Annotated in this window: 49 protein-coding genes (2 of these 49 cut by a window edge); 24 read left to right on the top strand and 25 right to left on the bottom strand. The window is 69.8% G+C overall.

From position 1 onward, the window contains the following. The 4 genes from ACWD3H_RS17395 to ACWD3H_RS17380 all read left to right on the top strand — a co-directional run. Positions 1–484, top strand: partial view of an EF-hand domain-containing protein gene (locus ACWD3H_RS17395; RefSeq protein WP_451955680.1) — the 3' portion only. The gene continues 47 nt to the left of window position 1, outside the view; only the last 484 of its 531 coding nucleotides appear in the window; its start codon lies off the left edge, out of view; it ends in the stop codon at positions 482–484. Positions 485–533: 49 nt separating this feature from the next. Continuing rightward, a complete protein-coding gene (locus ACWD3H_RS17390; RefSeq protein WP_451955679.1) occupies positions 534–1619 on the top strand; it encodes an isocitrate/isopropylmalate family dehydrogenase in 1086 nt (361 codons plus the stop codon). Between the two features lie 126 nt (positions 1620–1745). Next, positions 1746–2369 carry a cysteine hydrolase family protein gene (locus tag ACWD3H_RS17385; protein ID WP_451955678.1) on the top strand — a complete coding sequence of 208 codons (624 nt, stop codon included), beginning with the start codon at positions 1746–1748 and terminating at the stop codon, positions 2367–2369. Then, a complete protein-coding gene (locus ACWD3H_RS17380) occupies positions 2339–3220 on the top strand; it encodes a class I SAM-dependent methyltransferase (protein WP_451955677.1) in 882 nt (293 codons plus the stop codon). The genes ACWD3H_RS17385 and ACWD3H_RS17380 overlap by 31 nt, the downstream gene beginning before the upstream one ends. Before the next feature lie 356 nt (positions 3221–3576). Here the strand turns inward: ACWD3H_RS17380 and ACWD3H_RS17375 are convergent, their stop codons facing one another. After that, complete coding sequence (locus ACWD3H_RS17375; RefSeq protein WP_451955676.1) at positions 3577–4014, bottom strand: MerR family transcriptional regulator; 438 nt, start codon at positions 4012–4014, stop codon at positions 3577–3579. A 95-nt stretch (positions 4015–4109) separates the two neighbouring features. Here ACWD3H_RS17375 and ACWD3H_RS17370 point away from each other — a divergent pair, with 95 nt between their 5' ends. Both ACWD3H_RS17370 and ACWD3H_RS17365 read left to right on the top strand, forming a co-directional pair. Then, positions 4110–5159, top strand: a complete 1050-nt coding sequence (locus ACWD3H_RS17370) for an aldo/keto reductase (protein WP_451955675.1) — start codon at positions 4110–4112, stop codon at positions 5157–5159. Positions 5160–5903: 744 nt separating this feature from the next. Next, positions 5904–7079 (top strand): macrolide family glycosyltransferase, encoded by a 1176-nt coding sequence (locus tag ACWD3H_RS17365; RefSeq protein WP_355556738.1) that lies wholly within the window; start codon positions 5904–5906, stop codon positions 7077–7079. A gap of 231 nt (positions 7080–7310) precedes the next feature. On the opposite strand, the gene ACWD3H_RS17360 is transcribed toward ACWD3H_RS17365, so the two are convergent. After that, a complete protein-coding gene (locus ACWD3H_RS17360; protein WP_451955674.1) occupies positions 7311–7688 on the bottom strand; it encodes a VOC family protein in 378 nt (125 codons plus the stop codon). Between the two features lie 118 nt (positions 7689–7806). On the opposite strand from ACWD3H_RS17360, the gene ACWD3H_RS17355 reads away from it, so the two are divergent. The 3 genes from ACWD3H_RS17355 (at position 7807) to ACWD3H_RS17345 (ending at position 10063) form a co-directional block, all read left to right on the top strand. After that, positions 7807–8196, top strand: a complete 390-nt coding sequence (locus ACWD3H_RS17355; RefSeq protein WP_451955673.1) for a winged helix-turn-helix transcriptional regulator — start codon at positions 7807–7809, stop codon at positions 8194–8196. A 105-nt stretch (positions 8197–8301) separates the two neighbouring features. Further along, on the top strand, positions 8302–9084 hold the full coding sequence (locus tag ACWD3H_RS17350; RefSeq protein WP_451955672.1) for a MerR family transcriptional regulator: 783 nt from the start codon (positions 8302–8304) through the stop codon (positions 9082–9084). A gap of 49 nt (positions 9085–9133) precedes the next feature. Continuing rightward, on the top strand, positions 9134–10063 hold the full coding sequence (locus tag ACWD3H_RS17345; protein ID WP_451955671.1) for a hypothetical protein: 930 nt from the start codon (positions 9134–9136) through the stop codon (positions 10061–10063). Between the two features lie 18 nt (positions 10064–10081). Here ACWD3H_RS17345 and ACWD3H_RS17340 read toward each other — a convergent pair whose 3' ends face one another. From ACWD3H_RS17340 to ACWD3H_RS17330, 3 genes are all read right to left on the bottom strand, one after another. Then, positions 10082–10738 (bottom strand): response regulator transcription factor, encoded by a 657-nt coding sequence (locus ACWD3H_RS17340; RefSeq protein WP_355551304.1) that lies wholly within the window; start codon positions 10736–10738, stop codon positions 10082–10084. Between the two features lie 559 nt (positions 10739–11297). Continuing rightward, the gene (locus tag ACWD3H_RS17335; protein ID WP_350960161.1) at positions 11298–11678 is read right to left on the bottom strand and encodes a hypothetical protein; all 381 of its coding nucleotides are present in this window, start codon (positions 11676–11678) and stop codon (positions 11298–11300) included. Positions 11679–11738: 60 nt separating this feature from the next. Beyond that, a complete protein-coding gene (locus tag ACWD3H_RS17330; RefSeq protein WP_350960159.1) occupies positions 11739–12593 on the bottom strand; it encodes a helix-turn-helix domain-containing protein in 855 nt (284 codons plus the stop codon). A 236-nt stretch (positions 12594–12829) separates the two neighbouring features. Here ACWD3H_RS17330 and ACWD3H_RS17325 point away from each other — a divergent pair, with 236 nt between their 5' ends. The 3 genes from ACWD3H_RS17325 to ACWD3H_RS17315 all read left to right on the top strand — a co-directional run bounded on the left by ACWD3H_RS17325 (position 12830) and on the right by ACWD3H_RS17315 (position 18940). Next, positions 12830–14047, top strand: a complete 1218-nt coding sequence (locus ACWD3H_RS17325) for a hypothetical protein (protein WP_355551307.1) — start codon at positions 12830–12832, stop codon at positions 14045–14047. Then, the gene (locus ACWD3H_RS17320; RefSeq protein WP_451955670.1) at positions 14037–15482 is read left to right on the top strand and encodes a hypothetical protein; all 1446 of its coding nucleotides are present in this window, start codon (positions 14037–14039) and stop codon (positions 15480–15482) included. The genes ACWD3H_RS17325 and ACWD3H_RS17320 overlap by 11 nt, the downstream gene beginning before the upstream one ends. A 107-nt stretch (positions 15483–15589) precedes the next feature. Continuing rightward, a complete protein-coding gene (locus ACWD3H_RS17315) occupies positions 15590–18940 on the top strand; it encodes a chromosome partitioning protein ParA (RefSeq protein WP_451955669.1) in 3351 nt (1116 codons plus the stop codon). 119 nt (positions 18941–19059) lie between these two features. On the opposite strand, the gene ACWD3H_RS17310 is transcribed toward ACWD3H_RS17315, so the two are convergent. From ACWD3H_RS17310 to purB, 7 genes are all read right to left on the bottom strand, one after another. Further along, a complete protein-coding gene (locus ACWD3H_RS17310; protein ID WP_350916647.1) occupies positions 19060–19878 on the bottom strand; it encodes an alanyl-tRNA editing protein in 819 nt (272 codons plus the stop codon). A 105-nt stretch (positions 19879–19983) separates the two neighbouring features. Further along, positions 19984–20802, bottom strand: coding sequence for a DUF3050 domain-containing protein (locus ACWD3H_RS17305; RefSeq protein WP_451955668.1), 819 nt, complete (start codon positions 20800–20802; stop codon positions 19984–19986). An 11-nt stretch (positions 20803–20813) separates the two neighbouring features. Then, positions 20814–22334, bottom strand: a complete 1521-nt coding sequence (locus ACWD3H_RS17300; protein WP_451955667.1) for a glutamine synthetase family protein — start codon at positions 22332–22334, stop codon at positions 20814–20816. Further along, the gene (locus ACWD3H_RS17295; RefSeq protein ID WP_451955666.1) at positions 22331–23761 is read right to left on the bottom strand and encodes an amidase; all 1431 of its coding nucleotides are present in this window, start codon (positions 23759–23761) and stop codon (positions 22331–22333) included. The genes ACWD3H_RS17300 and ACWD3H_RS17295 overlap by 4 nt, the downstream gene beginning before the upstream one ends. After that, positions 23754–25388, bottom strand: coding sequence for a hypothetical protein (locus ACWD3H_RS17290; RefSeq protein ID WP_451955665.1), 1635 nt, complete (start codon positions 25386–25388; stop codon positions 23754–23756). Before ACWD3H_RS17290 ends, ACWD3H_RS17295 begins: the two co-directional genes overlap by 8 nt. Positions 25389–25394: 6 nt before the next feature. Next, positions 25395–25799: a GNAT family N-acetyltransferase gene (locus ACWD3H_RS17285; protein ID WP_451955664.1), complete on the bottom strand. Its 405-nt coding sequence runs from the start codon at positions 25797–25799 to the stop codon at positions 25395–25397. Then, positions 25786–27093, bottom strand: coding sequence for an adenylosuccinate lyase (gene purB, locus ACWD3H_RS17280; protein ID WP_451955663.1), 1308 nt, complete (start codon positions 27091–27093; stop codon positions 25786–25788). The genes ACWD3H_RS17285 and purB overlap by 14 nt, the downstream gene beginning before the upstream one ends. A 471-nt stretch (positions 27094–27564) precedes the next feature. Between purB and asnB the strand changes: the two genes are divergently transcribed. The 4 genes from asnB to ACWD3H_RS17260 are packed head-to-tail and all read left to right on the top strand — an operon-like array spanning position 27565 to position 32849. Then, complete coding sequence (gene asnB / locus ACWD3H_RS17275) at positions 27565–29787, top strand: asparagine synthase (glutamine-hydrolyzing) (protein WP_451955662.1); 2223 nt, start codon at positions 27565–27567, stop codon at positions 29785–29787. Between the two features lie 7 nt (positions 29788–29794). Continuing rightward, positions 29795–30655 (top strand): SDR family oxidoreductase, encoded by an 861-nt coding sequence (locus ACWD3H_RS17270; RefSeq protein WP_451955661.1) that lies wholly within the window; start codon positions 29795–29797, stop codon positions 30653–30655. Positions 30656–30686: 31 nt separating this feature from the next. Then, on the top strand, positions 30687–31940 hold the full coding sequence (locus tag ACWD3H_RS17265) for an aminotransferase class I/II-fold pyridoxal phosphate-dependent enzyme (protein ID WP_451955660.1): 1254 nt from the start codon (positions 30687–30689) through the stop codon (positions 31938–31940). 3 nt (positions 31941–31943) lie between these two features. Then, on the top strand, positions 31944–32849 hold the full coding sequence (locus ACWD3H_RS17260) for a hypothetical protein (RefSeq protein WP_451955659.1): 906 nt from the start codon (positions 31944–31946) through the stop codon (positions 32847–32849). Here the strand turns inward: ACWD3H_RS17260 and ACWD3H_RS17255 are convergent. Continuing rightward, positions 32796–34085 (bottom strand): MFS transporter, encoded by a 1290-nt coding sequence (locus ACWD3H_RS17255; RefSeq protein WP_451955658.1) that lies wholly within the window; start codon positions 34083–34085, stop codon positions 32796–32798. The two genes, ACWD3H_RS17260 and ACWD3H_RS17255, sit on opposite strands and share 54 nt — an antisense overlap. A 130-nt stretch (positions 34086–34215) precedes the next feature. Between ACWD3H_RS17255 and ACWD3H_RS17250 the strand changes: the two genes are divergently transcribed. Both ACWD3H_RS17250 and ACWD3H_RS17245 read left to right on the top strand, forming a co-directional pair. Continuing rightward, positions 34216–35220, top strand: a complete 1005-nt coding sequence (locus tag ACWD3H_RS17250) for an Lrp/AsnC family transcriptional regulator (protein ID WP_451955657.1) — start codon at positions 34216–34218, stop codon at positions 35218–35220. After that, positions 35207–36508: a M20/M25/M40 family metallo-hydrolase gene (locus ACWD3H_RS17245; protein ID WP_451955656.1), complete on the top strand. Its 1302-nt coding sequence runs from the start codon at positions 35207–35209 to the stop codon at positions 36506–36508. Before ACWD3H_RS17250 ends, ACWD3H_RS17245 begins: the two co-directional genes overlap by 14 nt. Positions 36509–36526: 18 nt before the next feature. On the opposite strand, the gene ACWD3H_RS17240 is transcribed toward ACWD3H_RS17245, so the two are convergent. The 5 genes from ACWD3H_RS17240 to ACWD3H_RS17220 are packed head-to-tail and all read right to left on the bottom strand — an operon-like array spanning position 36527 to position 40231. Further along, positions 36527–37348: an ABC transporter permease gene (locus ACWD3H_RS17240; RefSeq protein WP_451955655.1), complete on the bottom strand. Its 822-nt coding sequence runs from the start codon at positions 37346–37348 to the stop codon at positions 36527–36529. After that, positions 37345–38355, bottom strand: coding sequence for an ABC transporter ATP-binding protein (locus tag ACWD3H_RS17235; protein ID WP_451955654.1), 1011 nt, complete (start codon positions 38353–38355; stop codon positions 37345–37347). The genes ACWD3H_RS17240 and ACWD3H_RS17235 overlap by 4 nt, the downstream gene beginning before the upstream one ends. Before the next feature lies 1 nt (position 38356). After that, positions 38357–39157 (bottom strand): ABC transporter permease, encoded by an 801-nt coding sequence (locus ACWD3H_RS17230; RefSeq protein ID WP_451955653.1) that lies wholly within the window; start codon positions 39155–39157, stop codon positions 38357–38359. 9 nt (positions 39158–39166) lie between these two features. Further along, a complete protein-coding gene (locus ACWD3H_RS17225) occupies positions 39167–39451 on the bottom strand; it encodes a PqqD family protein (protein ID WP_451955652.1) in 285 nt (94 codons plus the stop codon). After that, the gene (locus ACWD3H_RS17220) at positions 39452–40231 is read right to left on the bottom strand and encodes a hypothetical protein (protein ID WP_451955651.1); all 780 of its coding nucleotides are present in this window, start codon (positions 40229–40231) and stop codon (positions 39452–39454) included. It lies immediately after the preceding gene. Positions 40232–40560: 329 nt separating this feature from the next. Between ACWD3H_RS17220 and ACWD3H_RS17215 the strand changes: the two genes are divergently transcribed. Next, on the top strand, positions 40561–42324 hold the full coding sequence (locus tag ACWD3H_RS17215) for a DUF4350 domain-containing protein (protein WP_451955650.1): 1764 nt from the start codon (positions 40561–40563) through the stop codon (positions 42322–42324). 58 nt (positions 42325–42382) lie between these two features. Continuing rightward, on the top strand, positions 42383–43363 hold the full coding sequence (locus ACWD3H_RS17210; protein ID WP_451955649.1) for a DMT family transporter: 981 nt from the start codon (positions 42383–42385) through the stop codon (positions 43361–43363). Here the strand turns inward: ACWD3H_RS17210 and ACWD3H_RS17205 are convergent. Further along, complete coding sequence (locus ACWD3H_RS17205; RefSeq protein ID WP_451955648.1) at positions 43308–46289, bottom strand: BTAD domain-containing putative transcriptional regulator; 2982 nt, start codon at positions 46287–46289, stop codon at positions 43308–43310. The genes ACWD3H_RS17210 and ACWD3H_RS17205 overlap by 56 nt on opposite strands. A 958-nt stretch (positions 46290–47247) precedes the next feature. Here ACWD3H_RS17205 and ACWD3H_RS17200 point away from each other — a divergent pair. Beyond that, positions 47248–48039, top strand: a complete 792-nt coding sequence (locus tag ACWD3H_RS17200) for a carboxypeptidase-like regulatory domain-containing protein (protein WP_451955647.1) — start codon at positions 47248–47250, stop codon at positions 48037–48039. 203 nt (positions 48040–48242) lie between these two features. Here the strand turns inward: ACWD3H_RS17200 and ACWD3H_RS17195 are convergent, their stop codons facing one another. The 5 genes from ACWD3H_RS17195 to ACWD3H_RS17175 form a co-directional block, all read right to left on the bottom strand. Then, positions 48243–49103 (bottom strand): MerR family transcriptional regulator, encoded by an 861-nt coding sequence (locus tag ACWD3H_RS17195; protein ID WP_451955646.1) that lies wholly within the window; start codon positions 49101–49103, stop codon positions 48243–48245. Next, a complete protein-coding gene (locus ACWD3H_RS17190; RefSeq protein ID WP_451955645.1) occupies positions 49087–50340 on the bottom strand; it encodes an MFS transporter in 1254 nt (417 codons plus the stop codon). The genes ACWD3H_RS17195 and ACWD3H_RS17190 overlap by 17 nt, the downstream gene beginning before the upstream one ends. Before the next feature lie 175 nt (positions 50341–50515). Continuing rightward, positions 50516–51637 (bottom strand): hypothetical protein, encoded by a 1122-nt coding sequence (locus ACWD3H_RS17185; protein ID WP_451955644.1) that lies wholly within the window; start codon positions 51635–51637, stop codon positions 50516–50518. 450 nt (positions 51638–52087) lie between these two features. Next, positions 52088–53041 carry an alpha/beta fold hydrolase gene (locus tag ACWD3H_RS17180; protein WP_451955643.1) on the bottom strand — a complete coding sequence of 318 codons (954 nt, stop codon included), beginning with the start codon at positions 53039–53041 and terminating at the stop codon, positions 52088–52090. Further along, entirely contained in the window at positions 53011–53622 is a 612-nt protein-coding gene (locus ACWD3H_RS17175) for a GNAT family N-acetyltransferase (RefSeq protein ID WP_350916583.1), read from the bottom strand. Before ACWD3H_RS17175 ends, ACWD3H_RS17180 begins: the two co-directional genes overlap by 31 nt. A gap of 136 nt (positions 53623–53758) precedes the next feature. Here ACWD3H_RS17175 and ACWD3H_RS17170 point away from each other — a divergent pair, with 136 nt between their 5' ends. Continuing rightward, positions 53759–54721, top strand: a complete 963-nt coding sequence (locus tag ACWD3H_RS17170; protein WP_350916580.1) for a GntR family transcriptional regulator — start codon at positions 53759–53761, stop codon at positions 54719–54721. A 241-nt stretch (positions 54722–54962) separates the two neighbouring features. Here the strand turns inward: ACWD3H_RS17170 and ACWD3H_RS17165 are convergent, their stop codons facing one another. Further along, complete coding sequence (locus ACWD3H_RS17165) at positions 54963–55100, bottom strand: hypothetical protein (protein ID WP_355615746.1); 138 nt, start codon at positions 55098–55100, stop codon at positions 54963–54965. Positions 55101–55559: 459 nt separating this feature from the next. Between ACWD3H_RS17165 and ACWD3H_RS17160 the strand changes: the two genes are divergently transcribed. After that, entirely contained in the window at positions 55560–57299 is a 1740-nt protein-coding gene (locus tag ACWD3H_RS17160; RefSeq protein WP_451955642.1) for an NAD-dependent malic enzyme, read from the top strand. 2 nt (positions 57300–57301) lie between these two features. Next, positions 57302–57671 carry the beginning of a class II fumarate hydratase gene (locus ACWD3H_RS17155; RefSeq protein ID WP_355551363.1) on the top strand. Its footprint extends 1115 nt past the window's final position, so only the first 370 of its 1485 coding nucleotides appear in the window; it begins with the start codon at positions 57302–57304; its stop codon lies off the right edge, out of view.

Raw genomic sequence — 57671 nt, 5'->3', positions numbered from 1 at the left:
CGACGCGGACGGAACCGGCTACCTCGAAGCCGAGGACTTCGAACTCATGGCGACCCGCGTCATCGCGGCGGCCCCCGATTCCGACGACGCCACCAAAGCCGCCATGCTGGCCGCTTTCCGGCGCTATTGGACGACTCTCGCCGCCGAACTGGACGCCAACGACGACAACCGCATCAGCTTCGAGGAGTACACCGCCTGCGTCCTCTCCCCGGAGCGTTTCGACGCGGCGATCACCGACTTCGCCAAGGCGCTGGCCGCGCTGGGCGACCCGGACGGCGACGGACTCATCGAGCGGCGTGTCTTCGTGGCGCTCATGACGGCCATCGGCTTCGAGCGCGCGAACATCGACGCCCTCTTCGACGCGTTCGGGCCATCGGACGCCGACCAGATCATGGTCTCGGTCTGGGCCACCGGCATCAAGGACTACTACCACCCGGAGAAGACCGGAATTCCGGGCGATCACCTGGTCGGTGAGCCGATCTGATCGAAATCACGGCAGCCTGACATATCCGGCCTTCGACAGAGGAACACACGTGGAGCCAGTCATCGGACTTGCCGTCGGCCGGGGAACGGGCCCCGAACTCGCGACGGTCTTCGAGCGGGTGCTGACCAGAGTCGCCGACGGGTATTCGGTCGAAATCAATGTCACCCGGTCGAAACGGGTTTACCACTCCTACTCCTCATTGAAGGCCGGCGCCGAAATCGAGCGGATCCGCGAACTCACCGGGGAGGACGCCGACCACTACGCGGAGTTCTGCCGCACGCGGGCCGCTCTCGGCGTCCCGGCCATCTTCCGCACGGCGATCAACGCCCAGTCGCTCTACCTGGTCCGCCAGCGTCTGCAGGCGGTGAAGGTCGACGCCATCGCCACCCCGGAGGCGTCACTGCTGCTGGTCCGGGACCAGGCCCAGGGCTTCTACACCGGGGAGAACAGCCACGCTCCAGGCGCACTCATCCGCACCATGGCGTTCAGTCGGGAGATCACCGAGAAGGTCATCGCCTTCGCCGTCCGGCGTGCGCGGCGGCAGTGGCCGGACGGCGGAATCGACCAGATCGTCATGGCGTACAAGTTCCACCTGCTCGACGGAGCCCTCGACGAGTGGGTGGCCGAGAGCGCCGCTCGGCACGGCGTCGAGATCCGCCTGTTCCAGCCGGACACGGTGAACCGCAACCTGATCGAGCACGGCCCGCGCCCCCGCACGGTGATCATCGCGGGCAACGAGTGGGCCGACATCATGCACGTGGTCCTGCTGGACCGTTTCGGCGCCGAACGCCAGGAGAACCGCTGCACCGAGAACGTCTACCTGCACCCCGACGTGGCCGGGCTGGTCGAGTACCAGACCGTGCACGGCTCCGCCGACGACCTGACGGGAACGGACACGGTCAACCCGGTGGCGACCGTACGCGCCGCGGCGATGATCGCCGAGCGGCACGCGGGCTGCGCCGGGGCGGTGCGGATGGTGGAGCGCGGCCTCGAATCACTCGGCCACCAGGGCATCGGCACCCCGGATCTGGGCGGACGGCACTCGACCACCGCCATGGTGGATGCGCTGCTCGACGTGCTGGAGCCCGCCGGACAGCCGGCCGTCAACGACCCCGGCCTGAAGGCTGGAGCTTGAAGTGCCGCATCGCGCACCGCCGGCTCCACATTGACCAGCCCCAGCCATCACGATGTGGAGGTGCAACCAGATGGCTATGTTGAACACACGCCGGCAGACCGGCTCCGGGGGGCTTCCTGAATTCACATGACCACCGCACTGGTCGTCGTGGACCTGCAGAACGACTTCTGTGTCGGGCCGACCGCCCGCGCCCGGTACTCCGGCGCCCCTGCGACCCTGGAGGCCGTCGCGACGAACACCGCGCTGGCCGTCGACCGGGCGCGGGCCCGCGACACGGAGGTGATCTTCGTCCGGTTCGTCGGCGACGCCGGACATCAGGGCCCGAGCTGGCGGTACCGGGACCGCGTACAGAACAAGCCGCTCAAGTGCCTGGAAGGCTCGTGGGGTGCGGAGTTCCATCGGGTGTCACCCCTGCCGGAGGAGCGCGTCTTCACCAAGCAAGCGTGCTTCGACGCCTTCCTCAGCGCCGGGTTCGAGCAGCACCTCGTCCGTCGCGGCATCGGGCGGCTCGTGTTCGCGGGCCTGTACACCGACGTCTGCGTGGACTCCACCGCCCGGACCGCGTTCCAGAAGGGCTTCCACATCACGGTGCTGACCGACTGCACCACCAGCCGACACCTGCCGGACGCGGACATCCTGCGCTTCATGGCCGTTCTCTACGGCGCCCACCTCACCAGCTATAACCACCCGTGGACGCCCTCAGCCGGAGAGGAGGACCCGTGCCAGGTGTCGAAGGCGGCGTCGGCCTGACCGCCCTCATGGTCGCCGCCGCGCGGGCGATCGAGACCCACCGGCCCGATGCCCTGGCCGGCGACGCCTACGCCGAGCACTTCGTACGCGCCGCCAAGGTGTCCGCGGCCTGGCCGGTCCACCCGGCGGAGGTGCCGGACGGGGACGCCAACCCCCTGTGGGGCAGGCTGGGGCGCTATTTCGGCCTGCGCACCCGAGTCCTCGACGACTTCCTCATCCGCTCGGTCCACGCGGGCGCCCGGCAGGTCGTTCTGCTCGGCGCGGGCCTCGACACGCGGGCCTTCCGGCTCGGCTGGCCGCCGGAGCGGATCATCTACGAGATCGACCGCGACGGTGTCCTGGCGTTCAAACACCACGTGCTCGACGGCCTCGCCGCCATCCCGACGGCCACCCGCCGCCCGATCGCGGCCGATCTGCGCGACGACTGGACCCAGTCGTTGCTGAGCACGGGCTTCGACCCGGCGGTGCCGACCGCGTGGCTGGCCGAGGGCCTGCTGCTCTATCTCCCGCCGACCGCCGAGCGGCGTCTCATCGACACCGTGGACCATCTGAGCGCCGAGGGAAGCACCCTGGCCTTCGAGGTCAAGCTGGGGGTGGAGTCTCCTGAGGTCCGCGACGGCCCCGTCTACGTCGCGACCAGGCAGCAGATCGGCGTCGACCTGCTCGCCCTGTTCGACGGGGAGCCGCGCCCCGACTCCGCCGGCCACCTGCGGGAGTTGGGCTGGTCCACCGCGACCCATACCCCCTTCGACTTCACCCGCCACCACGGCCGCGGCCCACGCCCTGAGCCGAACGACGCCCTGGCAAGCAACCGCTGGGTGTTCGCCAACAAACCCGGCATGTACCGCTGATCGGCTTCTCGGCGGTAACCGCCTGATGTCACACCGCTGACGTCCGGGCTACGGAGGGGTAACTCTCTTTTGATTCGAGGTGAGGAACGCCTCCGTACCGAGCTTGGGAACGGCCGTGGAGCCGGGACCGACGGCGTGAGCCCCGGTCATAGCCACCGGTCCCGAGGCCAGAAATGCGGGCGGTGATCGGGGAAGGCCAGTGCCCACGGTTGCGTGGGAAGGTGGGCACCGGCCTCCTGGGACGGCCCGTCATCCGGCACGCGGGCATTCGAACAGGACCGCTCTTGGCGGGGGCGGACAGCCGCGAGCTCCACTCCCCGGAGGCCCTCTCTGACGGACTGGTGTGACACACCGCGCTAATCCTGCTCTTGCTGCTCAGACGGTGACGACGCGTCGCATCCCTGCTGGGCGGGGCCCTGTTCGAGGTGGTCTTCGTACACCCCGACCTTGAAGGTGATCAGGTCCAGGCACCGGGTCAGCTTGTCCATCTGGGCGAGCACGTGCTCCCGGTGCCGGCGCAGCAGCGCGAGCCGTTCTTCCTCGGTGCCGGAACCCTGTCTGACGAGGTCGGTGTACTGGCGGATCTCGGGGAGGGGCATGCCGGAGGCACGGAGAATGACGCAGAGCCGCAGCCACTCCACGTCGTCCTCGCTGTAGCGACGACGTCTGCCGGGTCCACGGCCTACGGGATTGGCCAGGACGCCTTCACGCTCGTAGAAGCGCAGCGTATGCACGCTCAAACCGGTGCGTTCGGCGACCTGTCCGATGCTCAGATCCTGTTCGACTTTCGGCATGCCCTTCACAGTAGGGGCTTGCCCTAGAGCCGACTCTAGAACCTAGAGTACGCCGCATGATCACCCCGGCCCGCGACCACTAAGGGAGTTTGACCATGCACTACCGCGTTCTCGGTGGTACCGGCATCGAAGTGAGTGCCCACTGCCTCGGAACCATGATGTTCGGCGCTGTCGGCAACCCCGACCACGACGAGTGTGCCCGCATCATCCACACAGCCCTCGATCAGGGGATCAACTTCGTCGACACCGCGGACATGTACTCGGCGGGCGAGTCGGAGGAGATCGTGGGAAAGGCGTTGCGCGGCCGTCGTGACGACGTCGTGCTCGCCACCAAGGTGCACTTCCAGATGGGCGAGGGCCCGAATCGCAGCGGTAACTCCCGGCGCTGGATCATCAAGGAGGTCGAGGAGAGCCTCAGGCGCCTGCGCACCGACTGGCTCGACCTCTACCAGATTCATCGCCCCGACCACACGACCGACATCGAGGAGACGCTCAGCACGCTGAGCGACCTCGTGCACCAGGGCAAGATCCGCGCCTTCGGCTGCTCCACATTCCCGGCCGAGGAGATCGTCGAGGCGCATCACGTCGCCGAGCGCCGCGGCCTGCTGCGCTTCAGGACCGAGCAGCCGCCGTACTCGCTGCTGGCCAGGGGCATCGAGACCTCCGTGCTGCCGGTCTGTCAGCGGTTGGGAATGGGGGTGCTGACCTGGAGCCCGCTGGCCTCGGGCTTTCTGACCGGCAAGTACCGCAAAGGCCGGCCCATCGATCTCACCACCGGTCGTGCGGCACTGACACCGGCACGCTTCGATCCCTCGCTTCCGGTGAACGCCACCAAGCTGGAAATCGTCGAACAGCTCGTGGAGGTCGCGGACGGCATCGGCTGCTCGCTGCCCGAACTGGCTGTGGCCTTCACCGTGGCACATCCCGGCGTCACCTCGGTGATCGTAGGGCCGCGAACGATGAACCAGCTGGAGACGCTGCTGAAGGGCGCCTCACTCACCCTCGACGACGCGACCCTTGACCGGATCGACGAAATCGTGCCGCCCGGGACCAACGCCTACCAGCCGGACGGTGCCTGGCGCCCGCCGGTGCTGGCCGACACCGCCCGACGCCGCCGCCCGCTCACGAACCGTTCCGCGGCCTAAGGCCGATCCAGGCGCCGGGCGATCTGTCCCTCCAGCAGGTACGACAACCCGGTTCCGCTTCCGTCACGGGCAACCGCGTGGCGCCGTCCTCGTCCTTCCCGCTCGGCCAGACCTGCCCCGGCGCCAGTAGGTGCTCACCGCTCGGACCGCCCAGCAGGGTCGCGTCATACGCGGCACGCCGGGCTCAGCTCCCGATGATCCGCTCGACCAGCTCGGGTACCCACTCGACGTACTCCACTTCCGGCCCACCGGCGTGGCGGGCGTAGAGGAACCGCCCGGTGGGGCTCGTGCTCATCGCGGTGGTGATCTCGGCGCCGTGCGCCTCCAGGGCGCGGACCTGCTCATCGAGGTCGGAGTCAAGACGCCGTCGAGGCCGTCGACGAAGCTGATGATCTCGCCCATGATCATGTACTCCAGCATGGCGTTAAAGTGCTTGTGGAGACTTTGCGGCTGAGATCGAGAGGCTTCGCCAGGGGTGGCCATCTACGCGACAGGCGTGATGACCCCTTGTCGCTGCCGGAAGAAGTCGTCGTAGGCACAAGCTGCGGCAATAATTCGGTTGGGCGAGGTGGGCGGGTAGGTTAGGCTCTCGCGCGTGATCTATTTCATTCGCCTGCGTTCAGCCTGACACGGCGCGACCGCCGGGCCTGCCCGCCATCGGGCGGCCCCTTTTGAGCGACCCTGTCCTTCGGGTCTTCTCCTGCGCGCCGTCGGAACACCTCGTTCGAGAACCGACAGGACATCATGCGTACGCGCGAACACATCGCCATGATCGGCTGCACTGCGCCGAGTCACATCTATCCCTCGCTGGCCGTCATCACCGAGCTCGTATCCCGTGGATACCGGGTGAGCTACGCGGTCGGTGAGGCCCTGACCGGGCTGGTGGAGCCCACCGGCGCCGAAATCGTCGCCCACCCCTCGCTGCTCCCGACCAGCGAGGCCGACTGGCCGGACGACCCCGCTTCGGCCATGCACGTCTTCCTCGACGAGGCGATCGCGGTGCTGCCGCACCTCATCGACCGCTACGACGACGACCGACCCGACCTCCTGCTCTATGACATCGGCGGGCTGCCCGCACCCGTGCTGGCCGCACGGTACGGCATCCCCGCCGTGCAGCTTTCCCCCACGCTCGTCGCGTGGGACGGCTACGAGCAGGATCTGGCCGAACACCTCGACGCGATGCGGACGTCGGAGTCGGGCGAGCGCTACTACACGGCGCTCACCGCCTGGCTCCGCGACAACGGCATCGAGCGGGACGCCTGGGACTGGCAGTCACACCCTGACCACGCCCTCTCCCTGATCCCTCGCGCGATGCAACCCAACGCCGACCGGGTGCCGTCGAACGTCCGGTTCGTGGGGCCGTGCCTTTCTCCCCAGCGGCTGGCGGACACCGGTTGGACGCCGCCCGGCGATGACAGGCGGGTGCTGCTCGTCTCGTTCGGCACCACCTTCAACGACAAGCTCGACATCTACCGGGCGTGTCTCGAAGGTTTCGCCGGTTCGGACTGGCACGTGGTACTCGCGGTGGGCGCGAACGTCGATCCCGCGGATCTCGGCCCGCTCCCGGACGGCTTCGAGGTGCATCGCACCGTGCCGCAGCTGGCCGTACTGGCCGAGGCCTCGGCGTTCATCACCCACGCGGGAATGGGCGGATGCGTCGAGTCGCTGTGGTTCGGCGTGCCGACCGTGGCGATCCCCCAGGCCGTGGACCAGTTCGGCAACGCGGCCATGCTCGAACAACTCGGTGTCGGAAGGCATCTGCCCACCGAGGAGGTCACATCGGCGACCCTGCGCTCCACGGTCGAGGAGGTCGCGGGATCAGCGGAGGTGGCCGCCCGCCTGGCGGAGATCCGTGCGACCGTACGGGCTGACGGCGGCGTCGACCGCGCCGCGCAAGCGGTGGAGTCGTTCCTGAGCTGAGCCCTCGTCCTCGCGGGGCAGGCCCCCTGCCCCGCGAGGCCGGTGTCACGACGGTGCGGTGACCCGGAACATGTAAGCAGCCGAACACCTCCTCAAGGTGCGACAGCTCGACTCCGCTTCCGTGACCACGTGGCGCCCGCCTCGTCCTTCCCGGTCAGCCGGACCTGCCCCGGCGCCAGTAGGCGCTCACCGCTCGGACCGCTCAGCGCGTCGTACGCGGCACGTCCGGGCTCAGCTCCCGATGATCCGCTCGACCAGCTCGGGTACCCACTCGACGTACTCCACCTCCGGCCCGCCGGCGTGGCGGGCGTAGAGGAACCGCCCGGTGGGGCTCGTGCTCATCGCGGTGGTGATCTCGGCGCCGTGCGCCTCCAGGGCGCGGACCTGCTCATCGAGGTCGGAGACGATGACGGTCGCCGAGGCATGGGCGTACCTCGCACGCTCCTGCTGCGGTCCGGCCACGATGAGGAGGTCGCCGATGGCGACCAGTTCGACGCCGTCGAAGGCGAACCGCAGGTCGGGTTCGGCCCCGACCATCTCCCGCAACAGGGGCAGAGCGCGGTCGAGGTCGTCGGCCCACAGGCGGCCATAGGTCTTCAGGATCGTCATGGGACCTCTCCCGGTCGGCGGGCCTTCCGGCCACGCTCTCTTGTAGTTACCCGGTAACCGTAGAAGAGTGTGCGTTGACGTGGAAGAACGTACTTTTTGGAAAGGGAGGCACCTCGCGGTGACCGAGCAGCTCAGCCCCGTGCCGCACCGGGCGGACCTGACCCGTGCCGACTCGCTGGCACGCGAGATCTTCATCGGGATCGCCAACAAGTGGGCCCTGCTGATCGTCAACGTGATGGGCGAGCGCACGTTGCGCTTCACCGAGCTGCGCGCCGAGATCGAGGGCATCAGCCACAAGATGCTGACCCAGACGTTGCGCGGACTGGAACGCGACGGGCTCGTGGACCGGGTGGTCCACCCGACGGTTCCCCCGCGCGTGGAGTACACCCTGACCGCCGCGGGCCTGGAACTGCGGGACACCGTCAACGGCATCTGCGGCTGGACCCGCCGGCATCTGGACCACATCGAGCAGGCCCGCCACCGCTACGACGCCACAGCCCGGCAGTGACCTTCGGACAGCGGGCGACCGCCGCGGAACTCAGCTGCTGTGATCATAGGTCGCGGTCAGGGAGGAGCTTGACCTTGACGCGACGTCAACGTCTGTAATGCAGGCATGCGAATCGGAGAGGTCGCGGCGCTGGTCGGCATCACCACCCGCGCCGTACGCCATTACCACCACCAGGGACTGCTGCCAGAACCGCCGCGGCGGCCCAACGGCTACCGCGTGTACGGCCTGCGGGACGCGGTCGAGCTGGCACGGATACGGCGGCTCACCGAACTCGGCCTGGCCCTTGAGGAGGTACGCGACGTCCTGGCCGACGACCGGGGCCGTGACCTGCACGAGGTGCTCGTCGAACTGGACGCCGACCTCGCCCGCCAGGAGCGGGCGATCCAGGAGCGCCGGTCCCGGCTGGCGGTGCTGCTGGAAAAGGCCTCCGGCGCCGAACTCGACCCCGACGACGTGGTCTCCCCCGGGCTGGCCGGGTTGTTCGGCGCGATGTCGACCTCGGCGGCCGAGCTGCCGGAACCCGCGCTGGCGGCCTGGGACCGCGAACTGCTCGCGCTGATGGACACGGCAGCCACTCCCGAGGATCGGGAGCGGCTGTTCGCCGCCATGCGGCCGATGGCCGCCGACCCCGGCGCCGTGGCCCGCTCCTACGAGCTCTACCGCAGGCTCGGCGAGCTGACCGAGGCGACCGCCGACGATCCGCGGATCCCCCCGCTGGCCGCCGAGTTCGCCGACCACATCCCGGCCGACCTGCTGGCCCTCCTCAGCTCCGATCTCCCGGGGGCCTCCACCGATCCACTCGGTGCGGCCTTCCTGGCGGATCTTCCCCCGGCCCAGGCCGAGGTCGTACGCACGACGCTGCGGCTCCTCAGCGGGCGGCTGTCCTGACTTCCTCCCCGCGGCCGCAGCCCGGGGTCTCCACGCTGGAGGTATTCAGATGAAGCGGCTGGTCCGCGCGATCGCCTACGCGGTGCTCCCCGCGGAGATGGCCCTGGTGGTATGCCTGGTCGCGGGCGTCCCCATCCCGATGCCGGTGATCGTGGTAGCCGAGGTGGCCGTCGCCACTCTCGTCGGGGTGGAGGCGTTCCTGCTGACCGGGGCGTTCAGGAGGCACCGATCGGCGGGCCTGACGGCCGCCGAGGCGGCCGGGGCGGCACTGCGGGAGCTGGTTCCCGAGCCGGTCCTGCGGTTGACGGCGCATGAGGCGAGAGCCGTGGCGAGCATCGGATATCTGGTCGCCGGGCGGCGGCAGGGGGTCCGCGGCGACGCCGTCGCGATCGGCTACGCCCGCGAGCAGACCCCCATGATGGTCATCCTGCTCGTGGTGTGCGTGATCGAGACGGTGGCTCTGGCCATCCTGCTGCCCTGGCCCGTCGTCCACGCGGTCGTGCTGGTCCTAGATGTGTACACCGTGGTCACCATGCTGGCGATGACGGCCGCCGGCATCGTCCGGCCCCATGTCGCCGCCCCGGGCGAGCTCAGGCTCCGCTGGGGTACCCTGTTCGACCTCCGCGTGCCGATGGCACTGGTCGAGTCCGTACGGGTGGACCGGCGCTACGACCACGAAGGTCTCCTGCGGGTGACCGGTGACGAACTCTCCCTGGCGGTGTCGTCCCAGACGAACCTGGTCGTCGACCTGGCGGAGCCGGTGACCGCGGTGCGCCCGCTGGGAGCCGTCGTCACGGCCCGGCGCCTCCGCTGCTACGCCGACGACCCGGACGCCGCCGTCGCCGCGATCGGTCGGGCCCGTGACGGAGCACGGGCGACCGCATCGGTGCCCGGACTTCCTGCCCGCCCTGACCGGCTGCCTCTGATCTCCTCGGCGGGACCGGCTCAGCACCCGCCCCGCACCGCCCGATCGGGCTGAACGCACGAGACAGAACACCTAGCCCGTCCTCCGAGAGCGGATCAGGCCGAGTTCGGTCAGGTCGTCGGACCAGAGCCAGCCCGCCTCCTTGGCGATCCTGACCGCCTCCACGCGCGTGCGGGCGTCGACCTTGGTGAGGATCCGCGCCAGGTAGTTGCGTACCGTGCCGCCGGACAGGCAGAGCCGGTCGGCGATCTCGCCGACCGGTGCGCCCTCGGCCGCGGCCTGCAGGACCTCCAGCTCGCGCGGGGTGAGCGGGTTCGGCTTCGCGTTGAGGGTGGCGACGGCCAGCTCGGGGTCGACGACCTGCTGGCCGGCGGCCACCCGGCGTACGCAGTCGGCGAGCTGGCTCGCCGGGGTGTCCTTGACGACGAAACCGCGTGCCCCCGCGTCCAGCGCGCGGTGCAGCGCGGCCGGGGTCGCGAGCCCGGTCAGGATCACCGTGGCGCACTCGGGGAGCCTTCTGTGCAGTTCCGCCGCGGCGGTGAGGCCGTCGGTGCCGGGCAGGCCGATGTCGAGGAGTGCGACGTCCGGCCGATGCTGCAGGCAGGAGCGGACCACCTCGTCGCCGTGACCGACCTCTCCCACGACCTTGATGTCGTCCTCGGTGGAGAGCAGGGCGACCATGGCCCCCCGGACCAGGTGCATGTCCTCGGCGATCAGGACGCTGATCATGGGTTGTCTCCCCCGTCGTTTCGCGGTGCGCTCGTGCCTGGCCCGGGGCCACTACCCACACGCGAGGAGACTACCCACAGAATTCAGCCGATTACTGCGTACCAGCGTTAAACACCGAAAAGCCTGACATGAGGTTATCGTCCTTACGAGGGAGGATTGCCGTCACCGGCTCCATCTGGACCACGCTCCGTGGACTATGTAATGGCGTGAACATATAACCCGAATAAGTGCCGACTGTTTAGCACCCCCGTCGGGTTGTCCTCCGCCGACGCCTCACAATGGCCTCGCCCATCGACCTCTGCCCCTTTGAGGGTGTTCACGGACGCGGTGTGCGAGCATCCGGATCCCATCCTCGTCGGCAAGCCGATATGCCGACGACCACGGCCGCGGCCCGGTGACCGGTTCGCACGACGACTCCGTCCGGCTCCGCGTGATCGACATCCCCACCGTGGTCAAGCGCGTATGCGGCACCACCGGCATGGCCATGACGCGGCTGTACACACCTGACATCGGCTACCCGCCGCCCTGCCCGGCCCGCTGGGCGGAGATCCCGGCGGCGTCAGACCGGGGCGACGGTGTGGTGTTCCAGCAGGACGTCGGTCAGCAGGTAGCCGCCGCAGATCAGGTGGGCCAGCGGGTGGGCCCGTATCTCCCGGTAGTGGGTGGCGATCCGGAACGCGGCCGCGACCGGGGTGGCGGCGCTCGTCCACAGCGGTCTGTGCCGGCCGGTGGAGGCCGGGACGACCCACCAGAAACGGCAGGCGTCGTCGAGGCGGGCGACCAGCCCGTAGTAGACGGAGACGACTATCTTGCCGGACGGCAGGCGGTGGACGTCCGCCGGGATGTTGTGGGCTCGCGCCAGCAGGGCCGCCAGTTCACGGGCCCGGAGTTCGGCTGGGTGCGGCGCGAGGTCTTCGGGGGGTGTGTGATCAACGGTCACGCTCGCGAGACTAGAGATCATGGGATGCCCACCTCAACGGTGTTGCGCGATGTTGCGAGTTCACTTCTCGCCCAACGCGGCGGCCGCGGCCCGCAACAGGGCGCGGGCCTCCTGCCCGTAGGCCGCGGCACCGCTCAGCGCCCGGAACGCCTTCTCGTACACGCCCACGTCGCTCGGGGCCTTGTGCTGGATCTGGCCCGGCACGGTGTCGACGCGGACCCGGTTGGCGTCGTATATCCAGAAGTTCTCCGGCGGCATGAGCGGCGGCCTGATCGTCGCGGGGACGATGCCGAAGGACACGTTCGCGACGCCCGAGGTCAGCTCCGCCAGCCGGTCGAGCTGGGCGGCCATCTCCGCCGGGCCGACCAGCGGGGTGCGGAGTGCCTGCTCGCCGACGACGAACGCGAACCGCTTGCTCCCGTTGCGCAGGATCTCCTGTTGTCTCAGCCTCGCCGCGACCGCGGCGTCGATGTCATCGGGGATGCCGCGGAAGTCGATGATGGCGCGCAGGTGGCCGCGGGCGTAGTCACCGGTCTGGAGCAGGCCGGGGACGGCCGAGTGCTGCCAGACGCGGAACTGGTGGGTCCTGTCGTACAGCGGCTGGAAGGAGCGCTGCACGTGGCCGAGGCCGCTCTCCTCAAGGCGGCGCCAGTCGGTGTACATGGCGTCGATGTTCTGGGCGGCCGCGATCAGGTCGACCACCTGCTCGTCCGCGTCGCAGGCCTCGCACCACGTCCGGATGTCGGCCTGGTTGGGCATCTGGACCGCGTTCTCGATCTTTGAGATCTTGGTGTGGTCCAGGCCGGTCTTGGCCGCCAGCGCTCGCCCGGTCAGCCCGGCGTCGGCGCGAAGCGCCCTGAGCCTGGCGGCGAGAATGCCTTTGGCCTCGTCGATGCGTGCTGTGGAGGTCGCCATCTCCGTCACCTCGTCACCGCGGGGGGTTGATCCTCCGACCGTACGTCGGATGTTGCGATCTGTCCTGAAAGTTGCGAATAGTTGCGGAATGCTGATGGGCGCGCTCCCGCTCCGTTATCCGGAAAGCCTGCGACAGGCCGTGCGAGGTCGGTGAGAGACCTACGATTGGCCGTCCCACCTGCGCTTTCCGCTGATGCGGGTCAGGGATGTCGGGCGCAAGCCTTACGGTAGGGCGCGTGCCAGAGACGAACCATGAGCTCACGCTCGACTCGGCCCTCACCGAGGAGGCCGTGCTCTCGACCTACCGCCGCATGTTCGCGGCGCTCGCCCGCGACAGCGGCGCGGTGGTGGACGACCCCGCGCTGGTCGACATCGCCGAGACCCTGTTCGCGGCGTTCGCCGAGGCCGGCGAGGAGTGGCTGACCCACGAGCAGATGCGCAACGTCTGCCGGGCCTATCCGCTCGACCGGTTCGAGAACCGGCTCCGGGTCCTGCGAGGCCTCGGCGCGATCCGCGAGGTGTTTCCCAAGCCCAACCAGCTCCGCTACCGCGCGTCGTTCACCAGCGTGGTGGGGCTGATGTTCATCCGCCGGATGATGGACGACGGCGGCCAGTCGGAGATGCACCGGCTGCTCGCGCTCGAAGACCTCAACGTGGCCGACCCCCGCACGACGATGGAGGAGGCCCGCGCCAGCGCGCAGAACCTCTCGCGCGCCTTCCGGCTCTGGGCCCTGGAGCTGATCACGCTGACCGGCGGCACCATCGAGGAGTTGCGCGAGCAGGCCCCCAAGCTGTGGGGCACCGAGGAGATCGCCCGGCGGGCGCAGAACCTGCACGGCACCATCCTCACCCGCTGGCCCGACCTCGACCGCACCTGTACCGAGCTGCGTGCCGCGATCTACTCCTACAGCGACGCCTCGCGCCGTGCCGCCGGGCGTCTGGCCGACTCCGCAGGCACGACGAGGAACCTGACGCTGCTCCCCGCGGAGCTCTGGCGCACCTTCGCGCAGACCGCGAGCAAGGAGCGGCTGGCCTCGGTGCTCGACGGCTTCGTCTTCGACGCCCCCGCCCCCTGGCACGATCCGGCGGCGATCGTCAGGGCCGTGGACGAGAGCCCTCGCCCGGCACCCGCCCAGCCCACTCCCCCGCGCTCGGCCCTGCCCGACACCGGCCCCGCCGACACCCACGACCCCGCCACCGACGGCCTCGACCACCTGACCACCGTGGCCGAGGCCGCCCTCGCCGGGCGCTCCACCGCCCGGCTGGAGGAGTTGCTCACCGCCGACGGCGAGTGGGTCTCCGCCCGCCGTCTGCTGGCCGACCTCGTCTCGGCCGACCTGCGCCCCGACTCTCCCTATCGCCTGCGCTGGTCCGACGGCCTCACCGCCACCCCTGGCGCCGAACCCGCCTGGCTCTCTCACGGCCGCCTGGAAAGGACCGGCGGTGTCGGCTGATCCGCGGCACGTACCGGTCCCGGCGACCGAACCGGCGAGCAGCGGCCCCGAGACACCCGAGCACCCGCTGACGACCGGGGAAGCCGGTGCCGAGACGTACCCGCGGCCCCCGGAAACCGGGCTTGAACCGTCCGCGACGGCACACGTCCGTACCACCGAGGCGTACGCGCGGACCTCGGAGGCCGAGCCGTCCGCGACGGCACATGTCCGGGCCAGGTCGGGCGGACCTCTCGCGCTCCATGCCGGACAGGCGGCTCCGGCGGGGATGGCACGGCTGGGTCGCGGTGACGGGACGGGTATGGCGCTGCCGGTCTGGCCCGACGGGGCGACCCCTTCGCTCCTGGAGGAGTACCAGGTCGCGCCGGTCCCGGTGGAACGATCCGGCGAGACCCGGCGGGTGCTGGCCGCGGCGCTGCGCTGCTGCTGGAGCGACCTGACCGCCGACCCGTGGCCCGGCACCCCCGCCCCGGTGGACGACGTGCTGTCGACGTACCGTGCCCTGATCGGGCGCGGCGACGACCTGATGCGCAACTGGGCGATCGGCGCGCTGCGCCGCCTGCACGACTCGGCCTGGCTGGAGGTCGCAGACGGGTTCGTCCGGCTCGGCCCCCGGTGCGCGTCCTGGCCCCCCGCGTCCCACGCCCAGCTGCGGGAGCTGATGCGCCGCCTGCCCACCGCGGAGGAGACCCCGGGCGGCACGGAGGTGCTCCCGGTCATCGATGACGGCCCTGACGGCGCCGCTGAGGACGCTGAGGCGGGGGCGAGCGTCACGATTCCCGACGAGGTGGACACCGATCTGCTCGGCCCGTTCGACGAGCGTCGCAGGGCCGAGATCGTGGCGGCGTTCATGGCGGTGGAGCACACGGCCGAGCCGGTGCACGAGGCCCGCTTCTCCGCGCTGCGCGACCCGGTGCTGCGCCGCACGCTCACCGAGATGCTGGAGCGCCGCGGCCGGGTCCTGATCCACGACCGCGAGTCGTGGATCTCCGGCTACGCGGCCGGGACACTCGGCGCGGGCACGGCCTCAGGAGCGGGCACGGCTTCGGGAACGGGCACGGTGTCGCAGGCGGGCTCGACGTTGGACGAGGCCGAGCGGGCGGTGCTGGTGCTGGTGCTGATCCACTCGGTGGCGATTCCCAGGGCCGACGGCCTGCTGCCCACCGACAGCTGGCTCTCGCCGTTCCCGGCCCAGATCGACGAGTTGCGGCGGCATACCAAGCTGCCGATCGGCGAGCTGGAGGCCGCACTGCGCACCCTGCGTCACGCGGGTCTGGTGACCCAGGTGAAGGCGGGCGAGGAGGCCGGGGGGTACGTGCCGGGGCCGCAGTTCCACCGGCTGACCCCGCAGGCCAGGCGGCGCCTGCAGGAGGAACTGATCCTCGCGGCGGGGCCGCACACCCCGCTGGCCGCGGCCGTACGGGCCAACCGGCGGTGATCGGGAGTGGAGCGACCACACCACGCGATGAGTCGACCCCGGTGGGGAGTACCGAGGACCCGGCGCTCCCGGTATCGGGAACGGGACGGAAGAAAGGAACGACGGGGTTGACCGACCAGCGGAACCAGGCCGCGAAGAGTTCACGGGGGAGCCGCGCGAAGGCCGCCGACACCGGAACGGGCACGGGCGAAGCCGTCCGGGCCGGAGCCGGGAACATCCCGGCCAGGGGCGGCCGGGGTGCGAACCCCCGGCCCGGGGACGTGCCGGCCAAGGGCGGCCGGGCCGCGACCGCTCCGGCCGGGGACGTGCCGGCCGGAGGGAGCCGGGCCGCGAGAGCCGAGACCTCCGAGGCCTCTGCCGGGACGCAGGCGAGTCTGGTCCCCGTGGAGATCCGTGCCACCGCTCCGACCGAGAACGTGGTGGGTGACCGGGTGCTGGTCGCCGTGCAGCCGGTCAACATCTCCCGGCTCTCGACCCACCCGGTGCCGACCGTGCCGGGCACGCTGATCGTGGTCGCGGGCGCCGGCCCGAAGGACTCCAACGGCGCGGGCAAGTCGTCGTTCATCGCGATGATCACAGCGCTGCTCGGAGACGAGCAGTGGCGTTTCGCCTCGGGCGCCAAGTCGGTGTCGGAGCTGCTGTTCAACGCCGAACTCGCCGCGGGCGGCGGCGGCCGGACCTGGGCCAGCGCCGACCACGGCTACATCGTCGGTGTCTTCGCGCCGGCCGGCTCCGTGCACACGGGCTCTCCGAACACCGGCTCCATGGGCACGGGCTCCATGGACCCCGGCCTTCCGGACGCCGCCCTCTCGGACGGTGGTTCTCTGGACGGTGACTCTCTGGACGCCGACCCGGCGCGCACCGGTTCCCTGGGCGACGCGGTGACCGTGTGGCTGCGGGTCAACCAGGAGGCCCCGCACCTGGAGATCAGGTGGGCCCCGGGAGTGCACCTGGCGTCGGCGGCCTCGGAGGCGGAGCGGGTGACGCGAGCCGACGCGCTGTGGGCGGCGCTGCCCCGCTCGGCGGGACGACGTGACGTGGTGGCGCGCGACCTGACCAGGTTCCTGTACGGCGACCGGGTCAGGTGCGTGTCGTTCCTGTCCACCTCGGTACGGAGCAAGGTCGCCACCAACCTGCTCTCCCAGCCGCTCAACGAGATCTCCCCGGAGCGGGTCTTCGAGGCGATCGCCGCGCTGACCGGCCTGGACGCCGAGCTCGACCAGGAGCGGGAGGCCCGCCGCGACGAGCACGCCAGGCGGGTGCGCGCGACGCGGGCCATGGAGCTGCTGCGGGAGTTCGAGGACGAGTCCCGTACGCTCCTGGAGACCTTCGACCGGCGCGACCGTGCCCGCGTCCGGCTGGCCGAGGCGATGCGCCGCTGGCGGGGACGGCTGGCGCGCAGGCTCGCCGACGCGGGGCAGCGGGACGAGGCGCTGGCGGTGGAGCTGGAGCGGGCCGGCGCGGCGGCCGAGCGCGCCACGGAGGCGATCGGCGAGATCAGGGCGGAGATCGCCACGCTCAAGGACGACACGCTGGAGCGCGGTCTGGCCGAGGCTCGCAGAGAGCTGGCCACCCTGCAGGCACGTGCCGCGAAGCTGGACGCCGACCGGGCGGTGGCGGAGAACTCGGTGGACGACCTGCGCGGCTGGATTCCCGGGCTTGAGGAGCAGCGCCGGCTGGCCGACGGGCGCGACGTGACGGCGGCGGGCGCGGAGCTGGCCGAGGCCAGGACACGGTTGAACGAGGCGCTGAAAGCGCTGGGCGTGGCCGACCGCGAGGTCGAGGGGGCGAAGGCGGCGCTGGACGACGCCGAGGGCGGGCCGGCCGCGGCCCAGCTCAACGCGCTCGCCGAGGCGGGCGTCGGAGCGACCGGCCTGCTCGACGCGATCGACGTCGCCGAGCAGGCCCGCGAGGACGAGGCCGGGCGGAAAGCAGCCGCGCTGGGATCTCGCGGGTGGCCGCACGAGCACGCGGTGATCGTCGACGCGGCCGATCTGGAGGCCGCGTCGCGGGCGCTGGACGCGCTGCCCGGCTCGGTGCTGGTCAGCGCGGCGGGAGTCACCGTCGTGGGGGCGTTCGAGGTGGCCGTCACCGGCAGGGAGGCCCGGATCAAGGCCGCCGAGCAGCGGCTGCACCGGGCGCGCGACACGCAGGAGAGCGCCGCGGCGGCCGTACGGGCCGCCGAGGACGCCGTGGCCGAGGCGGGCAGGCGGCTGGAGGGGGCCAAGGCGTCGGTACAACTGGCCGACATCGAGCGGCGGCTGGCCGAGCGGCGGAACACGCTCGGTGAGCTGACCGAGGCACTGGCCGAGGTCGCGCCGAAGGTGGGCGAGGCCGAGCGCCGGGCGAGCACGCTGGACTTCCGCGCCCGTACCAGGAGCATGGAGGTCGAGCGCCTGGAGGGCCGCAGGGCCGGGCACGAGTCCGACCGCGACCAGGCCGCCGGGCAGGCGGCGAGAATCACCGCCGACCGCGAGGCGCTCAGGCTTGACGCGCTGGCCGGCGACTGGGGCGGCACCGTCGACGGTGCCCGCGAGTGGCTGGGGGCCCTGGACGAGCAGGAGCGCCCGCTGACGGCCGAGGAGTGGTGGCGGGCCGCCGAGCGCCGCCTGGACGAGGCGCTGCGCGACACCTTCCCCGGCGAGGACGAGGAGATGCCCGAGGAACTGCGCTTCCTGGTCAGGGAGCGGACCGCGCCCGGCGCCGGGCGCACCGCCCGCGAGCAGGCGACGTTCCCCGGCGTGTGCTCGGCGCTCGCGTCCTACCTGCGCGGCCAGGAGGAGTACGAACGGCACCGGCGCCGCCAGATCGAGACGCAGATCACCACCCGGCAGCGTGACCTGACGGCCGCCGCCAAGGGTGCCGAGGAGGCCGCGCAGTCCACCGCCGTGCACCGGGCCGCGCTGACCGCCGCGATCAAGGCGCGGCTGACCCGGGTGGCCGAGGAGTTCGACAGGCTCGACACCTCCTACGGAGGCTACGGCGCGACGCTGGAGTTCCCCGTGCCGCCCGCGCCCGCCGACCCCGAGCAGCGCTGGGCGTGGCGGGTGACGCCCAAGTGGCGCAGGGGCGAGGGGCAGGGGTTCGTGCCGTACAACCGGCGGGCCAACACCGCGCTGATGGACGAGAAGGCGGTGAAACTGGTCTGCGCGGCGGCGATCGCGTCCTCCGGTGGCGGGCACCTGTGCCTGGTCCTCGACGAGCTGGGCCGCAACCTCGGCAAGGAGCATCGCAGGGAGGCCGTGGCGCTGTTCCGCCGGATCGGCGAGACGTACGGGATCACGGTGATCGGCGCGCTCCAGGACGACATGGAACCCTACGCCGTCGACGCCTGCGGCCAGTACGTCAAGCTGCGCCGCTCCTCCGACGCCATGCCGTACAACGAGCCACCGGTCGTCATCGGCCACGACCGGAACGCCGAGCGGGTGCGCGCCCTGGCTTCCGCGGTGAGCAGGTGAGCGGGGAAGACCAAAGAGCGGGTTGAGCCGGAAGACCGGAAAGCGGGAGGACCGGTGAGCGGGGTGAGCCGATGTTCACCGGTCCGGTGTGACCGCGGGCCGACCTCTCCCTCGTGCCGCTACGCGGGAGGGCTCACCACGCTGCGCATCGTGAGCTCCGCGTCCTGGAGGGAGAGGGAGACCCGTACGGAACCCAGTTCGGAGGTCCGCGAGACATGCGTCCCGCCGCAGGGGATGCGCGCCTCGCCTTCGGGCAGCGAACAGTGCCACATCCGCCGCGCGGACAGGGAAGGGGACGGGCTGTCCACCGTGATCGGCGCATCGGCCGCGATCCACTCGCCGAGCTGGTCGTCGATCCGCCGGGTGAGTTCCGCGAGGTCGAGGCCCTCGGCGTCGAATCCCTTTCTCCGCAGCGACTTGCCCAGGCGGTAGACGTCGTCACTGCCGTGTTCCACGATCCGTGACGTGGTGATCGCCGCCTGGTCGAAGTCGGGCCGGCCGAGCGAGTCGGGCGTCACCTCCTTGCGCCACCGGTCGGCCAGCGCCGCGTTGAGGGCCAGCGCGGCGAGGTGACACGCGCTGTGCCCCGCGGAGAGCGCCGACCGGTACGCCTCGTCGACGACCAGCTCGGCGTCCCCGGCGATCGGCTCCTTCAGCACGTGGACCACGAGCCATTGCCAGCCGTCGGCGCCGCGGCGTACCGGGATCTCCTCCCCCAGGTAGAGCCGCTCGCCGTCCGACGCGCCGGTCACGCAGTCGACGACCGGCAGCCCGTTCACGGTCCCCCGGTCGGCGGGCTGGTCGGGCCAGGTGTGGTCCAGGGGATGGAACGGTGTCTGCGCCGTCACCACGCCGTAGCCGCCGCTCACCGGTGTGGCCGAGACCACCCGCGAGACCCCGTGGACGTCGCCGCGTGGATAGGTGACCTGTGTGTCCATAGCTGATCTTTGGTTCCCATCGTTCCGTGTCATTCCGCAAGCGACCGCGAGGACCGCGCCGAACACGATATGACCTCGCGGTCCCCTCGGCCCGGACTTCGACGATCAGGCGGTCTTCGCGGCAGCGGCACCGGACGGGGAGGTACGTCCCGCTATGCCGTCCCACAGGGCGTGGCGCGCCTCCAGCGCCGTCCGCAGCGTGGCCGCGCAGTCGTTCCACTTCCGCCGATCGTCCCCGCAGAGATCGACCAGCATCTGCATGGCCATCGGCGTGTGCTGCTCGCCGTCGACCTCGATGTGGCGAGAGAGGTAGTCGCGGAACTTCTCCAGGGCCTCCGCGTGCCGGTCCGTCCGCAACACGCGGTCGAACATCTCCGGGATGAGGTCCTCCCTGCCGAACGCGAAGGTCGCCGCCTGGGCGTGCAGGGGAGCGGACTCGATGATCTTCCAGGTGGTCCTGACGAAGTCGGCGGCCGCCGGTGGCACACCGGGGAGCTCCAATCCCTTTTGGACCGTTCCACCCTCTCTCAGATGGCTGACGAACGACTCGATGGGCCGCACGTCGGCACCTGCCTGCCGCATCCCCTCGACGTACAGCTCGAAGTGGCTGATGTGGCCTTCCCCGAGCTCGTCGCTCTCCTCCACGAGCACGATCTCGTTGATCAGGCGCCGGCTCGTCCGGGGGCCCTGCGGGACCCAGGGGACCCGCACGCAGGTGAGCCGCCCCTGCAGGTTCTTCAGCAGCGACATGAAGTCCCAGACCGCGAAGACGTGGTGCTCCATGAAGACGACCACGTCGTCGAGCTCGTTCAGCGAGTTGTAGACGTCGTGGGCGAGGATCTTCTCCCGGATCGGTTCGATGGTCCTTTGCAGCTCGTGGAGACCGGGGTGGGAAACGCTCCAGTTGTAGCGCGATTCCGACATTTTGCGACTCCTTAGTAAACGGGGAAATACTCGTCGTGCTCCCACGACGTCGGCGTGTCGTGCTCCAGGAGGTCCGCCTTGGCGAGCCATTCCTCGTAGCGGGCCAGCTCACTCCGTTTGAGCAGCCGAAGGCACGAGGTTAGGTGTTCGCCGAGGATCCGCGGATGGAAATCGTCGGACTCGAAGGCCGCGAGTGCTTCGCGCAGGGTCGCGGGCAGCGGGTCGAGGGCCTCCGAGTGGGGGTCGGCGACGGCCTCGCCCGGGTCGAGCCGCCGGTCGATCCCGTCGAGACCCGCGGCGAGCTGGGCGGCCAGGTAGAGATAGGGGTTGGCGCAGGGCTCCCCCACCCGGTTCTCCACGTGCGTCGCCGGATCGCCCGTCGCGCCCACCACCCGGATATGGGCTCCCCGGTTCTCCTGTGCCCAGCCGATCCGGTCCGGTGCGAGCGTGAACCCCCGGTGCGCGCGCCGGTAGCCGTTCACCGTGGGGACGCACAGCAGGCTTGAGGCCGCGGCGTGGGTCAGCAGGCCGCCGACGTAGTGGCGGCCGAGCTCGGACAGGAGCGCGCCGTCGGTCGCGACGAACGCGTTGCGGCCGGTGGAGCGCTCGGCCAGCGACTGGTGGAGGTGCCAGCCGCTGGGGTCGAAGCCGGCGATGCCGGGAAGCGCCATGAAGGAGGCGTGGTATCCCAGGCGGGCGCATACCTGCTTGGTCACGGTACGGAACAGGAGCATCGCGTCCGCGGCCTCCAGGCCCTCCATCGGCGCGAAGGTGAACTCCAGCTGGCCGGGTCCGGACTCGTGCTCGAACGACCTGAGCGGCAGGCCGAGCTCAAGGAGCGCGTGCGCCAGCGGATCGACGACGGGCTCCAGGGCGTCGCTCCAGCCGTCCAGGTTGAACTGGTATCCCGCGTCCACGGGCAGGACCTCGGGGGCCGAGCCCTGCGTGCCGAAGCCGCCGACGCCCCCCACCCGATCCTCACCGGCGAACCTGGTGAGATACCACTCCACCTCAAGACCCACCACGAAGTCCAGTCCCCGGGCCCGCGCACCCGCGACCAGCTCGCGGAGCACGCGACGCGACGAGAGCGGATGAGGCGATCCGTCGCGCAGGTACTCGTCACCGAGCACCCATCCCGTGCGGCTTCGGGTGTGGGGCAGGATCCGGTACGTCAGCGGATCGGGCACCAGGACGAAGTCGCCGGCGCCGGTGAGCTCGGGGAGACCGATGCCGCCGCCCTCGGCGAAGACGTCGACGGCCAGGGCGTGTCCGGTGTCGAAGACGAGCGGGCCGGGGCTGAAATCCATCCCGTTGCGCAGGACCACCCGGAACACCTCGGCCGGCACGGTCTTCGACCTGACCAGGCCGTGCGGGTCCCCGAAGGCGACGCGCACGAAGTCGACCGAGTCCAGCGAGCTGATGATCTCGGCGGCGGCGGCCCGGCGGCGGTCGTCCCAGAGGTCGTGCCTTTCCACGAAGTCGACCGCTCCCGTCGTGGTCCGCGAGTATGTGCCGGCGGCGTCGATCGTCACGACGACCCGCTCCTTTCGTGGGCTGGGGAGGTGCGGAGGTGCAGGTAGGTGTGCCGCCAGGGGCGGACCCGTTCCAGGTCGAGGGCCGCGCGAAGCACCGTGTGGTCCGCGCGCCATCCGGCCACGAGCTGTACGCCGACCGGTAGTCCTTCCGAGGTGAAGCCCGCGGGAAGGGAGATGGCCGGCTGTCCCGTCAGGTTGAAGCAGTAGGTGGTCGGCGACCACCCCAGCCAGGACGGCTCGCCCTTGTCCAGCCTCAGGTCCGGCTCGTCCTCGGTCGCGAGGAACGGCTTGACCGGCACCGTGGGCATCGCCAGCAGGTCGAACCCGTCCAGCCAGCCGCGTACCTGCTCCCACAGGCGGGTGCGCGCCCGCTGCGCGGCCATGAGGTCCACCGCGCGGAGCCGCCTGCCGTACTCGATGATCGGCAACCGGCCGGGATCGATGAGAGCCTCGTCTCCGGCGGGGACTGAGGCGTGCGCCGCCGCCTCCGCGCTCGCCAGGATGGTGACCAGCGCCGGGTACGGGTCCTCGAAGGGGGGCCGGATCTCCCGCACGGCGTGCCCGGCCTCGGCCAGCGCCCGCACGGCCGAACGGGCGACCCGGAGGATCTCGGGGTCGGGCGCGGGTTCTCCCAGGCCGTCGATCCATCCGACTCTCAGCGGCGGCGCGCCGGTCCGGACGTCCTGCCCGCGCCACACCGAGTCGAGGGAGAACAGGTCTCGCCGGTCGGGCCCCGCCATGACCTCGACCAGCAGCGCGGCGTCGGCCACGCCCCGGGTCAGCGGGCCGAGGTGGGACAGGAGCTCCTCACTGGGCGGATGGTAGGGGATCCGGCCGAAGGAGGGCTTGAAACCGACCACCCCGCAGAAGGCGGCGGGAATGCGGACGGAACCCGCGCCGTCGGTCCCCGTGGCGCCGACCCCCAGTCCTGTCGCCACCGCCACCGCCGCGCCACAGCTGGAACCGCCCGCGGTCCGCTCGCCGTCCCAGGGGTTCGGGGTCACGCCGGTGACCCGGTTCCTGCTCGCCGCGCTCCAGCCGAACTCGGAGGTGCTGGTCTTGCCCAGGATGACGGCTCCGGCCGCGCGCAGCCGCTCCACGGCCGGCGCGTCGAAATCGGGGATCCAGTCGCGGTGCAGCAGGGAGCCACGGGTGGTCCGCAGTCCTCGCGTGGGGATCAGATCCTTCACCGAGATCGGTATGCCCAGCAGGGGCCTGTCCCCGAGCGCGTCGGGGCCGGAGTCCATCAGCAGGCGCTCCGCCTCGCGGGCCGTGTCCATCGCCCGGTCGTGGTCGACGGTGACGAACGCGTTGCACCTGTCGGGAAGCTCGAAGATCCGCTCCAGGAGTTCCACCGGGGATAGCCGCCGGGAGGCGAACGCCTCGTGCAGCTCGCCGACGGTCCACGAGGTGACGTCAGGCATGGAAGGTCCGGTACCACTCGTTGGCGAAGTCGGTGATGTCCGGGTCATGGGGGACCATCTCCTGGTGGAGGCCGGCGAGCAGCCGTCCGATCGCGACCGCGGCGCGCAGGTGCCCCAGCTGGAAGGCCGGTTCCTGGGCTCGCATGAGCCGAAGGTCGTAGAGGCCGGGCCGGTACGCCCCGCCGAGCGTCACCCCGAGGGGGACGCGGATCGCGTACCGGACGCCGAACGTCACGTGCCCGGTGTGATGCTGGTCCGACCACTCGGTGATGTCCGGCATGGCGGGGGCGAAGAACCAGTCGTCACGCCCCCGGTCCCGATCGGCGACGTCGAGGGTGTGCGGCAGGTAGTGCCAGGTGTTGAAGCGCATCCGCGCGCTGTACGCGGAGAGGGCACGGGCCAGTGCCGGCCGGTCGCCGCCGAATCTGTCGGCGAAGGAATCGCCCGCGACGACGCAGCAGTAGAAGTCGCCGGTGCGCAGCGCCAACGGGTCGCCGAGGAGCCTTCGCAGGTCGCGCGGCCCCCTGGCCATGGCGACGTCCGCGCCGAGCGACCGGGCGACGGTCCGGAGGAACTCGTGCAGGAACCCCTCGTAGGCGCTGCCGAATCCGGGTGGCGCGGGTGCGGTGAGCAGCTCGGGGATCGGGCCCGACCGCTCCAGGAATCCGGCCACGGCGGGTGGCACGTCGGCGTGGCCGGGCGTGGGATCCAGGACGAGTTCGCGCTTGTGCAGGCTGACCCCGTTGATGGCGCGGTAGAAGTGCGCACCCGACTCCTGGGCCTGAACCCTCGCCCTGGCACAGGCGGTGGCCAGGCGCTCCAGCCACTCCCCCAGCGCCTCCTCACCGCGCGGGGGCGACGCGGCTCCGTACGCCGCGATGCGGCCGGTGAGGAACTCCTCCAGCGCGGCGGGGCCGAGCTGGACGCCGTTGAACTCCTCGGCCCGCACCGGGGGGCCGGAGAGCAGGAGCGCGTTGAGGCAGGCCACGAAGGTGGCGTCCTCGGGAGGCCAGAGGCCGGCCGGCAGGTCGGCCAGCGTGGTCAGCAGGCTCTCCGGTGCGGCCGCGGCGATCGTCCTGCCCGGGAGGTTGCCGAGGCGTCCCAGGTTGCTGTAGGTCCGCGAGCCCACGTGCAGCAGGACGGGTGCCATGTGCACCAGGGCGTAGGCGATGCGGTCCAGCCGGGCGCGGACCCCGTCCGCGGGCTGGTCGCTCAGCCACCGCCGCAGTTCTTCGTGCCGGGCACTCTCCTCCCGGGCCGCGAGGTCCCGGCCGGCGGCCACCTCGCGGTACGGAACGGAGGGAGGCCACGCCGGCGATCCGATCGGGTGTGCCCCCTCGGGAAGGCCGCCGCTGAGCACCATGAGCCGGCCGGTACGGGCCAGGACCAGGACATCACGGCCGTCAGGGCCGTCGCCCTCCGGCGCCAGTGCCGCGCCGTGTTCCAGGGCCGCGTCCAGGACGACGCGCTCGGCGGCCGTCAGGGCGGCGCGGCCGACACTCTCCGGGATCGTCCCGCCCAGCGTCAGCGCGATCTTCATCGCGTCCTCGACGAGGGAACAGTCACGTGCCTGTTCCGCGACGCCCGCCAGCAGGCGGTCGAATCCCTCCGCCTTGAGAGAAGTCATCGCCGATCAGCCGATCGGGTCCATCACCCAGGCGGAGTCGTGCCTCACGAATCCGACGCGCGGGTAGTACCCCGCGGCCGCGGGCGCGGAGAGCAGCACGATCTTGGCGCGCCCGGCGGCCCTCCCCGTCTCCTCGATCAGGCCCCTGCCCACGCCTTTCCGCTGGAATTCACGGTCCACCGCGAGATCGCAGAGATAGGTGACGTAGGCGCCGTCGGTGAGGCATCGGGAAATGCCTATCAAACGTGTTCCCACACGGGCCGTGACGACGAGGTTGGATTCCCGCAGCATTTCCGCGAAACGGCTTCTGTCAGCCACCGGTCGCCGTTCGGCGAGACCTGATGCGTGATAGAGGGCGGCGACCTCCTCGACGTCCAGTTCCAGCCCTTTGACGATTTCAAATCCCCACATTGTCGGCACTCCTCTGGATCATCGTGACGAGCCGGTCGCGGAGGTGGTCCCGGGCGCCGAGAAACAGCTCCGGCCGGTACTTTCCGGTGTTGATTTCGACGCCCCGCGCGAGCAGTGTCCGGGCCAGGGGCTCGCGGTTCTCCCAGGATTCGGCGGCGGCCCCCTGGATGAGCCGGTAGGCTTTTTCGCGCTCCATTCCGTCCTCGACCAGATCGGAGAGCACCGCGGAGCTGTATATGAGGCCCTTGGTGAGGTCGAGGTTCTCGCGCATCCTCTCCGGGTTTATCCGCAGCCCCTCGACCATTTCTGCGGCCTTCGTCGCCTGGTAATGCGCCAGCGTGGTGCTGTCCGGAAGGACGACGCGCTCCACCGCCGAGTGCGCCAGGTCGCGCTCGTGCCACAGGGCGACGTCCTCATAGCCCGCGGAGGCGTTCGCGCGAAGCAGCCTGGCGATGCCGCAGAGCCGCTCGCAGAGCGTCGGGTTCCGCTTGTGCGGCATCGCGCTCGATCCCTGGTACCCCGCTGCCCTCGGCTCCTCCACCTCGCAGATCTCGGTCCGCTGGAGCAGTCTCATCTCCAGCGCGAGGTGCTCCACCACGGCGCCCAGGACGGCCAGCGCGCCGAGCAGTTCCGCGTGCCGGTCACGCGCCACGACCTGGGTGGGCACCGGCTCGACGCCCAGCCCCAGGCGGGCGCACACGTACTCCTCGACACGCGGATCGACCTGCGAGTAGGTCCCCACCGCGCCCGAGACGGTGCCCACCGCCACCGCCGTCCTCGCCGCGCGCAGGCGTCCGAGACAGCGCTGTACGGCGAAGGCGTGCACCGCGAGTTTCAGTCCGAAGGTCGTCGGTTCCGCGTGGATCCCGTGGGTTCGCGCGACGCACACCGTGTCCCACTGCTCAAGGGCCCGGCGGCCCAGCGCGTCCCGCAGCCGCCGGACGGCCGCCAGGATCAGGTCGCAGGCTCGCGCGAGCGTGTGCCCCAGGGCCGTGTCCACCAGGTCGTAGCTGGTCATGCCGTGGTGCACCCAGCGCCCCGCGTCACCGGGGATCGTCGAGGTGAAGGCGGCGAGGAAGGCGAGCACCTCGTGGTCGCGCGCCGCCTCCAGCCTGGCGACCTCGCCGGGGGCCGGCGCCCTCCCCCGCCTGATCGCGGCCAGGTCGGATTCGGAGACCACGCCCAGCAGTGCCTGCCCCTCGGCGGCCAGCACCTCCACCGAGGTCCACGTGTGATATTTCGCTTCGTCGGTCCACAGACTCGTCATCTGCGGCAGTGAATAACGCGGGATCATACGGACCGGCCTTCGGCGACATGAAATTCTCGGGTGGACGGGCACCGAATCATTACCCGCGCCCGTGCACGCCGCAAGCGGAAACGGCCACGACCGGCGTATACAACGGCTGTTCAGGATACGGTTACCGAGAGAATTCCCAGCTCGCCGGGCGGGTGACGTCCGATGCATATACTCATATACATCACATATACCTCGGCGTTTCATCGGCGTGATAGCTTCCGATCGTTTCCCGCGCCCATGGAGGCAGAACCGCACCTGCCACCCGACGGCGAGCGGCCGTCAATCAGGATGCACCTCCGTGTGGACGCCCATGAATACTCAGACGGGAGGTGAATCCGATGAAGAGATACAAGAAGCCGAAAGTGAAGAAGTCCGAGGTCAAGAACATTCTTGCGTCGGTTGCCTAATGTAAGCCGGGCGCCACCTCCACCTGGATGTGGCGCCCTACGACTGATACCGAGGTGTCCCGTGTGCGGCCTTGCCGGTTTTACCAGTACCAACGGATCCGCTCTTTCCGCGGACTCGGACCACATCCTGCGCAGCATGGTCAAGGCGATCGCCCATCGCGGCCCCGACGACGAGCAGCTGGTGCTCAGGGACACCGTCGCGCTGGGGTTCACCCGGCTGTCGCTCAACGATCCGCCCGGCGGCCGCCAGCCCTTCGTCAGCGAGGACGGCCAGGTCATGCTCGTCGCGAACGGCGAGGTCTACAACCATCGGGAACTCGCCGCCCGGCTGCCGGCGGGGACCAGGTTCCGCGGCAAGTCCGACTGCGAGGTCCTCCTCCACCTCTACCTGCTGGAGGGAAGGGGATTCCTGGACCGGGTGCGCGGCATGTTCGCCGTGGCGATCTTCGACCTGAGGAGGGGCCGCCTGCTCCTGGCACGGGACCGTTTCGGGATCAAGCCACTCTTCCTCACCAGGAACGACCGGTCGATCGCCTTCGCGTCGGAGATCAAGAGCCTGCTGAGGCACCCGGAGTGTCCCCGCGCGATCGACTGGGAGTCCTCGCTCGCGGACCAGGCGCTCTGCGCGGCGCCGGTGCTCGAACAGGGCGAGCCGACCACGTGGTTCCGCGGAATCGAGCACGTCCCTGCGGCGACGATCTACGAGGTCGACCTGCGGAACGGGGAGACGTCCACCCACCGCTACTGGCGCATGCCGGAGGTGCGTGGTGACTCGGCCGCCTATGACAGGGAGTACGTGGAGACCTACCGGGATCTCCTCGCCTCCTCGGTGAACGAGTGCGTCACGGCGGACGCGGAGATCGGGCTGTTCCTCAGCGGGGGCATCGACTCCGCGTCGGTCGCCGCGCTCGCCGCCCACACCGGGCTGCACACCTTCACGACGCTGACCGGCAGCACCGTGGCGAACGGCGACAGCCACTCCGCCCACCGGGTGGCCCGGCTCTTCGACCTGCCCAACCACCAGGTCCTGCTGCCCTCGGACCAGGCGCCGGAGGCCGAGGAGTGGAGGCAACTGCTCTGGCTCCTCGAAACACCCCAGTGCGGGCCCGAACAGTTCTACAAGTACCGGCTCCACCGCTACGCCAAGTCGGTGCGCCCCGGGCTGAAGGGCATCATGCTGGGCGCCGGCGCCGACGAGTTCAACGGCGGCTACTCGGTCGAGCTGGCCGGCGGCGGAGACTGGTCCGACTTCCTGGCGAACGTCAGGGACATGGGGCTGAAGTCGGCCCTCGGCCGGCGTCCCGCGCTCGCCTCGTGGTGGGAGGACCAGACGCTCCCCCTGATACGCGAGGAGGCGCTCCACGCGCTGACCGGCACATCGCTCGACGACCCTTACCGGGCCTTTCTCCGCTGGAAGGCCCGGGACACCGAGCAGTACAACTGCTGGCACGAGGATCGGACGGCGTCCGGCAACGCGATCGAGTCCCGCGTGCCGTTCCTGGACCACCGCATCGTGGAACTGCTGGGCTCCATCCCCGTCTCCCGGCGTGAGGACCTGCTCTGGGACAAGCGAATCCTGCGGCTCGCCATGCGCGACCTGCTGCCGCCCGACATCGTGAACAGGCCGAAGGTCGCGTTCTACGAGGGTGACGGTGTGCACCGCACGCAGCGGACCTTCGTCACGATGCTGGCCAGGGACGGGAACGCGCTGCTGGAGGAGGCACTGGCCTGCGACGGGGCCCGCGAGCACGTGAACGTGCCCAACGCGCGCGCGTGGCTCCGGCGGCTGGAGGCCAATCCCCAGTCGGGACGGGTCGAACTCCTGCTCCGGCTCGTCAATCTCGGCCTGCTGGAACAGATGGTGCGGCAGCCTGCGCCTCCGCCGACGCCGTACGCGATCGGCGAGGTGCCCACGGTCGTGAAGATCAACGATTGGGAGGAAGCACGGATGGAGATCGAGTCCCGTTCCGTCGGCCGGCGGCCGCTCGACAGGAGCCTGGTGCTGAAGCTCGGCGAGAACGTGATGATCCTCGACTCGACGGGGGACAAATGGACCTCCTACATCGCCTTCGACGGGCAACTGGAGTACGTCGTCGACGGATACGCGGAGCCGTGCTGGTTGCAGTTCCTCAGGGAGGTGGACGGCAAGCGGTCCATCGAGAAGATCGTGAGCAGTATCCGCGGTGGGATGGACGAGGTGGAGAAGCTCATCTGGGAGGCCCTCGACTGCGGGATACTCGCCTCGGTCGAGCACCTGAACTCCGCGACCGCCGACCAGGTATGACGACGAGATGGAATCACTGACGGTCCCGGACACCCTCGACGGGCTTTTCCGGTATGCCAAGGACAGCCTCCGTCTTGAGGACAAAACCGTGATCATCACCGGGGCGGCCTCCGGAATCGGTCACAGCACCGCGATGCGGCTGGCCGCCCTCCGGGCGCGTCTCGTCCTGGTGGACCGGGAGGCCGAGGGGCTGGCCTCGCTGGCCGCCGGGCTTCCCCAGGGCCGCTGCCGCACGATCACCGGAGACCTGACCGAGGCCGAGCTCGCGGAGACCGCCCTGGGCACGGCGTTGGACGCGTACGGATCCGTCGACTCCGTCGTCTTCGCGGCGGGCAGGCGGGCCATAGGAAACCTCGCGGATCTCTCCTACCAGGACTTCATGGCGTCCATGGAGACGAACGTCGGGGTCCACTTCCGGCTGTCGCGTGCCGTGCTGCGGCATTTCCAGCGGCTGGCACCGCAACGGTCCGCGTGTTCGCTGGTGTACATCGCCTCCAAGGCGGCGGTGGCGCCGAGTGTCGGTTTCGGCGGTTATCCCATCGCGAAGGCCGCCCAGCTCCAGCTGGCGAGGGTGGTGGCCATCGAGGGGGCGAGGTACGGCGTCCGCGCGAACGTCGTCAATCCCGGGGCCGTGTTCGAGGGTTCCCAGTTCTGGGACGAGGAACTGGTCGCCACGAAGGCCGCCAGCCACAACGTCGCCCCCGAGGACCTGGAGATGTACTACGCGCGCCGCACCCTGCTCGGCGTCCGCGTGACGCCCGCGGAGGTCGCGGAGACCGTGGCGTTCCTGGCCTCCCCGCTCAGCGGCGCGACGACCGGGGCGATCGTCCCCGTCGACGGCGGTCTCGCGGCGACCTTCGGCCGTTGACCCCGGCCGCCCCATGAACATCAGGAGAGAGTTGAACTCGCGACCCGCCGTCACGCTGCCCCTGCCGCCCTCGTGGCCGTGGTACTCCGACCAGACCGCGGACCGCGTGCGGCGCCGCGTCCTCGCCGGTGACGTCTTCGCCTTCGGGAGCGATCCGGCGGTCCGCCGGTTGGAGGAGTGGGCGCGCGGGTATTTCGGGGTCTCCCACGCGCTGGCGGTCTCCAGCGGCACCGCGGCACTGCAGAGCGCCTTCCACGGCCTGGGCGTGGGCGCGGGAGACGAGGTCCTGGTGCCCGCGTACACCTTCCACGCCACGGCGACCCCGCTGTTCCTGCTCGGCGCCTTCCCCGTCCTCTACGACTGCGACCCGCTGACCGCGCGCGCGGACGTGCGTGACCTGGAGAGCCGGATCACCTCCTCGACACGGGCGATCTGCGTGACCCACATGTTCGGCCTGCCCGCCGACATGGAAGCCGTCTCGCGCGTCGCGCGGGCGGCGGGCGTCCCCGTGGTGGAGGACGCGGCCCAGGCCCACGGGGCGACCGTCGGCGGCCGGAAGGCCGGCGCGCTGGGCACGGTCGGCTGCCTCAGCCTCGGCGGCCAGAAAATGATCAGTGGCGGTATGGGAGGGCTGCTGCTCACCGACGATCCCGACATCCACCAGCGGGCGCTCACCCTCGGCCACGCGCACGAGCGGGCGCTGGAGGAGCTGCCGCCGGCCAGCCGCTGGCGCGCCCCGGCCGAGACGGGGTTCGGCGGCAACCTGCGCATGCACCCGCTGGCCGCGGAGCTCGCGCTGGAGCACTGCGCGTCGCTCGACGAGCGCATCCGCGTGCGCACCTCCGTCCTGGAGGGGCTGAGCGAGCGGTTGAGCCGCTTTCCCTTCCTGGTCGCGCCGCGAACCCCGGCCGGCTGCACCCGGGGAGGCTGGTACGGCTACAAGGTCGTCTACCGGCCGCGGCTCCTCGCCGGGATGCCCGTGTCCGAGTTCGTGGACCTGCTCAGGGAGCAGGGACTGCGGGTGTCGCGCCCGTCCACCAGGCCGCTGCACCAGACGTGGCCGTTCCAGAACCGCGACCTGGGCATCCCCGGCTACGATCCGCGCGGCTCCCGGCCGCTCTACACCGACGCGGACCTGCCACGGGCGACGGAGCTGTACGCGCACACCATCGGCTTCCCCGACAAACACCTCCACGTTCCCGCGGATGATCTCCTGGACCAGTACGTTGAGGGCATCACCAGGGTGGCGGACCACGCCGTGCGCGGGCGAGAGCGGAGGGGCTGACCGATGTCGAAGGGCCTGTACGTGTCCTTCCTCGGGGTCGACGGGATCGGGAAGACGACTCTGGCCGGGAGGCTGGCCAGGACCCTTGAGGACTCCGGGCTTCCGGTCCGCCAGGTCTCCTGGCGTGGCGCGCTCGACACCCCGGGCCCCGCCTGGCCGCACGAGGCGCTCCAGCAGCTCTGGCTGGAGACCTTCCGCCTCCTGTACGGCGGGGCCAGGAGCGAGGGCGAGTGGCTCAGCCTGCCCCGCGACTACCGGCAGTGGCGGGACGACGGCTGGGAGCCGAGGCTGGAGGAGCTCCCCCTGGAGGCCGCACGTCCCTCGGGCCCCCTGGCGGCCACGCTGGCCGAGCTCGCGGGAAACCTCATCCTGGCGGACGAGGTGATCCGTCCCGCGCTGCGCCGGGGGGAGATCGTGATCCAGGAGACGTTTCCCTTCAAGCACGTGCTGAAGGAGATCCTCATCGGCAGGCGGCTGGTGTCGGGAAACGGGGAGTGGGAGGGGGTGGCCAAGTCCCTGGAGAGCCTGGTGACCGACTTCTTCGGCTCCCCGCCGCTGAGGCCCGATCTCGGTGTCCTGGTCGACGGGCCGGTGGACCTCGCCTACCGGTGGCGCATGTCGCAGACCGGACGGCTCAGCCTGCTTGAGGACTACGGTGCGGCGGGAGAGCGGGGAATGGAGAGCTTCCGTGCCCTGCAGGAGGAGACGGCCGGAATCTTCCGGTCGGTGGCTCGCCGGTGGGGGTGGGTCGTGCACCGGGTCGACGACTCGGGACTGGAGCCGAACATGCGCCGGGGCGTCGATCTGATCCTGGATCAGCCCCGGCTGCGCGAGATCGGCGGCCGGGGCCGCCCCTCAGGCGAGCGTGACGTCTCTGGTCTCGCGCATCCGGATGTAGACCACCGTTGAGATCAGCGTGAGCGCGGTGGCGTACCAGCCGAACCACGCTCCCCGCCCGCTGTCGGCGAGCGCGGTGGCCAGGTACGGCGCCGTGCCGCCGAACGCCGCGACGGTGACCGCGTAGGGAAAACCGATTCCGGTGGTCCTGACGCGCGAGGGGAACAGCTCGACCATGACCGCCGAGCACACCGAGGTGTATCCGGTGAGCAGCACCATGGCCACACACATGATCAGCAACATGCTCCAGAAGGAGTTGCTCAGCATGCCCAGCATGGGCACGGTGAGCAGCGTGAAGCCCACTCCGAAGGTGATGAGCAACGGCTTCCTGCCCACCCGGTCCGACAGCAGGCCGCCGAGCGGCTGGATCACCGTGAAGAACGCCAGGGCGATGGTGCTCGCGGTGAGCGCCTGCCCAGGTTCCACGCCGACGGTGATCTCCGCGTACGTCGGCAGGTAGATGGACCACGTGTAGAAGCTGACCGTCGCTCCGACCGTCATGCCGACGACGAGCAGCGACTCCCTCGGATGCCGGCGCAGGAAGTCGAACAGGCCCGGCCTGCTGATCCGGCCCTCCCTGATCGCCTCGGCGTGGAGGTATGTCTCGTCCGTTCCGTGCCGGATCCACAGGCCCGCCAGGCAGGCCACCGCGCCCAGGGCGAACGGGAGCCGCCATCCCCAGGAGGTCATGTCGGCCTGCGAGAGCGTGGTGCTGAGCAGCGCGGCGACTCCCGCCGCCAGGAGCTGGCCCAGGTTCGAGCTGAAGTAGCTGAAGCTGGAGAACAGTCCTCGCCGGCCGGGCGCCGCGGACTCGACCAGGAACACCGAGGACACCGCGAACTCCCCGCCCACGGAGAACCCCTGGACCAGGCGGATCAGGACGAGGAGCAGCGGGGAGAGCAGGCCGATCTGCGCGTAGGTGGGCAGCGTGGCCATCGCCAGCTGGCCCACCCCCATCAGGGCGATGGTCAGCGTCATGGCCGAGCGCCGGCCGAACCGGTCGGAGATCGCACCGATGACGAGTCCGCCCACCGGGCGCATGACGAAGCCCACCGCGAAAACGGCGAACGTGCTGAGCAGCGGGACCAGGCTGCTCTGGGATTGGGCGAACACCTGGTCCGCGAAGTACGTCGCGAGATAGGCGTACGCGAGCCAGTCGTACCACTCGACCAGGTTTCCGGCCGAGGTGGCGAGTAGTTGTCGGGTGCGGCTGCGGGGTGCAGTGATGACCGCGGGCTCGACCGTCACCGCTGACCTCCTTCGTCGTCGGGTGTCTGGCGGTACGTCGAGAGTGTGCTCCTTCTTACATAAACCGGCAATACGTTGTATAAAGATTGCTGTAATCGTCATCGAGCACGGCAGGGTGTTAAATTACGACATGTTGGATGAGATAGATCGGCGCCTGGTCGCGGCGCTGCAGGTCTCGCCGCGCGCCGCCTGGGGGGACCTGGGGAAGGTGCTCGGCGAGCACGAGCGCACGGTGGCGCGACGCGTGCAGCGCCTGCTGGCCGTCGACGCCATCCGGATCACGGCCGTCTACGACGACCTGCGCAGCGGCGTCGGCAACCCGGTGCACATCCGGGTGCGCACGGACCCGGGCTCGACGGACGCCACGGCGCAGGTCCTCGCGGCCCGGCCCGACGTGCGCGCGGTCTTCGCGATAACCGGGTCCGCCGACCTGTGGTGCGAGCTCGTCGCGTCCAGGGAGGAGCACCCGCGGCGCCTCCACGAGATCCTCGCCGGTGAGATACCCGCCACGCCCGGCGTTCGGGCCACCGAGGCACAGGTGGTGCTGAAGACCTTCACCACGGTCGCCGACTGGCACGCGCCGTTGCTGAGCGAGGAGGAGGTCGCCGGGATGCGCGGCCTGGCCGTCCCGCCGCTCCCCGAACTGCCGGACCGGGTGGAGCTGGCGGCCGGTGAGCGGGACGTGGCCGAGCTCCTCATCCGGGACGGCCGCATGAGCTACACCCAGATCGCCGAGGAACTGGGGATCTCCGTGCCGACCGCGCGGCGGAGGGTGACCTGGCTGCTGGAGCGGCAGCTGGTACACCTGCGGGTGGAGGCCGAACCGGCGCTGCTCGGCCTGCGGGTGGAGGCCCAGCTCGGCCTGGAGGTGCGTCCCGCCGGTCTCGACGCGGTGGGAACGGCGCTCACCCGCCATCCCGGTGTCCGCTACTGCGCCGCCATCGCGGGAAGCCGTGACCTCCTCGTCGAGGCGTGTCTGGCCCACGAGATGGAGTTGTACCGATTCGTCACCCAGGTCATCGGGGGGCTGCCGGACGTCGTCGACGTGGACATGGCCTTCGTCACCCGGGCCTACAAACGCGGGCACCTGCTCAAGGACGGCCATCTGACCAGGAGACCGGATGACACTCTTTGAGGACGAGACCGTGCGGATGTGCGCGGAGCTCATCCGTATCGACACGAGCAACCACGGCGACGGGAGGGGGCCGGGGGAACGTGTGGCCGCCGAGCGGGTGATGGGGTGGCTGAGCGAGGTCGATCTCACCCCCGTCTATCTGGAGAGCGCCCCTCGCCGCGGAAACGTGATCCTCCGGGTGCCGGGAGAGCGGTCCGACCTGCCGGCCCTGCTCGTGCACGGCCATCTCGACGTCGTTCCCGCCGACCCGCGGGACTGGCTCGTTCCCCCGTTCGCCGGCGAGGTGATCGACGGCTGGGTATGGGGCCGCGGAGCCGTCGACATGAAGCACATGGACGCGATGATGGTGGCCCTGGTCCGCGACATGGCCCGCGGCGGGCACCGCCCGCGACGGGATCTGGTCTTCGCCTGGCTGGCCGACGAGGAGACCGGTGGCGATCACGGAGCGCGCTTCCTGACCGACCGGCATCCGGACCTGTTCGAGGGGTGCGCGGAGGCGATCAGCGAGGTCGGCGGCTACTCCGTCGAGATCGATCCCCGGCTCCGGCTCTACCTGGTGGAGACCGCGCAGAAGGGGCTGGCCTGGATCCGGATGGTCGTCGAGGGGCAGGCGGGGCACGGCTCCATGCTCAATCCCGGCAACGCGGTGACCGAGCTGGCGTCCGCGGTGAGCAGGATCGGCACGCACGCCTGGCCGCGGCGGCTCACCCCCACGACCCGCCGCATGCTCGAGGAGATGTGCCAGGCGTGTGACGTGCCGTTCGACGAGGGTGATCTCGACGGCATTCTCGCCAGGCTCGGGCCGATCTCCCGCTTCATCGGCGCCTCTCTCAGCCACGTGGCCAATCCGACGCAGTTCCATGCCGGGTATGCCACGAACGTCGTGCCGGAGCTGGCCGTCGCCGAGATCGACGGGCGCTTCCTGCCCGGCCTGAAGGACGACTTCCTCGCGACCGTCGACCGGCTCGCCGGTTCGCGGGTGGCCAGCCGGCACATCGACTGCGAGGAGGCGATCGAGGCGCCTTTCGACACCCCCCTGGTCACGTCCATGCTCTCCGCGCTCCAGAGCGAGGATCCCGAGGCGCGGATCGTTCCCTACTGCCTGTCCGCCGGTACGGACAACCGGACGTTTCACCGGATGGGCATGCACGGTTACGGGTTCGTCCCGCTACGGCTCCCTGCGGAGATGAACTTCGCGGCGATGTTCCACGGGGTCGACGAACGCGTGCCGGAGTCCGCGCTCCGCTTCGGGGCGCGGGTCCTGCGCCGTCTGCTCCTGACCTACTGACCACCGGCCGTCCGACGATCAGAACAGCCGCAGCTGCCCCGTACGCTGCGCCCTGGCCTCGCCCACCCGCATGGCCAGGGCCGCGGCGGCGAGCAGCCCGGCGGAGAGGAGAGTGAGGATGAGAAGTTCGGGAACGAGGTCGGCGACGCCCCTGCCCTCCAGGAGCGCGCCGCGGACGACGACCAGGCTGCCGGTGAGCGGGACCAGCGAACCCACGGCTCGCACCCAGCCGGGCAGCGCGAACAGCGGCAGCCGCACCCCGCCGACGAACCAGAGCGGCTCCTCCAGCAGCGTGAACAGGAACGTGGAGTCCCTGGCGAACACGAGCAGGCTGTTGAGCAGGGCACCCCAGGCGACGGCCGGCACCAGCAGCGCGAGGAAGACCACCGCGTACATCAGCGGGTGGGCGACGTGAACGGCGTCGACGGCCACCAGCATGGCCGTGCTGAAGCAGGTGAACAGCCACGTGTTCTGGACCAGCGCGCCGGCACCGTTGGCGATCACGAGCACCAGGCGGTTGACCGGCGCCAGGAAGAGCAGTTCGAGGGTGCCGGTCACGCGCTCGTAGGAGAACTCCCACGCGGACTCGACCAGCGAGGAGAAGAACGCGTACGCGAGGGCGCCGGTCGCCAGGAAGACGAGCAGACGCTCGGGGTCGGCGGCGAGCGGCCAGCGCTCGGCGATCCCCGGCGTGGCGGTGACGGGACGGACCGTGTAGTAGGTCGCGGCGAGCTGGAGCAACGGCCACACCAGCATCGCGAACACCACGCTCCTGCTGGCGAACAGCTGGCGGTGCTGTTTCAGCGCCTCCGCCGCGACGACCCGCAACGCGTGCCTCATACCCTGGCCTCCCGCTCCGGTGTTCCCACGCGGCCGTCGGCCAGGGAGAGCACGGCGTCCTCAAGCGTCGGTTCCACCACGTTCAGCCCGCCGAGTTCGGCCCCCGCCGCCACCAGTGCGCTCGCCAACGGGCCCGCCACCTCTCCCGGATGGCGGAGCTCGACCACCAGGGAGCCGGTCTGGTCACGCTCGAACAGCGGGGTCACGCCGACGGCGCGGGCGAAGTCCGCGGCGGCCCTCTCGATCGCGGGCGTGGGGTTGGTCACCACGACCCGGACCGTCGGGTGGCACCCACTGACCGTCTTCAGCACGGCCGCGCTCCCCTCCGCGACATGACGGCCCTCGCTGATGACGTAGATGTGGTCGCACAGCTCCTCGACCTCGGCGAGGTAGTGGGAGGTGAGCAGGATCCCCTTCCCGTCCTCGGCGAGACGGGCGACCACCCGCCGCAGCTCCCGCGCGATGGGCGCGTCCAGCCCGAGAGTGGGTTCGTCGAGCAGCAGGTAGGCAGGGTCGTTGATCAGACCCCTGGCGATGGAGAGCCGCTGGGTCATGCCGCGCGAGTACTTCTCCACGACGGTGTCCGCGGCTCTCTCCAGGCCGACGAGCCGGAGCAGCTCGTCGATCCGCGAGCGGAGGACGGCGCGGGGCACATCGTAGAGCTGCCCGAAGTACCAGAGGTTCTCGCGACCGGTCATCCGGGCGTACACCATGCGCTCGCCACCGGCGATCAGGTTGATCCGGCGCCGCACGGCGTTCGCGTCCCGCACCACGTCGAGGTCGTCGAGGCGGACCGATCCGCTCGTGGGGCGGAGCAGGGTGGCCAGAATCTTGATCGTGGTGGTCTTACCCGCCCCGTTGAGCCCGAGCAGGCCGGTCACCCGCCCCCGGGGAATCGACATCGACAGCCCGTCGACCGCGGTCTTGAACCCGCCGGACCGGAAAATCCTCCGGGAGGCGGGGAACGTCTTTCTGAGGTCCACCGTCTCCATACGTCCGTTCGTCACCTCAGTAGGTCCTTTCCATCGCCCGTCGCACCGCCCAGGGAAGCAATCGGAGCCCGATCGCGGAATAGGCCAGTCCAAGAATTATCGAAAAGCCCAGCAGCGGGCCGGGGTCCCCCGTTTCCGATCCGGTCATCGATACCCGGAGCACATCCAGCGCGGATGTTATCGGCAGCGCGGCACCGAGCCACTGTGCCGGTTCCGGGAGGTAACCGACGGGAAAGGTGAAACCGCAGATCAGAGCTATCGTGTAGAACATCGTGTTCTGCGTGACATGGGCCTCGCCGGCAATGGTCATCACCAGGGCGAGCAACAGTGAGACGCCGAACACCGCCACCACCAGGGCGATCAGGGCGGCACCGAAAAGAAGCGGAGAGGCAGGCACCATGGAGGCGCCGAGGAAAGTCGCGAAAACGGCCAGCACCACCACTTCGAGGAGCGCGTTCAGGGTGCCGAACATCGTCCGTCCGAGCAAATAGTGAAGGCGGCCCGCCGGGGTCACGAGAAGTGCGCCGAGCGAACCCTCACGTTCTTCTTCGATGAATGCCCGGCTGATCCACAGCATCAGCCGGACGGTGAACATGTAGGCCGCCGCTCCCACCGCCACGAAACCAAAGTAGTCGGTGGTCCCCGCCTTGCCGACGAATTCGGTGCCGACCTGACCGCCGCCGATCGCGTGTAATGCCAGATAGGCGAGACCGACGGTCAGCCCGCCGAGCAGGAGGGTGGCGACGAGAAAGGTCACCGGATATGCGCGCCTGGTCACCAGCCAGGAGCGCCTGAACGTGATCCATAGAACAGGCATGTGCCCCCGCTATTCGTGGTGAAGGATCCGCAGAACACCGAGTTCGACCAGTTCGGTGAAAAATTCCAGCACATCGTCCACCGCCTCTTCCCGAGGTATGTCGTATTCCCGGGAGACGATCTCGCCGATGTCCAGTACCGTTCTTTTCCCATCGATCTGCCGCCAGATGAACCTGGCCGTTTCGGACAGCTCGAACACGTGCTCGCCGTCTCCGACGAAGGTCTTCCCCTGGAGGTTCCGCATCCGCACCGTCATCGGCAGGACCGGCACCGCGTGCTGTTCGCCCGGCTCCATCTACACGTTCACCTCCATCGACACTCGCTGGCAGAGCGAGACGACCTCCTCGACCCAGCGGACCGGATCGGCGGGATCGAAGGTCCGCATGGTCTCGACCGACCAGTAGTGGTCGAACGTGAGCAGCCGTGGCCCGGCTTTCCGAAAACGCCGGGCACGCCATTTCGGCGAATGCCCGAACTCTCCGTGGCCGGCGAGCAGCGCGTCGATCGCATGACCGAACGCCAATCTCGCGGAGAGCACCGCACTGTCCAGGTCGCCGGCCTCGCAGGCCCCCACGGCGTCTTCCACGAAACTGTCGGCATGGTCCAGGGATCTCGATACGAGGACCGATGTGTAGGCGGACTCACATTGCTGTTCCCGACGGTCATAAAGCCATTGGTGACCGCTGACCGGCACGGCGTACGGAATCCTTTCGAGAAATGCCGTCTCGTCTTCCGTGAGCAGCTTCCAGGCCGCCCGGTCTCCCTTGAACGCCTCGTGGGAAACCTTGGCGAGGACCTGGTCGACCTGACCGTCCTGCCAGTATTCGATGTCCCAGCGCCGGCCCATGGCGTGGATTTTCTCCCACTGGATGACGGGGGGTTCAAGGGCCACGAACGAGGGTTCGGCGCTCGGGCCGGCCCATGGCTCCGTGGTTACCAGGGTTATGTCCAGATCGCTGGTGGGATTACCCCAGCCACGCACCAGCGATCCGCTCAGGAACACCGATTCACAGGACTGCGGTAACAGGTTGTTGTCGCGCAGCGTCTCGATGACGCGAGCCGGGTCTGGAGTCATCTTGCGAACCTTTCCGATGATATCTGGAGTCGTTTCCCCGAACCGGTTTCGGCCGGACATGACGGATGATGACGGAAATTCGGGGACGGACGCAACTCTTGCCTGCGCAGGCGTTTCGTTGGATCATGTGCTCTTCATCCTGATAAACAGGGCGAAAGATATGCCAGGCATCGCCCGCATATCTTGGTATACGCCTCGTATACCAACCCATACTGCGACCGGTGTTAGTGTCCGGCTGTCCGACAAGCGGTTCTCCAGGCAAGCGCGACCTCCCAGCCGAGTTGCTCCGCTGCGGCACATGTAGCCATCTCACGAAAGGTTCACGAGGCATGCGCGCCGGCATCGATCTAAATCACTCGTCACAATGGGTAACGGTTCCCGGAAATAAGAATCTGACGGATTTTCCCGAGGAGTACGCCGAATTCGGTAACCTCGGCCATCTCGCCGAGGTCATTCGCACCTCCTTCGGTGCCGAGGTGTTCACCCTGGACGACGGCTGGGGCGCGGAGTCCCTGTCCGACCTGGCTCTTCTCGTCCTGCCGATCGACTCGACCAGCCGGTGGACGGAGCAGGAGTCCGCCGCCGTCCAGGACTTCCTGAAGCGCGGTGGCGGCGTCCTCCTCTTCGGAGACGGGGACGCGCCGGTGACTCCGGACGACCGTCCACCGCTTCCCCTCCCGCACCTGCGTCTGGCCCGGTCCACCACCGGGATCTCCCGCCCCGAGCCGGACTCCCACGTCCTGGACCAGAACCTGGTGCTCGACGTCGATCCGCGCCATCCGGCCACCCGGGAACCCAAGCGGGTCTTCCTGCACCGTCCCCGGCAGGTCATCAGCGACGACGACGGGTTGACGCCCGTCGTCCAGCGAGAGGGGGCGACGCTGATCGGGACGGCGCGGCTCGGCGAGGGGCGGCTGGCCGTGGTCGGGAACGGGGAGATGTTCTCGCTGCCGTTCCTGGGCCGCGAGTCGAACGCCGAACTCCTTCTCGACCTCGTCCAGTGGCTGGTGAGCAGGGCGGTGAACTCCTGCCCCCAGTGGGCCGCCCTGGATGTCACCGTGAAACACCGCTACCCGACGCGTACCTTCGGCCGCGAGGAGGACCTGGAACGCCTGTCCGGCCCTCACCTGGTCGACGCGCGCCCCTTCGAGAGGCTGCTCTCCCAGCTGGCGATGCGCCCGCTGCCGCATCCCTACGAGGATGAGTCCACCTTCCTCACCGAGGCGGAACTCGCCTACCACGAGATGCCCCGGCCGATCCGGCAGTCGCTCACCCGGTTCCGCCTGCGCTCCAACGACTACGGAGTGCTGCTGATCAAGGGGCTTCCCCAGGACCCGGTCCTGCCCGCGACACCCGCGAATCCCAGTGAGAGGGCCGACAAGGAGACCTGGCTGAGCGAGCTGTGGCTGGCGGCCTTCAGCAGTGCGCTGGGCTTCCCCTTCGCCTACCGGCAGGAGAAGCGCGGCCAGCTGTTCCAGAACGTCGCCCCCACCCCTCACAACGCCGCGAAACTCTCCTCGGAGAGCTCCGCGCTGCTGCTCGACTTCCACACCGAGACGGCTTTCCACCGTCACATGCCGGACTACGTGATGCTCCACTGCGTCCGGCCGGATCACGAACGGGTCGCCAGGACGATCGGCTCCGGGGTGCGCATGATCCTGCCCGAGCTCTCGCTGCGCGATCGCGGGCTGCTCTTCGAGCCCCTGTACCGGACCGGTATCGACTACTCCTTCGGCAGCGCGAACGGGCTCAAGGGGAACGGCCCCCTGCTGCCGGTCCTGTCCGGGGACCCCTACGATCCCTACCTGACGTTCGACCTCGACCTGATGACCGGTATCACGCCCGAGGCGGAAACCGCGCTGCGGAATCTCGCCGCCGCGACCAGAAGGGTCCAGCGCTGGGTCCGGCTGGACGCCGGGGACCTGCTCATCGTGGACAACCGCAAGGCCGTGCACGCGAGGTCGGAGTTCACCGCCCGATACGACGGTTTCGACCGGTGGCTACAGCGGACCTGCGTGCTGCGCAGCCCGTTCGACTCGGCCGCGGACCGGCGTCTGGGAAGCCGCGTGGTCGAGACCCGGTTCGCCGTCTGAATGACACCGTGACCCGGGTGCCCGAGCGGGCATCCGGGTCCTGGAGGGAGGATCTACATTGATCAGCGGCATTCTCCGCGATGACCCCGAGATCAGGAACAGGCGCGTCGCCGAGCTTGGACTCGTCGGCGTGGCCGTCTCCTTCGGGCTGACCTTCACCCTGATCCAGGATGCGATTCGCGACATATCACCGTGGTCGTTCGTCGCGTTCCGCTTCCTGCTGGCGGCGGGCGTGCTGCTGCTGCCGTACGGCGGGCAGGTGCGGCGGCTTCCGCCGGCGGGGTGGCGGGCCGGCCTGGTGCTGGGACTGCTGCTCATCGGCGGTTACGCCCTCCAGACCATCGGGCTGCTGCACACGACCGCCTCCAACGCCGGGTTCATCACCGGGCTGTACGTGGTGTTCACCCCGATTCTCGCCTGGTTGGTACTGCGCCAGGCGGTGAGCGGCTGGGTGTGGGGCTGCATCGCGCTCGCCGCGTTCGGCCTTCTGCTGCTCTCCGGGTTCGGGGGCGCCTGGCACCCTCTGGGCGACGCTCTCACGCTGGCGTGCAGCCTCGCCTTCGCGATGCACATCATCGTGACGGACCGGGCGATCCGCAGCTTTCCGGTGGGTCCCCTGGTGGCGGTGCAGCTCGCCGTCTGCGGAGTGGTCGCGCTCGCGGTCGCCGCCGCGACCGGCGAACTCACCCTGCCCACGGGCTCCACCGTGTGGGTGGCCCTCGCCTTCACGGCGGTGGTGGCCAGTGCGATCGCCTACTTCGTCCAGTCGTACGCGCAACAGCGCACGTCTCCCGTACGAGCGTCGCTGATTCTCGCCACGGAGCCGGTCTTCGCCGGCGTCTTCGGGTACTGGCTCGCCGGTGACCGGCTCTCCGCGCTGGGCTGGACGGGGGCGGGGCTCATGCTGCTGGCCGTGCTCCTGGCCGAGGCCAGGAGCACGGTCGCCGCGCTGCCGCGCATGGTGCGCTCCCGCTGGGGGTCACCTACCGGGTGGCGACGGCGGAGTCCAGAGCCGCCGCCTCGGACCAGGCGTTCCTAGCGGCCTCGTCGTTGCCCTGGGCGTCGTACACGTCGCCGAGCGTGCGCAGCGCCCTCACCCGCCAGGCGGGCACGTCGATGTCCAGGCAGATCATGATCGCCTCGGTGAGCGCCCGGGCCGCCGCGTCGAGGCGGCCCCGCCCGCTGTCGAGCTCGCCGAGGCTGATGAGAACCTGTGCCAGGAGCAGGCGATCCTTCGTCTCGTGACAGATGCCGATCGCCCGGTCGAGTATCGCGGCGGCCTCGTCGTGGCGGCCCTGAAGGGCGCGCACCCGCCCCAGGCCGTGCAGTACGTGGGCGGTCCCGAGGGTGTCACCGAGCTCGGTCACGATGGTCAGGACGCTGTCGAACTCCCGGCCCGCCTTCTCGACCGCCCCCTGGCTCAAACTGAGCTCACCCATCCGGTACAGCACCTGCGCGTAGAGCCGGTGTGTTCCGGCCTCCCTGGCCGCCGACAGGGCCTGCTCCAGGTAGACCCCGGCCTCCTCGGTGCGGCCCCGTTCCAGCAGCATCTGACCGAGGTAGCGAAGTGTCAGCACCTTGTTCGTCCAGTCGTGAACCTCCTCAAGGATGGCGAGGACCTCGTGGGCGTTCCGCAGGGCGCCCTCGTAGTCGCCCTGCAGCCGCTGCACGACCGTCAACTTCTGCAGGGCGAGCGCGTACCCGTGCCGGTCACCCGCTCCGAGGTGTCCACGCATCGCGGCCTCGAGCAGCACGGCGGCGTCGGAGTAGCGGTTCTGCTCGATGTGGAGCTCGCCCAGTTCCGTGAGCACCGCGGCCTCGCCCCGCACGTTACCCGCCCTGCGGGTGGCGCCGAGCGCGTACTCGTGCGTCAGCTGCCACTCGTCGTAGTGCCTGCGGACCTCCAGCAGCGGGGCGGCCGTGACCGCCAGGTCCCACGACAGCTCGTGCAGGCCGACCTCCGCCGCCTGCCGTACGGCCGCCACGATGCTCTGCAGCTCGCTCTCGCACCAGGCCAGGGGGTCGGCCACGAGCTGGTCGGCCAGCGGTTGGTCCGGATACCACCGGGGCGCGTGGCCGTGAATGATCAGGTGCTCGCCGCCGGTCAGATTCGTGTGGGCCCGCTCGCAGAGCGAGAGCATTCCCCCGAGCATCCGCCCCGTCGCCGCGGCCCGGTCGCCTTCCGGCTGCTCCGCCTCGACGCGTTCCCTGGCGTAGAGCCGGACGAGGTCGTGGAACCGGTAGCGCAGGCCGCCCGTCTCGTCCCGCCCGATCACGTCCACCAGGCGGGCGTCTATCAGTGCCTCCAGCACGTCGGTGGCGTCGGAGACGCCGGTGTCCAGCAGGGAGGCGGCGACCCAGTCCGTGAAGTCCGGCGCGTGCAGCAGTCCGAGAAGCCGGAAGAGGTGACGTGCCCCCGGGTCGAGACCGTTGTAGGACAGCGCGAGGCTGGCACGGATGTCGAGGTGCCCGTGCGCCAGCTCGCTGAGCCGCCCTCGCTCGTCCGCCAGCTTCTGGGCCATCCTGCCGAGCGACCAGTGGGGGCGGGCCTTCAGCCGGGCGCCGATGATACGGAGGGCGAGCGGTAGCCCCCCGCACAACCGCACCAGTTCCGCGGCCGCCTCCGGCTCGCCGTTCACCCTGTCGCTTCCGAACATCCGCATCAGCAGCCGCGTCGCCTGCTCCCTGGTCAACGTGTCGAGCTCGATCAGGTGCGCCCCGCCCAGCCCGGTGAGACGGGTCCTGCTGGTCACCAGCACCACGCAGTCAGGGGTGCCGGGCAGGATCGGCTGCACCTGTGCCTCGTTCGCGGCGTTGTCCAGGACGATCAGTGCCCGGCGGCCGGCCAGCTGGGCGCGGTACATCTCGGCGCGCTCGTCGAGACTCTCGGGAATGGCGGTACCCGGCACGTCGAGCGCCCGGAGAAAGCGAGCCAGCACCTCTCCGGCCTCTGTGGGCTGCGCCTCCGTGCCATGCAGATCCACATACAGCTGGCCGCCGGTGAAGACGTCCTGCAGGCGATGCGCGACGTGGATCGCGAGCGACGTCTTTCCGACTCCGCCACGGCCCTCGATGGCGAAGATCGTTCCTCGCCTTCCGGCGTCGGAGAGGATGGTGTCGCACAGGGACTGGATATGCGCCTCTCGCCCGGTCAGGTCGGTCGCGTCCCTCGGCAGCAGGCACGGCCCCGGGATTTCCACCGGTGAACCTCCGAAGTCGGGGCTGTCGCGCGGGACGCTCTCGCCGGGCGTGCCCGGCTGGTCTCCGGAGACCAGGATGGCCTTCTCGAGCGCGCGCAGTTCGGGTCCCGGTTCGAGGCCGAGTTCCGTCACGAGCAGTTGGCGCGTGTCCCGGTAGACCTGGAGCGCCTCGGCCTGGCGGCCCGCCCGGTGGAGCGTGTGCATCAGCTGAAGGCGGAAGCGTTCGCGAAGGGGGAACCCCGTCGCGAGCTGGGTCAGTTCCGGGATCAGATCCGCGTACCGGTTCAGCTGGAGATCGGCCTCGATGCGCATCTCCAGCGCCACAAGCCTCAGCTCCTCCAGGCGCGCGGCCTCCCCCGCGACGATCGCCGCGCCGCTCGTCCCGGCGAACGCCGGGCCCCGCCACAGATCCAGCCCGTGGCGCAGGACCTCGGCCGCGCGGGCGTTGTTGCCCGCGTCCAGCGCGCGACGCCCCTCAAGGAGAAGCTTCTCGAACCGTCCGGAGTCCAGCTCACCGTCCTTGACCAGCAGGTAGTAGCCGAGCGGCTGCGACAGGATCCGCTGGGGGTCCCTGAGTGCCCGGCGAATCCGGTAGATGTAGAGGCGGAGGTTGTCCGCGGCCGACAGGGGCGGCTCCGTGCTCGCCCACAACTCGTCGATCAGCTGTTCGGTGGCGACCGCGGTGTTCGGTCTGGCGAGGAGCGCCCCCAGCAACGTCCTCTGTTTGAAACCCCCCACCGGTACGGAGCGAATCCCGTCGCTCACTTCCACAGCTCCAAGCACCTTGAACTGCAATGGTCCCTCCCCAGGAGACACTGGTCATCACTTCATCATCGTCCAGCAGGCGCAGTGAACACGGTCAAATACGAATATATCCAACTAAGCCGTCAATTTGATCGACAGCACAAAAATACGCCAATGGGCATAAATCAAGACAATCCCACCAGGATTGCATGATGTTCGATGAACACAAGCACCTACGGAGAGTGCGGCCAGAATTTAGTGGATGTCATAAACATCGTTCGCGAAGCCCGAAACACCGATCACCCGCCGGATAAAACCTGTGAGATTTTCCGCCCGCCATCCCACTGGTTCGCAGAGTGGTCGGATCGGGACGCTGAGCCACATCCCCAGCGCCTCGACGCCCCGCACCGGAGCGCCACCCTGAGCACCGTGCGGCCGGCCGCACGCCGCCCTCATGCCGCGCGGCCCACCGGCCGTTCGGCCGGCATACCAGAGATCACGGAAGGATATTCATCCGGCTTTGACATCGCGGACGGATTGAAACCCCTCTCGGCCCGTCCCGTAAATTCATCGCCCACCGCCCAGCCGATTCTTTTCATTGATGACTTACGCCGCGCCGCCCTGCACGATGCATTTCATCAATAGGCTTTTTCCGCCCGCGACGACAACGCGCCAAGCGACAGCGGCCACACCGATATCCGCACTCCTCTCCGCCGAGAGCGCCGCATTCCTGACCGTACGCCGGATCCTGCCGCGAAATCGTCGACTCCGGGACCGATCCTCGACTCCACCGACCGCGGTGGTCATATCAGCCTGCGGGGGTGAACCCCGGCATGCGAAATGTCGTGGAGAACCGGAGCGCGGCGACCTTCCACGCCCCTCCTCGGGCACTCGTACACCACATGCGCGGGCGCGCGAGAAGGCCGTCGGACCGCGCGTTCCAAGTCGATTGCAAGATCGTTTACCTAGTGTGACCGGCGTGCGAGAAGTGATCGCCGTGGGTGTTCTCATCGCGGCCCTGAGCGGCTGCGCGATCGAAGGCGGGGAGCGGATGACGGGTACGGTCGATGCCGGGCGGGAGACCGTCGCGGAGCGGCAGGCCGGGGCGGGGCAGTCGGAGGCCGGGGTGCTCAAGGGGCGGGTCGTCGACGCGGCGGGCAGGCCCGTCGCGGGCGCGGAGATCGTCGCCGACAACCAGCTTCTGTACAACAGCAACCTGGTCGTGACGACGGACAAGGACGGCCGCTACCGGGTGAGCACCGACGTCGCCGCGGCCACGTTCCGGGTGACCGGCACCGTGACCCGCCGCTTCGAGGGCCGTGCCTACACGATGGAGCTGACCCCCCACGACGACACCCCCTTCGCCGGTTCGGACGGTGCGATCCGCGACTTCACCTGGCGGCTCACCGGTGAGCGGTCCGACGGGCTGGGCTTCTACGGCAGCATGGTCCTCTTCCATCTGGAGTCCTACGACCCACAGAGCCCGGAGACCTTCCTGCAGGACGAGGACGTCACGCTCACCCTGACCCCGCAGGGACCGCTGATCGACGGCTCGGCCGGTGAGGTCATCACCCGCCGGGCCGAGCGCGGCGGCGACGGCTCGGGGGTGCTGGACGTGCCCATCGGCCGCTACCGGATCACCGCCGAGCACCTCGGGCGACCCCTGAAGATCCGGATCCGCGACACCGGCGAGTACGGCGAGGCCGTCGTCGCCGACTTCGAGCGCCTCCTGACCACCGTCCACCGCATCCAACTCGACCTCAAACCCTAGGCCGATCCCTCCATCTCGCGGCCGGCAGACCCGCCCGGTTACGACCGGTGCGCTCACCACGGTTTGTCCATCAGGGCCTTGAGCGTCTTGATGCCGCGTGGCGATCTGCCCTTGGCCGGCATGTGGCCGATGACGAGACCCCGGTCGCGCCGTTCGGGGCGCAACCGGCGGGAACGGCGGTCGGGTGAGCGAGGTGCTTCACGTCAACCGGCTGTGACGGAGCCCGAAGCCGCCTGTCCGGTGGTTGGCCACCCGGCTGCCTGGCCGTGGCGACCATCCCCTCCGGGGGACGCCGGGATCAGGTGGGCGGCGAGATTCTCCTGAACGGCGGTGAGCACGGCGAACTGCGCCGAGCCGAGGGTGCTCTCGTCGTGCTCGCCAGTGATCTCGTGGAAGTCCGTCCCGCTGTCGGAGAGGGCGTCCGCTCGGTCGAGGCCGGGAAGGGCGGCGAGCACGAAATCGGTGTAGTCGCGCGCGAGCCGGTCGAGTTCAGCCGGATCGTGCCCGCCGTCCGCGAGGGCTGCGAAGCGGTGTGACAGTTCCACGTAGCGGAACAGGTTCGGGGCGGCGGTCAAGGTCTCGTACATGGTCGTGAGCTGCGCGGTCGTCGCGGCGGGGTCGTCGGCCAGGGCGATCACGAGAAGGATGTCCTCTTTGTCGCGGTTCAGGACCGCGGCGGGTAGCCCTGCCGCCTCAAGCGTGGCGAGGGCAGCGCCGAGCCCGGCGGGCAGTTCGGGGTCTCGGTTGTCCCGCAGCAGCTGATCGAGCGCAGACCGTTTGCGGGCGATGAGCGCCGCCTGCTCGTCGAGTTCGGAGCGCAGTTCGCCGAGGGCCTCGCGCAAGCCGGCCGCCTGCCCGTCGAGAAGATCCCTGATCCGGCTCAGCGGGAGACCGAGGTCGCGCATGCCGCGGATGCGCTGCAAGCGGATAAGCGCGCCCGCACCGTAGAGGCGGTACCCGTTGGCGGCGCGTTCGGGCTCGGGCAGGAGCCCTTTGCGGTGGTAGAGGCGGATCGCCTTGGGAGTGGTCCCGCAGTGCCGGGCGAGGTCACCGATCGTCAGCATGTCCGGCGGTCCTTTCTTGCGGGGCGGATGCTCCCTCGTCGAGCTTGCGGAACGTGGCCGTCGTCGCGATGAGCGCGGTCGCGGTCACCCAGAGCAGCCCCAGGGTAAGCGAGGCAGTGGTGAGGGTGAAGAGATCGATGATCATTCCCGTGACGAAGACGGCGACGGGGCCGGCGAGTGAGGAGGACATGTTCTGCACGCTGAAGACACGGCCGCGGGCATGCTCGGGAATCGCCTCCTGGGTGATCACGCCGAGCACGGAGTTGAGGACGCCCAGCCCGGCGCCCGTGACGACCGAGCCGAGCAGGACGACCGGGTAGGAGGCCAAGGTGGCGAGGATCAGGACGCCGGCGGCGAGGAGGACGAGGGCGCCCATCGCCCAGAGCCTGCGACGGGTGTCGCCGCCGGTCGCCGCGTACAGTCCCGCACCGGCGATCATGCCGACGGCGATCGCGACGAGGACCGTGCCGAGCAGGCCGGGCGTGCCCGCCTGGGTGAAGTAAACGGGCATGACGATGCCCTGGAAGGAGGCGAGAACGACGGCGCACGCGGTGATGAACAGGGTCACCGTCACCAGCCGGCGGCTCCCTCCGATGACGGCGAATCCCGCACGCAACTCGCCGAAGACGTCCCGGAGCCCGTCGACCCGGCGCAGCCCGGCCGGTCTCGCACCGACCTCGCGCGGAAGCAGTGCGCCGCAGATCGCCGAGACGAGGGAGATCACCGCGATGCCCCACAGCACCACCACCGGTGGCGCGACCGACATCGCGAGCCCGGCGGCACCGGGCCCGATGATGATCATCGAGGCGCCGATGCCCTCGCGAAGGCCCATCACCCGTTCCAGGCCGGTACCGCTCAAGCGGGCGACCTCGGACACCATCGCCTCCCTGGCCGTCATCCCCGGGATGTCCGCCAGGGCGCCGAGGACGCCCAGAAGGCTGAACCAGCCGAGGTCCAGGCCCCAGAGCAGGTCGACGAGCGGAAGCGCGGCCACCGCGAGAGCCGACAGCACATCGCCGACGATCGCGGACGTCCGCCGGCTGACCCTGTCGACGATGAGGCCGCCCACGAGCCCTCCGGCCACGATGGGCAACGCGGCCACGAGCGACACCGTGCCCGCGGCGCTCACGCTGCCCAGGCGTTCCAGCGCCAGCAACGGCAGCGCGACGGCGATCAGCGAGTTACCCAGCAGCGACAAGGCTTCCGCGGTGAGATAGAGGAAGAGGATCCGGTTCACACGGTCAGCGTCCACCCCTGTCCCAGGGACAAGGTCAACCAGCGCGGACGCGCACCTTGCCCTTGCGTGCCGACAGCGGCACGTCGCCGCGCTGCCGGCCGACCTGCGGATATCGAGCTTGACAAGTTCCGAACGGCGCGTAACCCGGTGAACGCCGGCTGCCGACCTTGGGCTTCTATGCTTTGTCGGGGAGGTGGACGATGGTTTCGGTGCCGTCGTCCCAGCGCCACGGCACGTAGTGGCCCTGCAGATGCACGCCGCCGATCCACCGGTCGATGCCGTTGAGGGCGATCTGGTCGGCCTCTCCGGCCAGCACTCGCGCCCCGGTGTCGGTCAGGCACACGCCCGTCGTCCGCTCCACGGGGCGGCCAGGCGGGTCGAGACGGAGCAGCGGGTGTGGCCCCGCTGCCATCCGGTCCATCCGGCCGAAGCACGTGATGTCCCCCATGTACGGCCGCGTCTCCCGCGCCCCGGCCCTCACGAAGGCCATCCCGGCATCGGAGGCGCCGTCGGCGACGGCGGCCAGCACCCGCCGCTCGGTCAGCGACAGACCGTCCCGCGTCGCCGGATACTCCCGGCTGAGTCGGTCGAATGCCTCGCCCAGGAAGCGCAGCTCGCCCAGCCGCGCGGAGGCGATGGAGCCCAGGCCCTCGGGAGTGGGCGCGCGGAAGGCCGCCCACGCGCGGACGGCCAGTTCGAGCGCCGCCGGGGTCAGCCGCGCACATGCGTTCGTGTGCGACAGCTCACGCAACTGCTCGGCGGTCAGCTCCCCGAGGCCGCCGAAGCGGGCGATGCCCGCGTGTTCGCCTATGCAGATCAAAGTGATGCGCTCGGAGGGAACGCCCAGATCAGCCAGGCGGGCGAGGATCTCGGCGATCTGCAACTGGTCGTACAGGTCCGCCTCGAACCACAGCACGTACTCCCCGTCGCGGTTGGCCCCCAGGGCCCGGTCCCGCTCGGTGAACTGGCGCATCGCCTCGGCGCGCTCGACGCTCTCGTAGCCGGTGAGGTAGTCGACCCTGATCCGGCGCAGCTGGGCCGGCGCTACCTCGGGCACCGGCCCCTCGTGTAGGAGATCGCGCCAGTAGACCACGCGCCGCGCGAGCCCGGTCCCCGGCACGTCGGTGGCGTCGCCGTTGCTGATGTGCAGCGCCTCGGGCATCCAGTCGACCGGGAAGTCGTCCGGCGTCGTCCCCGGATGCTTGGCGAGGAGCCTGCTGCGGGCGGTCGCGTACGACTCGCCGGTCTTGGCCATCCGGGCGCGCACGTGCCGTTTGAAGCCGGCCTGCTTGGTCATGATCGTCTCCCGCGTCCCGTCCGCGGATCCCCCAGCAATCGCTGCGGCGGGCGCACGATCGACGAATGGTGCCTCGGCCGAGAGGTGGGCCTCCCTTTGCCTCCGTCGGGTGACCCGGCTGGGGCGGGTCGCCGGAGGTTGGGCGCGGACGGTCGCCACCTCTCAAGATACTCGGCGGCCGATACGTCGCGCGACCCCGCCCGCCCAGCACTGACCAAGAACGTTCGCCGGGTCCGAGGTCAGGCTGTTCTACACCTGCGAGACCACGGCCGGGCGATGCGACTGGTTGGAGTGGCATCCGCTCTAGCCCCCGCGGGCCGACGCGGTGGCGAAGACGCGGAAGACGAGGCGGCCGGGTGGCGGAGTCCAGCACACCGGACCCACTCCGCCTCGCCAGAACTCCTGCTCACCAGCTATAACGCAACTTTTCCTGGAGCATGCCGCGCCGGGTCAGCGGCTGGCGAGTTCCGAGAAGATCTCCACCAGTTCAGGCCGGTCGAGCGGGCCGACATGGGGTGCCGCGACGCTTCGCACGTCGGTCGGGTTGTTCGGAGTGAGGCGGTCGGCCTCTTTGATGAATCGGTCCTGCAGCGCTGGCGGGATAAGCCGGTCGAGGGTGAGACGCACGTACGTCCGGGGAATCCGGCCCCAGGTGTGTGCCTCGCCCCGGGCTTCGGCCAGGGGAATGCCGGCGGTCTCGTCCGGTTCGAGCATGTTGAGCAGCCGACTGACCCCTTCGTCGGTGAAATCTCCGGCAAGGGCATCCTTGACGCCTTGGAACACCGCCGGGTCGGCCGAGCGCCAGTTGAGCCGGCTCACCCCCAGGACCGCTGGATCGGCGACCATGGCCGCGGTCACTTGGGGGAGCAGGCTGTCACTGTTCTCCGGCGTTTCGAGATAAGCGGCCAGGTTCGGCAGGTCCACGCAGCAGTACGCCGCGACGTAGACAACCCGTTCGAGCAGTTCGGGGATGGCGTTGCCGACTCTGCTCACGGTGACGCCGCCCTGGCTCATGCCGACCAGGATCACGGGCCCGTGGCGGCGGGCGCGGCGCACCACGTCCACAACGCGCTCGACATAGTCGTCGATGGTGATCTTGGCGAGCGGCGAAGGTTCGGTTGCCAGTGCCTCGAGGTCCTGCGGGGCCTGGTACGAACGGGGGTAGAACGCCTCGCGGCCGTGTCCCGGAAGGTCGACGGCCACGCACCGGTGCCCGCGCAGGGCGAGCTCGCTGGTCAGCCCCGAAGCCCAGGCCGACGAGGAGTTGGTGCCGTGGATGAACACCAGGGTCGGCGGTCGCCGATCGGCGTCGCGGTTCGTTGTCATTGATGTTCTCTCCTTTTGTCTGTTGGACGGGTGGTGTGAGTTGGCGGTCAACGGTGCGGTGGGCGCCACATCGGCCACAGGGGCGGGCTGTCCGCCACGCGAACCGGCTCGCCGAGATCCTCGAATCCGTGCCGCTGGTAGAGGGCGCGACTCCGGGACGAACTCGCCTCCAGATACGCGGCGAGCCCGTCGGCGTCCGCTCGCTCCAGCCGGTGCCGCAGCATCGCCGAGCCGAGTCCGGTGCCCTGCCGCCCGCTGATCACCCCCATGCAGGGGAGGTAGAGGTGCGGTTCGCGATCGGGGTGCCGTGGGGCCAGTGCCTGGCCCAGGGCCAGCAATCGTGCACCGTTCTCACCGAAGGCCGTCTCCTGGCCCGCCTCGGGCGCGTCCGGGTGCTCCGCATAGGGCGTCTGACCTGCGGCCAGCGTCAGCCATACCGAGGCGCCCTCGCGACGGCCGGCCAGGTACGCCTCGGCGGCGGGATGGGTGAGCAGGGGGCGGTAGAAGTGCGCCTGGAGACGACCTCGTTGGCCCATCTCGGGGAAGAGCCAACAGACCAGTGGATCGTTCATGAACGCCTCGGTCAGGACGTCCAACACCGCCTGCTGGTCTGCGTCATCCGCTCGCCACACGGATGCGTACGGCGTATCAACTGTCATGGGTACAGCGTATTGAAACGGTCCCGGAAGTGAATATATCTCGAGAATTTAGCGAGTTAAAGTGAACTAGTACTGAGAGAGATTGAACTAGTACACTCTTGGCGGATAGCAACCTCACCAAGAGATCGGGGACTCTATGCCGTCGTCAACGCCGCGACCGGAACCGCCATACCGGCAGATCGTCACGGAGATCCGTGCCCGGATCCTGACCGGCGACCTGCGGCCCGGCGACCGGGTGCCTTCCATCCGGGAGATCGCCCAGCGATGCGGGGTCGCGGTCGCGACCGCGACCAGAGTGATGGCCACTCTCCGCGACGAAGGGCTGGTCGAAACGAAGGTCGGCGCCGGCACGGTGGTCAGCCCCCTGGGCCAGAAGCAGCCGGCCGGCCTGACCACTCCCCTGAGACCGCGGCGAGCCGACGTCCCCAAGCAGGCACTGAACCGGAAGCAGGCTCTCCGCACCGCCATCGCGATCGCCGACGCCGAGGGACTCGACGCCGTATCCATGCGGCGACTCGCCTCCGAGCTCGGCGTCGGTCCGATGTCGCTGTACCGGCACGTGACGAACAAGGACGAACTGGTGACGCAGATGGCCGACAAGGTCTTCGGCGAACTGGAGCTCCCCATCCCGGGGCCGGAGGGGTGGCGAGCCAAGCTCGAACTGATCTCCCGCCGGCAATGGGAGCTGTGCCGGCGACACCTCTGGCTGCCCAGGGCCATCTCGTTCACGCGACCGTTGCTGGTGCCCAACATGATGGCGCACACCGAGTGGACCCTGCGCGCACTCGACGGGCTTGGACTGCCCATGACGACACGGATTCGCGAGGCGCTCACACTGCACGCACTGGTCCACACCGTTGCGCTGTCCACGGCGGATGAGATCGAAGCCGAGCAGGAGACCGGTATGACGCTCGACCGGTGGTGGCTGACACAGCGAAAGCGGGCCGACGAACTCCTCCGCTCCGGACGATTTCCGCTGCTGGCCGCGGTTTCCGAGGAAACGGTGTCGGACGTGGACGGATTGTTCGAGTACAGCCTTGCACGCCATCTCGACGGTTTCGCCGCCCTGGTGGAGGATCAGGCCCGAACGCGCCCGTAGTCGGCGTGATGTGGGTTGGGCATCCCAGCGGTAGCGGGGTCTTGCTCGGCGGATGGGTGCGCGGACGGTGACGAACGCGCCGCCAGCGCGCACTGCTCGGCCGCCACTATCCGCCGTCGCCTCAGGGAATGGGCCGCCCTGGGCCTGGCCCAGAAGCTGCACGCGATCACTGCGGCCGACGCCGATCGCGCGCAGCTGCAGGGAGAAGAGCACGCGGTCCCCGGCCACCGCCGCCCGGCGATCACTCCAGGTCGCCGTCCCCGGCCCAGTGGGTCGTGCTCCATACGGCGCCACACTGGCAGCGCGTCAGCTCGACCAGCTCGCTCTTTTCGTTCATGGTCAGGCCGTGGTCGAGACGGACGTGAACGTGTGCACTCATGACGGATCGACTTCCGATTGATCATTCGATGCCCCGGCCGGACACCGGGCGGAAACCAGCCGACGACATGGGCCGGACCGGGAGCTTTTCTTACTGTCTACCTGAAGTAAGGACCGGTCGACGCGGCTCCCGCGATGTTTTACCCGAGGTCAAGGCATCATCCGAACGGGAGGCACAGGCAGGGCAGGGCCCACGCCACGGTAAAGGAAGTGGTACGGCGAGCCTTGGGCCGACACGCCGGCCGCGCGTTGTGCACCCCTGCCGGAATGTCGATCCTGAGGTGTCGCCCCGCCACGACAAGATCGCCGAGTCCTGCAAGGCCGTCGTTGCAAAAGTAATTTATTTTCCCTTTGGCGTGCACGGATCGTGCAGCGGGGAGGCCCCACATGGACAGATCGGCTGCCGATCGCCTGAGGGGCGGCGGGTGCGTCCCGGGTCAGAGATGTGCGGGTGATGGGGATGGCGAAGGAGTCCGGCAGGGCCGAACAGCCGAGGAGCGCGCACCGCGGCTTCACGGAGAACCCCGGCGGGGGCTACGTCACCACGCTGCGCGGGCTGGAGATACTGAACAACTCGCTGCTGAACAAGGGAACGGCGTTCAGCGAGCAGGAGCGCGCGGAGCTGGGCCTGGAGGGGCTGCTCCCCTCGGCTGTCGAGACACTCGACGAGCAGGCGCGCCGCGCGTACGCGCAGTACCGGGCGCAACCGACCGGCCTGCGCAAGAACGTCTACCTGTCGGCACTGCAGGACCGTGACGAGGTGCTCTTCTACCGGCTCCTGGCCGATCACCTGCGGGAGATGCTGCCGATCGTGTACGACCCGACGATCGCGCAGGCGATCAGGACCTACAGCCACGAGTACCGCCGGCCCCGGGGCGTCTACCTGTCCGTCGACGACGTGGACGGCATCGAGCGGGCTTTCCAGAACCTCGGCATGGGAGCCGACGACGTCGACCTGATCGTCGCCTCCGACGCGGAGGAGATCCTGGGCATCGGGGACTGGGGGGTGGGCGGCGGGGCCGGCATCGCCGTCGGCAAGCTGGCCGTCTACACCGCCGCCGCCGGGATCGACCCCGCCCGGGTCATCCCCGTCGCGCTGGACGTCGGCACCGACAACGAGGGGTTGCTCAACGACCCGTTCTACGTGGGCAACCGGCACTCGCGGGTGCGGGGGGAACGCTACGACAACTTCATCGACGCCTACGTCTCGGCGGCCACCCGCCTGTTCCCCGGCGCGATGCTGCACTGGGAGGATTTCGGGCCGTCCAACGCCCGGCGCATCCTGGAGAGGTACACCGGCCGGATCCCCACCTTCAACGACGACATGCAGGGCACCGGCGCGATCGTGCTCGCGGCCATGCTGGGCGCCGTCCGCGTCTCCGGTACACCGATGCGCGAGCAGCGGATCGTCGTCTTCGGCGCCGGTACGGCCGGCATCGGGATCGCCGATCAGTTGCGTGACGCGATGGTCCGCGACGGCCTGGACCGCCAGACGGCCACCCGCCGGATCTGGGCGGTCGACAAGCAGGGCCTGCTGATCGACGACATGTCAGACCTGCGCGACTTCCAGTCCCCCTACGCCCGGCCGGCCTCCGAGGTCGCCGACTGGAGCGGGGAGAGGGACGAGATCGACCTCGACGAGGTCGTCGGCCGCGTCAAGCCGACCATGCTGCTCGGCACCTCCACCAAGCACGGCGCCTTCACCGAAAAGATCGTTCGAGCCATGGCCGCCGGTGTCGACAGGCCGATCATCTTCCCGATCTCCAACCCGACCGAGCGGATCGAGGCGATGCCGGCCGACCTGATCCGGTGGACCGACGGCCGCGCCCTGATCGCCACCGGCATCCCGGTCGCCCCCATCACCCACCACGGTGTCACCTACGTCATCGCCCAGGCCAACAACGCCCTGCTCTACCCGGGGCTGGGACTGGGCGCGGTCGTGTCGCGAGCGCGGCGGGTCAGCGACGGCATGCTCCAGGCAGCCGCCGAGGCGGTCGGCGGCATGGTGGACGTCTCGACCCCGGGCGCCTCCCTGCTGCCCCAGGTGGACAACCTGAGAGAGGTCTCGGCCACGGTCGCGGTCGCGGTCGCGGAGCAGGCGGCCAAGGAGGACCTGGCCCGCGCCGACCTGCGGGACACCATCCAGCAGGTCCAGAACGCGATGTGGCAGCCGCGGTACCGACCGGTTCGGGGGACATGACGATGGCCGGTCAGCACCGGGAGGACGAGAGCGCGCCGCGGATCCTGGACCTGCCGATCGGCCTGGAGGCCTCCGGCACCCGTACCGAGAGCGACTCGATCGGCGAGATCCAGGTGCCGGCCGACCACTACTGGGGCGCGCAGACCCAGCGGTCGCTGATCCACTTCGCCATCGGCGACGACCTGATGCCCAAGGCCGTCTACCACGCCTACGGTTTCGTCAAGAAGGCCGCGGCGATCGTCAACGGCCGCGCCGGCCGGCTGCCCCGGTGGAAGGCCGACCTGATCAGCCGGGTCTCCGACGAGATCGTCCACGGTGACCTGGACAGCGAGTTCCCGCTGTACGTCTGGCAGACCGGCTCCGGCACGCAGT

The organism is Streptosporangium sp. NPDC002607 (assembly GCF_053592655.1).
This window is presented reverse-complemented; position numbering and strand designations above follow the sequence as displayed.

Bases quoted from the DNA above. Each gene is read 5' to 3' on its own strand.
- ACWD3H_RS17250 (WP_451955657.1), top strand. From the start codon at position 34,216: ATGTTGGATGAGATAGATCGGCGCCTGGTCGCGGCGCTGCAGGTCTCG.
- ACWD3H_RS17185 (WP_451955644.1), bottom strand. From the start codon at position 51,637: ATGACCAAGCAGGCCGGCTTCAAACGGCACGTGCGCGCCCGGATGGCC.
- ACWD3H_RS17290 (WP_451955665.1), bottom strand. From the start codon at position 25,388: ATGACTTCTCTCAAGGCGGAGGGATTCGACCGCCTGCTGGCGGGCGTC.
- ACWD3H_RS17170 (WP_350916580.1), top strand. From the start codon at position 53,759: ATGCCGTCGTCAACGCCGCGACCGGAACCGCCATACCGGCAGATCGTC.
- ACWD3H_RS17370 (WP_451955675.1), top strand. From the start codon at position 4,110: ATGCACTACCGCGTTCTCGGTGGTACCGGCATCGAAGTGAGTGCCCAC.
- ACWD3H_RS17365 (WP_355556738.1), top strand. From the start codon at position 5,904: ATGCGTACGCGCGAACACATCGCCATGATCGGCTGCACTGCGCCGAGT.
- purB (WP_451955663.1), bottom strand. From the start codon at position 27,093: ATGATCCCGCGTTATTCACTGCCGCAGATGACGAGTCTGTGGACCGAC.
- ACWD3H_RS17350 (WP_451955672.1), top strand. From the start codon at position 8,302: ATGCGAATCGGAGAGGTCGCGGCGCTGGTCGGCATCACCACCCGCGCC.
- ACWD3H_RS17285 (WP_451955664.1), bottom strand. From the start codon at position 25,799: ATGTGGGGATTTGAAATCGTCAAAGGGCTGGAACTGGACGTCGAGGAG.
- ACWD3H_RS17175 (WP_350916583.1), bottom strand. From the start codon at position 53,622: ATGACAGTTGATACGCCGTACGCATCCGTGTGGCGAGCGGATGACGCA.
- ACWD3H_RS17220 (WP_451955651.1), bottom strand. From the start codon at position 40,231: ATGACTCCAGACCCGGCTCGCGTCATCGAGACGCTGCGCGACAACAAC.
- ACWD3H_RS17375 (WP_451955676.1), bottom strand. From the start codon at position 4,014: ATGCCGAAAGTCGAACAGGATCTGAGCATCGGACAGGTCGCCGAACGC.
- ACWD3H_RS17385 (WP_451955678.1), top strand. From the start codon at position 1,746: ATGACCACCGCACTGGTCGTCGTGGACCTGCAGAACGACTTCTGTGTC.
- ACWD3H_RS17230 (WP_451955653.1), bottom strand. From the start codon at position 39,157: ATGCCTGTTCTATGGATCACGTTCAGGCGCTCCTGGCTGGTGACCAGG.
- ACWD3H_RS17270 (WP_451955661.1), top strand. From the start codon at position 29,795: ATGGAATCACTGACGGTCCCGGACACCCTCGACGGGCTTTTCCGGTAT.
- ACWD3H_RS17330 (WP_350960159.1), bottom strand. From the start codon at position 12,593: ATGGCGACCTCCACAGCACGCATCGACGAGGCCAAAGGCATTCTCGCC.
- ACWD3H_RS17260 (WP_451955659.1), top strand. From the start codon at position 31,944: ATGTCGAAGGGCCTGTACGTGTCCTTCCTCGGGGTCGACGGGATCGGG.
- ACWD3H_RS17240 (WP_451955655.1), bottom strand. From the start codon at position 37,348: ATGAGGCACGCGTTGCGGGTCGTCGCGGCGGAGGCGCTGAAACAGCAC.
- ACWD3H_RS17360 (WP_451955674.1), bottom strand. From the start codon at position 7,688: ATGACGATCCTGAAGACCTATGGCCGCCTGTGGGCCGACGACCTCGAC.
- ACWD3H_RS17165 (WP_355615746.1), bottom strand. From the start codon at position 55,100: ATGAGTGCACACGTTCACGTCCGTCTCGACCACGGCCTGACCATGAAC.
- ACWD3H_RS17215 (WP_451955650.1), top strand. From the start codon at position 40,561: ATGCGCGCCGGCATCGATCTAAATCACTCGTCACAATGGGTAACGGTT.
- ACWD3H_RS17245 (WP_451955656.1), top strand. From the start codon at position 35,207: ATGACACTCTTTGAGGACGAGACCGTGCGGATGTGCGCGGAGCTCATC.
- ACWD3H_RS17225 (WP_451955652.1), bottom strand. From the start codon at position 39,451: ATGGAGCCGGGCGAACAGCACGCGGTGCCGGTCCTGCCGATGACGGTG.
- ACWD3H_RS17195 (WP_451955646.1), bottom strand. From the start codon at position 49,103: ATGCTGACGATCGGTGACCTCGCCCGGCACTGCGGGACCACTCCCAAG.
- ACWD3H_RS17340 (WP_355551304.1), bottom strand. From the start codon at position 10,738: ATGATCAGCGTCCTGATCGCCGAGGACATGCACCTGGTCCGGGGGGCC.
- ACWD3H_RS17295 (WP_451955666.1), bottom strand. From the start codon at position 23,761: ATGCCTGACGTCACCTCGTGGACCGTCGGCGAGCTGCACGAGGCGTTC.
- ACWD3H_RS17305 (WP_451955668.1), bottom strand. From the start codon at position 20,802: ATGTCGGAATCGCGCTACAACTGGAGCGTTTCCCACCCCGGTCTCCAC.
- ACWD3H_RS17160 (WP_451955642.1), top strand. From the start codon at position 55,560: ATGGCGAAGGAGTCCGGCAGGGCCGAACAGCCGAGGAGCGCGCACCGC.
- ACWD3H_RS17310 (WP_350916647.1), bottom strand. From the start codon at position 19,878: ATGGACACACAGGTCACCTATCCACGCGGCGACGTCCACGGGGTCTCG.
- ACWD3H_RS17345 (WP_451955671.1), top strand. From the start codon at position 9,134: ATGAAGCGGCTGGTCCGCGCGATCGCCTACGCGGTGCTCCCCGCGGAG.